The sequence below is a fragment of the Enterococcus sp. DIV1298c genome (assembly GCF_017316315.1).
GTDB classification, from domain to species: Bacteria; Bacillota; Bacilli; order Lactobacillales; family Enterococcaceae; genus Enterococcus_B; species Enterococcus_B mangumiae.
Map to the genome: position 1 here is coordinate 57,672 of NZ_JAFLWG010000011.1, position 57,671 is coordinate 115,342.

The following is a 57,671-nucleotide window of genomic DNA, read 5'->3' on the forward strand; positions in this document are numbered from 1 at the left end:
AACGATTCCTGTTGATACCATGTAAATCTCTCCTTTCCTTTTCCTAATTGCTCTCAATGATACATTCTACTAAAACTTACAAAAAAAAGAAAGGCGTTTTCTTAATAATATGTAAAAAAAGTCATTTTTATTTCATGATTATCCAAAAAGACCTGATTTAGAAAGTAAGCCACATTTAATTTTTAGGTTAACCGAATTTTTTTTCTTTTATTTTTTTGTTTCTGGGTGTAGAATGAATTCGAAAAGAAATAGAAAGGTGGTTTTCCTTTGAAGAATCACGAAAAGAATCATAAATGGATCGAACATACTAATGGGTTATCCCTTTCAGAAGTAAACGGCACAGTCAAAGTGCCAAAAGGAAAAAGTTTCTTTCGCACTTTGCTTGCTTATTCCGGCCCCGGCGCACTCGTCGCAGTCGGTTATATGGACCCCGGCAATTGGTCAACCTCGATCACCGGTGGACAAAATTTTCAATACTTATTGATGTCAGTCATCCTGATGTCCAGTTTGATTGCCATGTTGCTACAATATATGGCTGCCAAACTTGGGATCGTTAGCCAAATGGATTTGGCACAAGCGATACGCGCTCGGACAAGCAAAACATTAGGCGTCATTCTCTGGATTTTAACAGAGTTAGCGATCATGGCTACAGATATCGCCGAAGTCATCGGTGCCGCAATCGCTCTTTATTTATTGTTTGATATTCCTTTGGCAATCGCTGTCTTTATTACTGTTTTGGATGTCTTTGTCTTGCTCCTTTTGACAAAGATCGGTTTTCGGAAAATCGAAGCATTAGTCGTTTGTTTGATTTTCGTTATCCTGTTTGTCTTTGTCTATCAAGTCGCTCTTTCAAATCCTGATTGGGCTAGTTTGTTCAAAGGATTTATTCCTAACAGCCAAACATTTGCGGAAGAACCAAAAATCGGCGGAGAAACACCCTTGACAGGCGCTTTAGGGATCATCGGTGCGACAGTGATGCCCCACAATCTTTATTTACATTCTGCTGTTTCTCAAACACGAGAGATCGATCGAAAAGATCCAGAAGATATTGCAAGAGCCGTCCGTTTCTCCACTTGGGATTCAAATATTCAATTGACAATGGCTTTCGTCGTCAATGCTTTACTGTTGATCATGGGGGTTGCGGTCTTTAAAACTGGCGCCGTACAAGACCCTTCATTCTTCGGCTTGTATGAAGCACTCTCTGATCCTTCTGCCATGAGCAACGGTGTCTTGATCGCCGTAGCAAAATCCGGAATTTTATCGACCTTATTCGCAGTGGCACTGCTTGCTTCCGGTCAAAATTCAACGATTACCGGTACCTTGACTGGACAAGTCATCATGGAAGGCTTTATCCATATGCGTATGCCGATTTGGTTACGTCGCTTAGTGACTCGACTATTATCCGTCATCCCAGTACTTCTTTGTGTCTTGTTCACCAGCTCAAAAGGTACGATCGAAGAACATACAGCATTGAACAATCTAATGAATGAATCTCAAGTTTTCTTAGCCTTTGCTTTACCTTTTTCAATGATTCCTTTATTGATGATGACTAACAGCCAAGCAGAAATGGGCAACCGTTTTAAAAATTCACTCATTGTCAAAATACTCGGCTGGTTTTCCGTTATCAGTTTGACGTACCTAAACTTACGTGGTCTCCCTGGACAAATCGAAGCCTTTTTCGGCGATCAAGCTTCCAGTGCGTCTATCGCCCTTGCTGATCGGATTGCTTACATCATCATCGTGGCTGTTCTCGCTTTACTCGCTTGGACGATCGTGGATCTTTATAAGGGAAATAAACGCTATGCCGAACGATTACAAGAGTTGTCTTGATCAGCTGTTTTTAAACTAAATAAAAAAAGCTTAGATAGCCAAAAATATGTTTAGACATTTTTGGTTACCTAGGCTTTTTTCTTTGTCTGAACTTTTTCCAGTAAGATTACACTTTACTGACTGATCAGGCTTCTACATCTGCTAATAATTCTGGGAATACTTCCGGATCAAAGCTTTCAGCTTTGAACATTGCGATTTCTTTGCCATAAGGCGCATAGGCTAATTTTTTATCTTTACCCACATATGGTGTTTCAAGAATCTTTGAAACATCTTTGAACATCGGCTCATGGACGATTTTATTCAAGGCGTCAAAGCCGATCGTACCAAATCCAATATTGGCATGGCGATCTTTATGTGAACCTTGTGGATTTTTTGAATCATTGATGTGTAAGACTTTTAAACGATCTAAGCCGATTACTTTATCGAACGTTTCCATTACGCCATAAAAATCGTTTGCCACATCATAACCGGCATCGTTGGTATGGCATGTATCAAAGGTCACTGACAGTTTTTCATTCAATGTCACGCCATCAATGATCTGTGCCAATTCTTCAAATGTACGGCCGATCTCTGTACCTTTTCCCGCCATCGTCTCCAAAGCGATCTGAGCGGTCTGTTCTTTCGTCAAGACTTCGTTTAGGCCTTCAATGATCCTTGCGATTCCTGCCTCTGCACCAGCACCGACATGGGCACCTGGATGTAAAGTGATCTGAGTAGCACCTAATGCTTCCGCTCGAACGATCTCTTCTCTTAAAAACTGGACAGCAAAAGGAAACATCTCTGGTTTGGTTGTATTTCCTAAATTGATGATATACGGTGCATGGACTACTATATTTGTCAGACCATTTTCTTCCATATATTTTGTTCCAGCTTCAATATTCATTTCTTCAATTGATTTTCTTCGGGTATTTTGTGGTGCCCCCGTATAGATCATAAATGTAGAAGCCCCATAACTCGCTGCTTCTTCTGCTGCACCTAATAACATCTTTTTACCACTCATGCTGACATGTGAACCTAATAACATCGTGTTACCTCCTATAAAGCCCTCTCGGCTGGTCGCTCAGTGAATAGATTTTCTCACTCTACTTTTATCTTAACTGAAACTGATTTGAAAGAAAAGTTTGAAAACTGTCCATTGCTCGGAGCATAAGTAAAATAACCATGGTATTCATTAATATTTTCTCAAAATCAGTATTCGAAAATAGCAGAAAAAAAGCCATGTCTGTTTTTTTGTTCTATTATTTGCTATAATTAGCGAAATAAAACCATTAGTTGAGGTGAAACCTTTGCCACGTAATAATACACGAAGAAAACAAGCACGACGAACAAAAGAAAAGTGGTTTGTTCCTAAGGTCATTTTTCGCGTTTTTCAATCATTAACCGTTTTTATCATGGTTCTTATCATTCTATTCGCTGCATTAGGTGTGGGAGTTGGCGCCGGCTATTTTGCGTATCTAGTTGAAGATACAAAGCTTCCTTCCAAATCTGAGTTACAATCTGAGTTAGGCAATATAACCGAAACATCAAAACTTGTCTATGCTGACAATACAGAGATTTCGACGATCCAAACTGATTTGATGCGTACAACTGTGCCTTCAGATCAAATGTCTCCTTATTTAAAATCTGCGATCATCAGCACAGAAGATGAATATTTCGAAGAACATAAAGGCTATGTTCCTAAAGCAGTGATCCGAGCGCTCTTCTCTGAAGCAACTGGGATTGGTTCATCCGGTGGATCGACACTGACACAGCAGTTAGTGAAACAACAGATTTTGACTGATGAAACAACCTTCAAACGTAAAGCAAATGAGATTTTGTTAGCTGCTCAAGTCGAGAAGCACTTTACAAAAGATGAGATTATTTCAACTTATTTGAATGTCTCGCCTTTTGGAAGAAACAATAAAGGACAAAATATTGCCGGTGTCCAAGAAGCTGCACAAGGGATCTTCGGCGTCAATGCGAGTGATTTATCTTTACCGCAAGCCGCATTTATCGCAGGCTTACCACAAAGTCCGATCACTTACAGCCCGTACACAAATACAGGGGCATTGAAAGAAGACCTATCTGCTGGTTTAGAAAGAAAAGACATCGTGCTATTTAGCATGTATCGTGAACACCAAATCACGAAAGAAGAATATGAAGAAGCAAAAGCCTATGACTTAACCCAAGATTTCTTAGGTCAACAAGTGGCAGAACAAAGTGACCGCGACTTCTTATATTACACAGTGATGAATGCTGCGACAGATATCATTGCGAGACAATTAGGAGAAAAAGACGAAGCAGATCTTTCTGATGCAGATGTCTACAATGCATACTATCAACGCGCAGAACAAACGATCCAAAATCAAGGCTACACGATTCATTCAACGATCGACAAAGACATCTATGAAGCGATGCAAGCAGGCGTTGCCAATTTTGGTTACTTACTTGATGACGGAAGAGGTACTCCTGTTGAGACTGGAAACGTTCTGATGGACAATAAAACAGGCCGCGTGTATGGTTTTGTCGGTGGTCGTAATTATGCATTGAATCAAAATAATCATGCTTTTGATACTCAAAGACAAGCAGGTTCATCGATCAAACCGATGCTCGTTTATGGTCCAGCGATCGATATGGGCTTAGTTGGTTCAGAATCACGTGTTTCTGATTATGAAACCACTTGGCAAGAAGGCGCGAATGCCGGTGAAGACATCGTTAATGCGACAAACAAAGGTTCAAATACCTTCCAAACAGTGCGTGAATCATTGGAATGGTCGAACAATATTCCTGCCTACCACTTATATCAAGACGTTTTGAATAATGGTGGCTCAAAGCAATACGCATATGAAACATATTTATCAAAAATGAACTATCCAACAAATGCCAACTGGGGCGTTGAATCTGCACCACTTGGAACAGTTGATGTAACGACGCTTCAACAAACCAATGGCTTCCAAACATTAGCAAACAATGGTGAATTCCAGCAAGCATATATCATTGATTCGATCACTGATAACGATGGAAATGTCATTTATCAGCACGAACACAAACCAGTACGTGTCTTTTCTGAAGCGGCTGCTTCGATCGTCAATGACATGATGCGTAGCGTCATCGATGAAAAGATCACTACACCATTCAAAGATGATATCTCTAGCCTTAATGGAAGTTTAGGTCAAGCGGACTGGATCGGTAAGACTGGATCAACGAATGAATTCCGTGATTCTTGGTTAGTTGTTTCCACACCGTCTATCACGATCAGTAGCTGGGCTGGACACGACGATAACACCGGAATGGATTCTCAAGCGAGATTCCGTTCTTCAAAATATCTCGCAAACTTGATCAATCAAGTGTATCAAGTCAACCCGTCGATTTTCGGTACTGATCAGAAATTCTCACTCGCTTCTGATGTGAAGAAAGAAGATGTCGCTGCCTTTACAGGACAATTACCTGGAAAAGTAACAGTTGACCGCAGATCCATCAATACACCGAGCAAAACTGTCGAATCACTTTGGGCAAAAGACGGTCCTGAGAAAAGCACCTTCAAATTTGGTGTAGGTGGAACGGATGAGAACTATAAAGATTACTGGAACACTGTCGGCACATTTGAACGTGAAAATCCACAGAACAAAGATGACGACAAAGACGACGATTAAAAAAGTCTAAGGTAACTACTCTTTCTCAAAATACAATGAGTCTGATTTTGATCAAACACGTCAAAATCAGACTCATTTTTTTGTTTTTCTTTATGGAAACAGCAGAAACCCACTTCTATTTTCACACAAAAAAGTGGCTGAAATGAACTTTTTGTCATTTCAGCCACTTTGATCATCGTTTTTAAGAAATAAATCTTTGGAACGCTAACTCAACCGTCTTATTTTGTAGAACCTTTTTCTTCGATTCCATATGGTAAGATGATCGTTTTTTCTTCCACTTCTTCTTTATTCATCATTTTTGTCAATAGACGCATCGATACTGCACCTAAGTCATACAATGGTTGAGTAATACTTGTCAAACGTGGACGAGCAACTTCTGTTAATAATGAGTTGTTGCTTGTGATGATCTCAAATTCTTCTGGCACTTTCACACCGCGGTCGATCAAGCCATCTAAAATACCGATTGCTAATTCATCATCAGTAACATACACAGCAGTTGCCCCACTGTTGTAGATGCGATCGACTAATGATAAGCCATCTCTGAAATTATAGCTTGATTCAAAGATCAATCCTTCGCTGTAAGTCAGACCGTTTTCTTTTAATGCTTCTTTGTAGCCTTTCAAACGGTTTTGCCCGTTGATTGGATCAATCAATGCACCACTGACAAAAGCAATTTTTTTGTTGCCATTTTTAGCTAATTTAGTCACTGCATCTTTTGTTGCTGAAGTATAGTCGATATTGACACTACCTACTTGCTCGTCTGGATCGATCGAACCAGCTAAAACAACAGGAGTTTTTGAACGTGAGAACTCACCACGGATTTCATCTGTGATATGGTGACCCATGAAGATCACGCCGTCCACTTGTTTTGCTAACAAGTTGTTTAATACGTTCACTTCTTTTTGATCATTTCCGTCTGAATTTGCCAAGATGATATTATATTTGTACATTGTCGCAACATCATCGATCCCACGTGCTAATGAAGCAAAGAACATATTGCTGACATCTGGGATAATAACCCCAACAGTTGTTGTTTTTTTACTTGCAAGTCCACGAGCGACAGCATTTGGACGATAATCTAAGCGATCAATAACTTCCAATACTTTTTTTCGTGTCGCAGGTTTTACATTTGGGTTCCCATTGACAACACGTGAAACAGTAGCCATCGAAACATTTGCCTCTCTCGCTACGTCATAAATAGTGATAGTTTGTTTTTCCATCGTTGTTCTCCTATTCTGTTTTTATATCTTTTCTGAAAATACGATTTACATTTCTAAAACAGGATATCAAAGATTGACAGAAATTGCAACCGTTTTACTAGCGTTTTCATGAAAAAAAACACCTTTTTCACTTTTAGTCAATTGGTCTTTTTTTATAAGAGTGGTACAATGAATTATCGAAACATGTCATAAATGTGAAAGAAGGATGTCCAAATGAATCTTGAAAAAATCAACGAATTACGCCAATGGATGGCCCAAAAACAAATCGACCTTGCTTATATCAGTGATCCAGGTCATATCGCCTATTTTTCCGGCTATGAAAGTGAGCCACATGAGCGTGTCCTCGCGCTGTTCCTGCCACTTGAGCAAGATCCTTTCTTATTCACGCCAGCTTTAGAAGTAGAAGATGCGCAAAATAGCAGTTGGTCTTATGATGTACGTGGTTACCTTGATAGTGAAGATCCTTGGGTCTTGATCGGTCAGGAGATCCGCACACGTTATCCACAACTTAAAACAATCGGGATCGAAAAAAATGCGTTGACGGTTGACCGCTTTGATGCGTTATCACAACAAATGACAGGTACTGTTCAGTATGCTGATCTGACTCCTGCTATCCAACGACTACAATTGATCAAAACAACAAAAGAAAAAGAGCAATTGATTGCCGCAGGAAAATGGGCAGATGTTGCTTTTGAGATTGGTTTTCGTTCGATCAAAGAAGGTGTCACGGAACAAGCAATCATTGCTGAAATCGAATATCAATTAAAAAAACAAGGTGTTTCTCAAATGTCTTTTGATACATTGGTCTTAGCTGGGACAAATGCCGCAAGCCCTCATGGAACTCCTGGCAGCACGACGATCCAACCTAATGAACTGGTCCTATTTGATTTAGGCGTCGTATGGGATGGCTATTGCAGTGATGCCACCCGAACTGTTGCCTACCAAAAGCCAACGGAATTTCAAGAGAAAATCTATCAGATCACACTTGAAGCACAATTAGCAGCACAAGAAGCAGTTCGTCCCGGGATAACAGCCGCTGAACTCGATCAAATCGCTCGTAACGTGATTGAAAGCTACGGCTACGGCGAATATTTCAATCATCGTTTAGGACACGGCATCGGCACGACTGTCCATGAATATCCATCCCTTGTAGCTGGCAATGATCTAGTGATTGAAGAAGGCATGTGTTTTTCATTGGAACCTGGTATTTACATCCCAGATCAAGTCGGCGTAAGAATCGAAGATTGCGTCTATGTCACAAGCAACGGCTGCGTGCCATTTACAACAACAACAAAAGAATTATTAGTAGTGGAGTAAGGTTGTGAGAAAGCTGATCAGCTCCGAGTATTAAGGCAGAACTTTGGAAAATAGTTTCTCCTAAAAAAAGCGATAAATCCCCAAAAAATAGGAAACTATTTTCGGGGATCATCGCTTTTTTTCAATGAGAAATATCTGATTCATCATGTACCCGTTTTTTTCTATTGACTTGATAATTGTTTCTTCAAGTAAAATTTTGTTGTCCCCACAAAAGGCATATCTTCGACCGAAGCAAATACGTCAAAACCGTATTTTTCATAGAATCTTCGTGCCTGATAATCTTGGGTATTGACCGTCATATACAGGCATTGATTTTCCAAGGCTTCTTGTTGAACGGCTTCGATCAATTGTGAGCCGATGCTTTCATGACGGTGCGATTGTTCTACACCGAGCAATGAGAGGTGCAAGGTATTCCCAAATAAAGATACCACTGCTCCTCCGAGCCATTTTTCATCCTTGATGGCACTGATCGAAATTGTCTTCGCTGTTAAGGGTTCATTTCCAGTAAAAGATTGCGTATATTGCTCGTTCAATACTGCAATGATTTTCTTTTCGTTTTTTTCAGTATCGCTTTTCTTGATTTCAAACATCATCAAACTCCTTCCTTAACTTCATGATAGAAGAGTAAAAAAAAGCACGAAACAGATGGCTATCTGATCGCGCCTTTTTGCTTTTACTGGTTACTCTCGCTTATTTAAACGTATCTTTTAAGTCTTCTTTTGCACTCGCTGCATCTTCTTTTGCCATCTCAGACAAGATTTTTGCATCTTCGGCAACTGGTTTCGCTTCTTCGATACCTTCTTTGATCGTGCTACCCGCTTGGTCTGCTGTATCTTTGACATCGATCAAGATATCGTCTTTAGCAGATGCCGCAGTGTCGCCTAAGTCAGCAGCAGATTTTTTGAAGCGATCAGATAGATCAGCTGATTGTTCTTTCAATGTAACTAAAATATCTTCAGATTCATCTCCTGCATCTGCTGTAGCGTCTGAAACTGTTTGTTTTACATTGCCAGCTAAGTCGCCAGCTTGTTGTGAAAGATCGTGTGCTTTTTCTTTTGCAATGCTTGTAAATTCAGTTGATTTTTCTTTTGCCATATCTGTATAATCAGAAGCCATATCTAGAAAATCATCTGCTTGTGCTGCTAATTCATCACGTAATTCTTTACCTGATTTTGGTGCAAGTAATAAAGCTGCCACCGCTGCTGCTGTCCCACCAATCACTGCACCTAGTAAAAATCCACCTTTTTTTGCCATGATTATTTTCCTCCTGTCGTATCTGTTGTTGGTTTTTTATGTTTGAAGAATTTCATTGCAGTACCACCGACTTTTCCAGCAACAGTTGCTTTTGCTGTTGTTTTCCCGATGCCACCGACTTTCGTTACGATGTTTCTACTTGAAGAATTCAATTCTGACACGCTCTCGCTCAAATCAGCGACAGCTGTAAATAAAGGATCGATCGTTGCTACTTTTCCATTGATATCATTCAACAATTCGTTACTTTTTACTAACAAGCCCTCGACTTGCCTCGATAAAAGATCAACATCCTTTGTAACGACTTCGATCGTTGTGTTTGCTTCATTTACGGTTTGTTCCGCTTTTTCAATCGTTTTTGCTAATCGAATCAATACGCGTACTAGAAAGACCACGAGTATCGCAAAAGCAATTGCTGCAATCAAGCCAGCAATTTCTCCAACTGTCATAATCAAGCCCCCTTCTCCTCTTCTTGCTATAAGGATAGCATTTTCGTATTTTTTAAACAAATATAAAATAGCAAAACGCTTCAACTACCTACAGTTTGATCAGCAGCTGAAGCATCTCGCTTGTTTATTTTTTGTCTGTTGATTGAGAAGTTTCTGTTGGTTTATTTAAAGATGTAGGAGCCTCTGCTGCTAAAGACTTACCTAATGACATGATATATTCTTTTAATGGTCCACCCACTTCTGGATGCGTCAATCCATATTCGATGCTCGTTTTCATAAAGCCAAATTTATCGCCCACATCATAACGTTTTCCAGTAAACTTACGAGCGAAAACGCGTTGTGTTTTATTCAACGTATCGATTGCATCTGTCAATTGGATCTCGTTACCTGCACCTGGTTTTTGTTCTGCTAACACATCAAAAATCTCTGGTGTCAATAAATAGCGTCCAATAATTGCTAAATCACTTGGTGCTTTACTTGGTTCAGGTTTTTCAACAAAATCTTTTACATTGAATAAACCGTCTTCTAATTCTTCTCCTGGATTGATGATCCCATATTTAGACGTATCTTTATGTGGTACTTGCATAACGGCGATCGTTGATGCATGTGTACGCTCGTAGTCATCGATCAATTGTTGTGTCAATGGGATCTCATCTTCCATGATGTCATCGCCTAACATGACAACGAATGGTTCATTCCCGATGAATGCTCTTGCTTGTAAAACAGCATGTCCTAGCCCTTTAGGATGCGATTGACGAATGAAATGAAGATTGACGTCAGTTGTTTCTTCAACTAATTTCAATAATTCAGTTTTTCCTTTTTCGCCTAAGTTCGTTTCCAATTCAATATTTGAGTCAAAATGATCTTCGATTGGACGTTTTGCTTTTCCAGTGACGATCAAGATATCTTCAATTCCTGATTTCAACGCTTCTTCTACGATAAACTGAATCGTTGGTTTATCAACGATCGGTAACATTTCTTTTGCCATCGCTTTTGTTGCAGGTAAAAATCTTGTTCCTAAACCTGCTGCTGGAATAACTGCTTTTTTTACTTTCATTTTTTTCTCTCCCTTAAAAATGTTAGTGAAATTCATTCTCTTGTTTGCCATCGCGCAACATGATTTCTGTTGCTGCTTCATTTATGATTTTGTGCTCATACAGCACTTCATAAATCGTTTGAGTGATCGGCATCTCGATCCCCATGGTCTCAGCTAATTCTTTAGCTGCTCGTGTGGTCTGCACACCTTCCACGACCATGCCCATATTGTCCAAGACTTCGTTTAACTCATGGCCTTGTCCAAGGAGATTACCAGCACGCCAATTTCTTGAGTGGATACTTGTACAGGTGACGATCAAATCTCCGACACCGCTTAGTCCTATGAAAGTCAGAGGATCCGCGCCCATTGCGACACCTAAGCGGCTGATTTCAGCTAATCCCCTTGTCATGATAGCCGCTTTGGCATTATCACCAAAACCTAGTCCATGGATTGCACCCGCTCCAATAGCAATGATGTTTTTCAAAGCGGCACCCATTTCAACCCCAATAACATCAGGATTCGTATAGATGCGGAAATAATGATTCAAAAACAATGTTTGAACAAATTGAGCAGCTGTTGCTTCTGTACTTGCTGCCGTGATCGTCGTGATATCCCGACGAGCCACTTCTTCAGCGTGACTTGGACCAGATAAGACAGCAATCGCTTGTCTTTTTTCTGCTGGGATCTCTTCTGCTAATATTTCAGAGATCCGCTTGTGTGTGCCTTGTTCCAAGCCTTTACTTGCATGGATGATCACTGGTTTTGTCTGCAATACTTGGACAAGGTCCTGACTGACAGAACGAATCGCTTTGGTTGGTACTACGAACAACACAGCGTCTACATCAGAAACTGCCTCAGCCATGTCTGTATAAGCAATGATCGATTCGGGCAATTGGTGATTTGGCAAATAACGCTCATTGGTATGCTTTTGATTGATTTCAGTGATCTGTGAGGCACGATGCCCCCAGAGTCGAACGTCATGACCATTTTCAGCTAGCACTTGTGCTAATGCTGTTCCCCACGAGCCAGCACCTAAAACCGCTACCCTATATCTCATTTTACCACTCCTGCAAATTTTTTCATTTTTTTCGACTTGGACCTTAGATAATCAATTGATTTTTCCCTAAAGATCGGTCGTAATCCGGTAAATTTCCTTTTTTTCGACGTAAAATGAATAGCACGATCGCTCCGATGAAAAGTACAGCGGATAGAAGCTGCGATACTCGAATCACATCAAAGAGGTAAAGACTATCTGTTCTCAGACCTTCGATGAAGAAACGACCAAAACTATACCACATCAAATAAACAAGTGCGACTTCTCCTTTTTTCAAAAGATGGGTTTTCTTTCGTAACAGCAAGAGAATGATCACGCCAACAAGACTCCACAACGATTCATAAAGAAACGTTGGCTGGCGGTAAATGCCATCGATATACATATTGTCGATGATAAAATTTGGCAAGTATAAGCTTTCTAAAAAACTTCTCGTTGTATCTGGGCCGAATGCTTCATGATTCATGAAATTCCCCCAACGTCCGATTGCTTGTGCTAACAAAACACTTGGTGCCGCAACATCTAAGAATGTCCAAATATCAATAAAGTGATATTTGGTATAAAAATATAACGTGATTCCACCAGCGATCAAACCGCCATAAATCGCTAAACCACCTGAGCGAATATTGAATATCTGGATGGGATTTTCGATATATTGTGGCAAGTCGAATAATATATAATACAAACGCGCTCCGATGATCGAAAGGGGTAATCCCCATAACATAAAGTCAGTGACATCTTCGGCTTTCATTCCAACTCTTACTGCTTCACGGCTGCTTAACCACATGGCAATGATGATGCCTGAAACAATGATCAACGCGTACCAGTAAATAGGGATTCCTAAAAGGTCAAAGGCGACCCGATTGATTTGTGCAACCATGCTTTCACTCCTTGGTATTATTGTCCGCCTGAATTTTCTTCGATCAAACGGCTCAATCTTTCTTCAAATGTTTTCGTTGCATCGAATCCCATTGTTTTTGCACGGAAATTCATCGCAGCAACTTCAATAATGATTGCGACATTTCGTCCGGTTTTCACAGGGATCTTGATTTGTGGAATCCCAACTTCTGCAATTTCAACAGAGGTATCTTCAGAACCTAAACGATCATATTTTTTATCTTTCGCCCAAGCTTCCAAGTAGACAGCTAATTGGACTTGCATCGAACCTCTGACTGCACTAGCTCCAAAAAGATTCATTACATCAATGATCCCGATGCCACGGATCTCAATCAAATGTTCAAGGATCTTTGGTGGTTCACCAATAACGGTCAGTTCATCTTGTTGATAGACATCTACTCGATCATCTGCAATCAAACGATGGCCTCTTTTGATCAACTCTAATGCCGTTTCACTTTTCCCGATGCCACTATCTCCTTGGATCAAGACACCCAACCCATAGACATCGACTAATACACCGTGAACACTTGTCCTAGGTGCTAATCGTCCATCTAAATAACTTGATAGCTCACCTAGCAACCGTGAAGTTGAAATTGGCGAGCGCAAGACTGCCATCCCGTGTTCATTTGCTGCTTGGATCATTTCTTCTGGCGCAGCTAATCCTCTAGAGATGATAAATGCTGGCATATCTTCACTACATAAGCGACGCATGATCATTAAACGCTCTTCTGGCATCATACGTTCTGCGAAGCTGATTTCTTTACTCCCAAATAACTGTAGTCGATCATGAGAATAATAATTAAAATAACCGGTCAATTCCAAACCAGGTCTGGAGATATCACCAGTTACGATGACACGATTTAAACTTTGCTCGTCACCAGTGACGATTTCTAATGATAGTTTTTCTACTAATTGGCTAACTTTTACCATTTCTGCCATTCGTGTACCCTCATTTCTATTAAACTGTTCTCTTTTATTTTATCATTCTATCGAAAAAAGTACTACCAATAAAAAGAACAAAGGATATCCTTTTCATTACACTCGTTTTTTCTATCAGTCGTTAAAGAAGAAAGCGCTATTAAAACTCCACTAAATAATAAGAGGAAGCGACATTTGCCACTTCCTCATTTGTCTTATTCTATGATGATACAATGTTCTTTGCATTGTTTTCTAATGGTTCTTGTCGAAATTCCGTTTACTCACCACGATATTTACGAATGACATGATCACTGCAATCACCAACGCTGAGCCAAATGACGAAAAGCTGAAATTAGCTGCTCCGACAAAGAAGGAGGTCATTTGTAAAATCAGTGCGTTGATAACAAAAGTGAACAAGCCGAAAGTCAATAAAGTAATCGGGATGGAAAAAAACATGATAAACGGTCTGATCAATAGATTCAATACGGAAAGAACAAAACTAGCCACGACTGCCGTCCAAATACTATTTACAAAAATCATATTTGGAAAGATGACTGCCAGAGAGATAAACGTCAGCGTACTAACAACAATACGTTGAAGATAAGACATTAAAAGTCACTCCATTCGTCATCGTTGATTTTCTCTGCCTCTTTTCGTTTATTGGTTTGTTCTCTGTAGTTATTTTTTTGATAATAATCGTTGTCATGTCCATAACGTCGTGAATCTCTTTTTCCTGACGGCACAAGTAAAGCCAACAGAATATATAAAATAATCGGGCTTCCAAATGCAACTAAACTTAAAAATACGTAGATTACACGTACTACTGTTGGGTCAATACCGATATATTCAGCGATCCCTGCTAAAGTACCAGTCAATACGATATTTTTATTTGATTTTGTCAACTTTTTTCTCATTATCTTTCACCTCTGTTCTACTATTTTAATGGAAGAAAACTGGTCTGACAATCTTACTTCAAAAGATTTATTGAATCGTAAATCTTTTTGATTCATATAAGTACGATTTTCGCTTCGAGCTTCCCCTTTTCAGAAAGTCGAAGCGAAAGAAATTATTTATCTGTGTCTTTTAGATAGATGCTACCTGTTGTCGTAGACAATTGGATATTCGCCATTTCATTTTCAGAAAGACGACGGAATTCTAACATTTGATTCGTGCGCTCTTTCTTTTCACGAATCACTTCATAGTCAGAAAGACGACTATTGATACTACCTAGGCTAGTTTTTGCATGTCCGTCCATACCGATAGTCGTTGGCAATGCAACTTTTACGTTCCCGTTGACTGAGCTTGCTTCGATTTTTTTCAAACGATCTTCTCTTACAGTCAAGCGAACATCGCCATTGACTAATGAAATCGCTAAGTTTTCAGGTGTTGCCCCAAAAGTAACTGTGCCATTGACAGTTTCAATGATGGAATCTAAGATATCGCCATTACGTACGTCGATATTCCCATTCACTCCACCAATCTCAAGCATCGTTGCGGCCATTTGTTCAACCACGATATTCCCATTCGTTGACTTCATGTAAATATCTTTGACATCTAAATCTTCAACTTGGATATTACCATTTAGCAATTTGATTGCTGTGTGGTCGTATGTGCGTTTTGGTAAGTAGAAAACTAGATCAGCACGCACGCGTTTGTTCGGGATTTGGAACGAAATGTGTTCATCGTTGACTTCGATCTGGCTACGTTCAGCAAATGCTTCATAAGGCTCAGCGCCCATTTTTCCGTAAAGTTTGATTTTCGCTTCCACTTTTACGTCTTCGCTATCCCAAGTTTTCACAGTCACGTTTCCGTTTGCTGCTTTGATGTCGATGATACTTGCTTGTGGTGCGCTGTAGTAAAATTCATGCTCGAATTTAGTCGTAGCGATTCCAGGTACACGTAAGCTGACATCTTTCCATTCCATATTGTCATTGACTGTTACAGATACAGTTTGGAAGGTTTTCTTTAAGAATTTACCTAACTGCGTTCCAGCTTCAGTCATTTTCTCGCCAACTTGGTTCAACGTATCGTTGGCTTGTTCTTTCCAATCTTCTGGTAAGTCAAATTTTTCAGCAAACGTATCTTTTTTCTCGTTCCACTGATTTTTACGGATATCTTTCAACTCAGCTTCAAGCTTGATGCGTTCTTCTGATAAAAGATCGCCAGCTTCTTCTAGTTCTTTGATTTCTTGTTCAAGTTGTTGGCGTTGTGCTAACTCTTCTTCAGACAATTGATCTAACTCTTCTTTTGTATTCAATTGCATCAATGTTTCCTGTTTTTCATTGCGTGCAATTTTATTTTCAAAAAGTTTTGCGTTGACTTCATCCAAGTGAGCAGAAGCTTTGTTTGCTTCAGTTGCCAACTCATCTAAGATTTTTTCTAGATTTTCTTGATCTTCTTGTTCTTTTTGTTTTGGATCTGCTTCTACCGTTTCACGTTCAGCTCTGCCATTTTCAAGTTCATCGATCAAGCGACTCGCTTCATCTGTTTCTTTATGATTAGCATGTACACGATCTGCCTCTTTTGCGATTTGCTTTTCGTCTTTTTCAGTTGCCATACTCTCCAATAGGTCTAAGCCTTCTTCTGTTGAAAGGATGCCCTTTTTAACTAGTTCTAAAATACGTTCTCTTTCTTTCATGGAAATTGCCTCCTTATAGCAAAAATTGTTTGCAAGCTTTTCCTTACATACATATTATGCAATGGTTTGAAGAAAAAGTCATAGGACTTAAGTTGTAACTTTCTCTCATTCTTAGGATGATTTTTCTTGCCGAGTGAAAAAAAATGAAGAAATGACTGATGTTATCGGTAAAACAAGGATTGCTGCACTTGTCGTGATCATTACTGTTACATATTCTAAAACGAACGTTTTTTCGTTGATCAATTGTCCAAAAGATAATTCTAGATCGATAAACCATAAAATCAGCGCTAAACAATTTCCCATAAAAGCAAAGACCAATGTCGTCACTGTGGTCGCTAAGATTTTTCTGCCGATCCGCAGACTTGATCTTACTAACTCACGATAGGTTTGTAATGGATTTGCAAGGTATACCTCATAGGTCGCACTGGCGATCGATACACTTGCATCTAAGACTGCCCCGCTCACACTGATCAATAAAATCGCCCGGGTCAATGCGAGAAAATCCAATGAAACATGTAAATCAAAACCTGTCAGCTCATCTAATTCGATTCTTGTAAAACCTTGTATCGCCAATTCAGATAGAAGTGGCGTCACGAATAAAAAGACAACTAGAAAGAATACTACACTAACAAATGCTGCTTTCATCTTTAAGTTATAGCCGTTAACAAAAAACAACGTCACACAAGTGATCAATAAAAAGATACCCACAGCACTTGGCAATACTGGCAAACGAAAATGGTAAAGAAGCAATAAGAGAAAAAACAAAAGTACATTGGCAAACAATCCTAAAATCGTATACAGACCATTTTTGCCTCCCACCAAAAAAATCAAAAGCACTAAAAGAAGGGTCAATAATAATAGTACATTCATCGACTCGCCCTCCGATAATTCAAATGACCTAAGTAACACAAGAGGGAGATCGGAATCGAAAGGACGATTCCCAGACTCCCGCTGATCACCCGTAACAATTCCAACGAAAGATGTAATTCAATTGCATCTCTCAAAGGCCAACCGTTACTAAAGTAAACAAGTAACATGGGGATCGTGCCGCTAATATAAACGAATAGTAAAATATTGGTCATCGAGCCGATCACATCTTGCCCGACCATTTGACCGGACTGCCACAATCGTTTCATGGTTAGGTTTGGCTGTTTGCTCACCAATTCATCCAAAGTCGTCGTGACAGTTACGACCGTATCCAACACACCACCGGTCATTCCGACTAATAAACTAGCCAAAAAAACGGAACGATAAGGTCGAGTCAAGTAGCTCATTTCCTCATAACGCAAGCCATTATCATTTAAGTATTCCATTACCAATAAACAAATTAGAAATGCGATACCTACACTACTAATAGTCGCTACGATTTTTACCAGTCCGCTTTTTTGCCAACCATCTAACGCAAAAACACCGATGATCGTCCCTAAAAAGACAAAAAGCATACTCGTCATAACTAATGATATTCCTTGTGTCTGTGTGAAGCCTTGCAGAAGGAATATCAGTAAAAAGAGATTGAGACCCACGCTGACCAAAGTGAACACCCCTGCTTTGCCGCCGATGAATAGTAACGCACATATAAATAAACTTGTAAAAAGAAACATCCAACCATCATTCTTTTTGCTCATTATTTGCCATTCATCCCCGATTTTTCTTACGAGATAGAGTTGATCAGGTTGGACTTTCGCGTGTTCGATTTGATTTTCTTGATACGGAACAGACAGAGTAAGAATCGTTCCTTTCGCTTCTGTATTCATTAATTCCCCTTTGATCACTTGTTGTTCCTCTTCTATCGAAGCTTGCTGGACTTGCATGATTGGTTCTTCATACCAAAATGTCGTGTTTTGGATTGCCCATGCGGCGAGGAAACAACTACAAAGGATCAAACATTTGATCAATAATCGAATTTTATTCTGCATACGCCTTCCTTTCATAGGTTGTGAAAGAAGCGTTTAGCACTAAGGCATAAGGCAAGAAAATTGAAAATGGCTTTTTCATTTTTGATTTTTTTGCCTTATGTCCGAAGTGTTGCTTCTTGAACACCGTTTATTCACTTCTAGGGGACAAGATAATTAATGTCCCAAATTTTTAAAATTTATAAAATGGTCAACTCCAAGCATCAGTCATCACCAAATTACAAATAATCATTCCCTACTTAATGTAAAAGCCAACCTCCAAAAATAGGACTCTATTTTCGGAGGTTGGCTTTTATCTCTCAGAAATCCTGCTCAGCATTTGATAAAAATCAATTGATGCTTTTTATCGTTGATTAGACTCTTCGTTATGGTTTGTATTCAACTCAGTGATTTTACCTGTGGCTAGATACACGATCCATTCACAGATGTTTGTTACGTAGTCACCGATACGTTCTAAATAACTTGCCACGTTCACATAGTCTGTTCCACTGATCACTGTTTCCGGATTGGATTGCATGTTTTTGATCGTTGCATTATAGATGCGATTGAACGATTCATTGACACGATGGTCCATGTTTGCAATCGTACGTGCGTCTTTCTCATCTGTTTTAACATAAGCGACTAAGACGTTATCCACCATTTTTTTAACGTAATCTGACATATCAGAGATTTCTTTTTCGATTTCAGGAATTCGTGTTTCTCCTTTAAGACGAATCGTTGATTTGGCGATCGATACAGCATGGTCAGCCATACGCTCTAGATCTGAACTTGCTTTCATTACTGTGATGATCGTCCGTAGGTCGGTCGTCACTGGTTGTTGTAAAGCAATCATTTCAAAGCTTTTTTTCTCTAAGCGTGTTTCCATATCATTGATCAAAATGTCATTTTCAATCACTTCTTTTGCCAGAACCTTGTCGTGTTTTGTGTAAGAGCGCACTGATTTATGCACGGCATTACTGACCATCATTCCCATTTCGTAAAATTGATTATGAAGGTTCAATAATTCTTCTTCAAATTGTGTTCGTAACATCCTCTTTCCTCCTTATCCGAATCGTCCTGAGATGTAATCTTCGGTTTCTTTTTTCTCTGGATTCATAAATATTTTTTTCGTATTGTTGAATTCAATCAAATTGCCATCTAAAAAGAAAGCTGTTTTGTCTGAAATACGTGATGCTTGTGACATATTGTGTGTCACGATGATCATTGTGTAGCGTTCTCTTAACTCTAACAACATACTTTCTATTTTACCAGTAGAAACCGGATCTAGGGCACTTGTTGGCTCATCTAGCAAAATAATGTCGGGATTGACTGCCAACACGCGGGCGATACAAACACGTTGTTGTTGTCCGCCGGATAAAGACAATGCACTTTTATGCAGTTTATCTTTAACATCTTCCCACACAGATGCTGCTTTCAAACTTTCTTCGACTACTTGGTCTAAAACTTTTTTGTCTTTTTCCCCTTTGATCTTCAATCCATAGATGACATTTTCATAGATGGAAAAAGGGAAAGGATTTGGTTGTTGGAACACCATGCCGATTTCTTTACGTAGGCCAACGATATCCGTTTTAGGACTGTAGATATCTTTGCCTTTATAAACCACACTACCAGTGATCGTCACACCTGGGATCAAATCGTTCATACGGTTCAATGAACGTAAATAAGTTGATTTCCCACAACCAGATGGTCCGATCATAGCCGTGATCTCGCCTTTATTGAAACTTAGATCAATGCCTTTCAAGGCTTCTTTTTCACCATAATACAGATGAAGATCTTTTGATGAGATAATTTCTTTTGTCATAGCAAGTCCTCCGTCTTAACCAAAATGACCGGACACATAGTCTTCGGTTGCCTGAATCTTTGGTCTAGTAAATATCTTGTTCGTCTTGTCATACTCGATCACATTTCCAAGATAGAAGAAAGCAGTATAATCACTGATACGGGCAGCTTGTTGCATATTGTGCGTTACAATGATGATCGTATAATCTTCTTTTAAATTGACTAATGTTTCTTCTACCGTCCCTGTTGAGATCGGATCTAAGGCACTCGCTGGTTCATCAAGCAACAAGATGTCAGGTTTCATTGCGATCGCACGAGCGATACATAGACGTTGTTGTTGTCCACCTGAAAGTGCCAAGGCACTTTTGTGTAAACTGTCTTTTACTTGATCCCATAACGCTGCTTGCTTCAAACTCGTTTCAACGATTTCATCTAATTTTTGTTTATTTTTCTCACCGTGTTGTTTCAGTGCAAACGTGATATTGTCATAGATCGATTTACTAAATGGGTTCGGACGTTGGAACACCATACCGATTCTTTTACGCATTTCGTAAACGTCGATTTGCGGTGCATTGACATCAACTTCTTTGTACATGATTTTTCCGGTGATCTTCGTATTAGCGATTCCATCATTCATCCGGTTCAACGAACGAAGGTACGTAGATTTCCCACATCCTGATGGTCCGATCAAAGCCGTGATCTTGTTTTTTTCAAATTCAAGATCTACCCCTTTGATGGCTTCGTTATCGCCATACCATACATGCAAATCATCTGTATATAGAGCGACTTCTTTTTCAGTGCCCATTTTGATGATGTTGGTTTCATTCATATTATATTCTTTCATTCTGCTTCTTCTCCTTAAGCTGAAGTCATTTTACGGTGCAGACGTTTTCCGATTGCTCGAGCACCAAAGTTGAATAGTAACACTGCAATGATCAATACCGCAGAAGCTCCTGCTGAAACGGAAACGCCATCTGGCATCGTTCCTTCTGTATTGATTTTCCAAATGTGGACAGCTAGTGTTTCAGCTTGTCGGAAGATACCGATCGGGCTGGAAATGCTCAATGGATTCCAGTTTGTAAAATCTAAGGCTGGTGCACTTTGACCAGCTGTGTAGATCAAAGCTGCGGCTTCTCCGAAAATACGACCAGAACTTAGGATGACTCCTGTTAGAATCCCTGGTGTCGCCTCAGGAACGACCACACGAAGCACTGTTTCCCAACGAGACAAGCCTAAAGCTAAACCGGCTTCACGTTGTGTGTAATGGACAGCTTGTAATGATTCTTCGACTGTCCGAGTCAACAAAGGTAAGTTGAAGACTGTCAAGGCTAAGGCACCTGAAATAATCGAGAATCCATATTGGAATTGGATGACGAAAACCAAGAAACCGAATAAACCGACAACAACAGAAGGTAATGAGCTAAGGATCTCGATCGATGTGCGGATCACATCTGTCAACCAGTTCTTCCCTGCATATTCAGACAAGTAGATCCCTGCACCAAGCGAGATTGGAAAACTAATGATCATTGTGATGATCAGTAAGTAGATAGAGTTGAATAATTGGATCCCGATCCCGCCGCCTTCTTGATACGCTTTTGACGGTTCAGTCAAGAATGACCATGAGATATGTGGAATACCGCGAACTAAAATATAAAGAAGCAACGCAGCGAGGATCAGGACAATGATGCCTGAAATCACATATAAAACACCTGTTGCTATTTTATCAGAACGTTTTGCATTCATTATTTCAATTCTCCCTTCTTACCGATCAAGCGGATAACGATATTAAAGAATAATGACATCAAGAGTAAGATCAGAGCCAATGACCAAAGAACATTATTTTCAACAGTTCCCATGATCGTATTCCCGATACCCATCGTCAAGATCGATGTCAGCGTCGCAGCTGGTGTTGTAAAGCCTGTTGGCATCAATGCAGCATTACCGATAACCATTTGGATCGCCAAGGCTTCACCGAAAGCACGAGCCATCCCGAAAACGATTGATGTCAAGATTCCTGGAACTGCCGCACGTAAAACTACTTTATACGTTGTTTGCCATCTTGTCGCTCCCAATGCAAGCGAAGCTTCACGATAATGTCTTGGAACAGCTTTTAACGCATCGACAGTCATTGTTGTAACTGTCGGTAAGATCATGACGAACAAGACAAATGTTCCGGCTAAAATACCAAAACCAGTTCCACCGAAAATGCCACGGATAAATGGAACGATGACTGATAGACCGATAAAACCATAAACAACTGAAGGAATCCCTACAAGTAGCTCAATGACCGGTTGTAAAATCTTTGTTCCGTTTTTGGGTGAAATTTCCGTCATAAAAACGGCTGCACCGATCGCAAACGGTGTTGCAATGATAGCAGATAAAAAAGTGACGATAAACGAGCCCGCGATCATCGGTAGGGCTCCAACCATTGGTTTGCCATCCGGCCCTAACGCACTCGGATTCCAATTTGTTCCAAACAAGAAATCAAAGATATTGATTTTATCAACAAAAAAGGTCGCTAACCCTTTGCTGGCAACAAAATAAAATATTGCTAAAACAACCACTACGATCAACGCAATACATAAAAAGCTGATAAACTTTCCACGTTGTTCCATTTTCGAGCGCTTGGATTTAGTTACTAGTGCTTTTTTTACATCTTCCACAGATGATTCCTCCTTGGTCCTTTAACATACCTATACAGTCTACTAAGCGAATATCAATTTGATTTTAATAACATGTAAATTTTTTGCTAACTTTGTAAATTTTGTGTAAAGATGGTTAATTCACCACATTACCTTCCCAATCACGTTCAACTTCCATTCTGGAAACCGGAATATAGCCTAGATCACCGACAATATTGTTTTGTACTTCATCAGACAAGATGTAAGCTAAGAAGTCTTTCGTCAATTGACTTGTTTCTTTTCGTGTATACATATGTTCATATGCCCAGATCGTCCAATCATTTGTCGTTACATTCTCTTCAGTTGGTTCCACACCGTCGATTTTCAATGTATCTACATCTTTTGATACATAAGAAAAGGCCACGTAGCTGATTGCTCCTGGTGTATCAGCAACGATTTGACGAACCATTCCACTAGAATCTTGTTCTTGTGAACGAATCGCTGTCTCGCCGTCTAAGACCCATTTTTCAAAAGTAGCTCTAGTTCCACTGCCTGCTGCACGGTTCAAGATGACGATGGGCTGATCTTTCCCACCTAATTGTTTCCAGTTCGTTAGTTCACCAGTAAAAACTTTTCTCAAATCTTCCATTGAAATGTTTTCGATACCGACTTCTTTATTGACGATCGGTGTGATACCGACAACTGCCACTCGATGGTCGATCAATGCAGCTGCATCGATTCCTGATTTCTCTTCTGCAAACAAATCAGAATTCCCGATCTCCACAGCTCCTGATTGGACTTGAGATAAACCAGTCCCGCTTCCTCCACCTTGTACATTGATAAATTTACCAGGATTTTCTGACTGGTAAGTTTCAGCAACCGTCTCCACTAAAGGCTGTAAAGCGGATGATCCGACCGCTGTGATTGATTCTCCTTGATCGACTAGGTTTGAACACCCAGACATTGTTATGGCTAGTACAATCATTGGTAATAATAAACGTAATTTTTTCATTAGAAATCTCCTTCAATCCTAAAGTAAATCCATTTTAACATTTTCATTATTACTTGAAAATCAATTGATTTTATTAAATAACAAATAATTTAATATAATTGAAAAAAATACTATCTCAATAAATTTTTCTATGCTATACTGGCATTGAAATGTGTCTCTGTACCAAGCAAGCATTAACTTATTTCTTGCTTTCCCCAAAAAACAAGAAATACCCCAAAAGTTAATTCCCGCTCTTGCGAGACGCTTTCTCCATTTCTTGTAATGAACTACAGAAATGGCCCCGATAGAAAAGGACATGAAAATCTACTCTAACGAGTCTATTTCATGTCCTTTTTTGTTCACTTTTTTACAAGAGTGGGGAGACAAGACGAGCCAAGCCCTCTTTTAGCTTGATCACCAAACCTCGTGCCTCATAGCGTTCTTTTGTCAGGCGCTCAGAAACTTTCGCATCCTCAAAAAAAGCACCGCGAACTTGCGTGGCGAGTCGTTCATCATAGATCAATGTATTCACTTCAAAGTCTAGACGGAAAGAACGCACGTCGATATTTGCAGATCCTACGGAAACGATGCCGCTATCGATGATCATTGTTTTCGCATGGATAAAACCATTTTCATAGGTTTCGATGATTGCACCATATTCAATCAGTTCTGCAGCAAAAGAATATGTTGCCCAATAGACTAATGGATGATCTGGTTTGTTAGGAATCTGTAAATGGACTTTCACGCCCGACAATAAAGCCAATTTCAAGGCTTCATGAATCGATTCATCTGGAATATAATACGGTGTTTGGATCAAAATCTCTCGTTTAGCAAGTGAGATCATTTTAAGGTACGTCATTTTGATCTGTTCATGTTCTGAGTCTGGACCACTGGTTACGACTTGTAAAGCAATCTCCCCGCCTGAAGCAATGCTTGGGAAATAGCGTGCCGCATAGTTTACTTCTTTTGTATGTTGGGAATTCCAGTCCATCAAGAAACGGTTTTGTAACGCATAGACTCCTTCACCATAGATCCGTAGGTGATTATCTCGCCAATAACCAAATTTTTGTACGAGTCCCAAATACTCATTTCCGACGTTGAATCCACCAGTATAACCAATCTGTCCATCGATCACTACGATTTTTCGGTGATTGCGATAATTGATCCGCGGGTTCAAATAAGGAACAAAAAGCGGGAAAAAGAATGCCACTTCTCCGCCAGCTTCCTTCAACTCATGGAAGAACTTAGACGAAACTTCTGTTGATCCCCACGCATCTAACAAGACCCGCACTTGAACGCCTCTTTTTGCAGCCGCAGTCAATGCTTGGCATACTTCAACGCCTAAGCTATCACTACGATAGATATAATACTGTAAATGGATGTGATCGGTCGCTTGATCGATATCCTCGATCAGACGGTCAAATTTCTCACGACCATCGGTAAATAATGTGACATCATTACTTGTGGTGTACAAGGTGCTTTCACCAACAGTCAACATGTAGATCAACTGTTTTACATCAACTTGTCCAGTAGGCGGGTGCGGGTAAAGCCCGCGCATCAATGCCTGCCGATCCTCTTCAATCTCTAAGTTCTTCCCGATCTTTCCTTGGATCTTCAAATCAAAAATCTTATCTTTTGAAATGCCTCGCCCAAAGAATATGTAAAGGAAAAAACCAAGGATCGGGATAAATGTCAACACCAGCAACCATGCCCACGTCTGAGCAGTCTCTTTTCTTTCTGTAAATACGATTACTAGAGATAATAGTGTATTCGTAAGTAGCAAGATCGTTGAAAAATTATCAAAAATAATATCCATTGTTTCACCTCTTGTCTGGCTATCTTCTCTAGGATAGCGAAGTTGTTTTGTTAAGTAAAGAAAAAGTATCGATTTACCTGTTATATGCTTTGGTCAGAGCGTTTTTCAGCCTAGACAAACAACTTCCCTAATAAAATAAGAAGAATTTTGCGTACAAAAAAACCAGCAGGATCGCTCCCACTGGTCTGTTTCAAATCGTAAATTAAAATTTCAAAAATCTTCTCATTGAAATAATCGAACCTAATGAACCAATGATGACACCAATACCGGCCATCAATACGTCGATTTTCCAAACGATCTCCTGTGGCTGTATCAACGAGTAATTTGAGCGCAACAAGGTTGGATTGAGTAAACCATAGATTTGTTGATACCCAAATGTAATGATCAATACAGGAAGAATCGCACCGATCAAACCGATCCAACCACCTTCCAAGAAGAACGGCCAGCGGATATAGCCATTTTTGGCACCAACTAAGCGCATGATCTGGATTTCTCTTTGGCGGGAAATGATCGTAATACGAATCGTATTTGAGATCAAGAACATCGCAACGAACAATAGTAATGCAGCAGCTGCTAAGCCCCACGTACGAACAGCAGCGGCGATATCAAAGATACGGTCAGATGAAGTTCCGCCGTAATCCGAACGGAAAACATTTTTCAACTTCGCTGCTTCTTCAGAAACTTCTTTTGTATGTGAAGGTTCTGTCGTTGTTACTACGTACACATCATACAACGGATTGCCGTCTCCTTCAAACAAACTCCATGAATCACCCATTTGATCTTGGATTTTCTTTAATTCCTGATCTTTACTTGAAAAATCAACGTTCTTGACATGATCAAGCTCTTTCAACTCTTTTTCGAGTGTTTCCATGTCTTTTTCACTTGTTCCGATATCAACGAATACTGAGACATCTACGTTGCCTTCAATATCTTCAGCTAATTTAGTCGCATTCATGATGATCGCCATAAATACACCGACTAGTGTCAATGTGATCGTTACTGCACTGATCGAGGCGATCGTCATCCAACCGTTTCGTTTTAAACTTTTGATACTTTCTAATAAATGGCGGAAAAAGGTTCTAATCATCGTATCCATATTCCCCTTCCGCTTGGTCACGAATAATCCGGCCATTCTCAATAGCGATTACTCGGTGACGAATTGTATTAACGATCGTACTATTATGTGTCGCCATAACGACAGTCGTGCCTTGTGCATTGATCCGATCCAATAACTTCATGATCTCCCATGAGTTTTCCGGATCCAAGTTTCCTGTCGGTTCATCTGCAATCAGTACTTTCGGTGTATTCACGATCGCTCGCGCAATCGACACACGTTGTTGTTCCCCACCTGATAGTTCACTTGGGAAAACACGTACTTTATGCTTCAAGCCAACGAGATCTAACACTTCCATTACCCTTTTTTTAATGTCGCGAGGCTTTCTGCCGATTACTTGCATCGCATAAGCGACATTTTCGTATACCGTTTTTCGAGGTAATAATTTATAGTCTTGGAACACTACTCCAATTTCTCTACGTAAATAAGGTACTTCACGATCCTTGATTTCCATTAGATCATGGCCAGCAACGTTCAACGTGCCTTTCGTTGCTTTTTCTTCTCGGTACATCAACTTGATGAATGTAGATTTACCAGCACCAGATGGTCCTACTACATAGACAAACTCTCCTTGGTCAATGACGATCGAGAGATTTCGGATAGCCGTGGTACCATTTGAGTACTTCTTCATTACATCCTTCATTTCAATCATGGCGTTCTCTCCATATCTTTTCAGTCTTTAGTCATTATAGCATGGGAATGTTTCAGCTTGCTTGCGAAATCTTACAATTTTATTTCAATTTACTGCCAAGACGATCATCTCTTAAATGTGCATTTTTAAGTAACCATCGATGAACGGGTCTAATTCACCATCCATCACCGCTTGAACATTACCTGTTTCTACATTTGTTCGGTGATCTTTGACCATTGAATAAGGATGGAAAACGTAAGAACGGATCTGTGAACCCCATCCGATTTCCATTTGTTCGCCACGCAACGCAGCTGCTTCTTGCTCTTTCTTTTCCACTTCTAATTGATAAAGTTTGGCTTTCAGCATCCCCATCGCTTGTTCACGGTTTTTTAATTGTGAGCGTTGTGCCTGACTGGCAACGACAGTACCTGTTGGCAAATGAGTGATTCGAACCGCAGATTCAGTTTTATTGATGTGCTGTCCACCAGCTCCACTTGCGCGATAAGTGTCGATCTTCAAATCATCAGGGTTGATCTCGATATCGATCATGTCGTCTAGTTCCGGCATCACGTCCACCGAACAAAAGGATGTATGTCGGCGTTTCGCAGAATCAAACGGTGAGATCCGGACTAAGCGATGCACCCCTTTTTCCGATTTCAAATAACCATAAGCATTATGCCCTTTGATCAACAATGTCACACTTTTGATACCCGCTTCATCACCTGCTTGATAGTCTAACATCTCTACTTGGTAACTGTGTTGCTCTGCCCAACGTGTGTACATGCGCAACAACATACTTCCCCAGTCTTGAGACTCTGTTCCACCAGCACCTGGATGAAGCTCAACGATCGCATTATTGCGGTCATAAGGTCCATCTAATAACATCGCTAATTCATAAGTCGTCATCTTTTCTGCTAAAAAGCTGATTCGTTCTTGCGCCTCTTCTTGCATTTGCGCATCTGGCTCTTCTTGTAACATTTCCACCATCAACTCTAATTCTTCTAACTCTTGAGCAAGTTCATTGAACTGGTCATAGGTTTCTTTGTTTGCGTTGTTTTCATTGATTACTTTTTGTGCTGCTTCACTATCATCCCAAAAACCTGGTTCAGCCATTTTTGCTTCTGCTTCAGCAATATCTTCTTCCAGCTGATCTAAGTCAAAGAGACCCTCTAAAACTTGTGACTTTCTCTTGCATTTCGGTTAGGAGGTTTCGAATCTCAGAAATTTCCATTTCGATTTCCTTCTTTCTGTCTAATCTTCATTGTTTAGTCTACCAGAATCTTGTGCGAACAGAAAGAATAAGATGCGACTGCACGTCCTTCTTCCTCTCACCCAGTTCTTATAAATAGTAGAGATTTGTGTGTGCCAAAAGCAACCTCTTCGGAAATAAGGTGAAATCCACAAAAATTCAACGAACAATTTTTGCGGATTCCACCTTATTATTAGAGGCTGAATATTTCTTGACCTCAGGGTATCCATACCAATCGAAAATTGGATTTTAGGAATCCCCTAACTATTTTTGTTTGTAAAGAGAATCGCTCAGAAAGGTGTAAGCGAAGTTTTCTCTTCTATATTTTTCAAGTAGCGCTAATCAATCTCAATGATTTATTTTTCTGATCACTAAAGGTTAATTAGCATTTTTACCATGACAGTTTTTGAATTTCTTGCCACTGCCACATGGACATGGGTCGTTACGTCCCACTTTGTTGACGTTGACAGGTTGTGATTTCACATTCAAGCGACTGTTTTCTTTCGCGTCACCTTCCGTTGGTTGAACAGGTTGTCCTTGAGACACTTGTTCACGTTGAACGTTTTGACGGATCTCAGCTTTCATAAAGATACGTGTCACTTCATATTCGATCGCACCGATCATGTCTTCAAACATTTTATATCCTTCTGTTTGATATTCAACAAGCGGATTGTTTTGTCCGTAGGCACGTAATCCAATCGATTGACGCAATTGATCCATCGCATCGATATGGTCTGTCCACTTAGAATCGACGACACGTAAGATCACAACTTTTTCAAACTCAAGCAATTGCTCAGGGCCATTTAGTTGTGCTGCTTTCGTGTTAAAGATTTCTTGCGCTTTTTCATTTAAGAAATCTTTGATTTGTTGTGGTGTCTTGCCTTCTAGATCAGCCATTGAAATGCTGTCTTCATGGACAAGTGTACTACCGGCAAAGTCAACGATCCCTTCAAGATTCCAGTTTTCTTTTTCAAGTTGTGTATGTGCATCCACCACTCGACTGATCGTGCGTTTGACCATATTCATCAATGGTTCAGATAAACTTGTTTCTTCCATGATCACGTCTTGGCGTTGTTTATAGATGACTTCACGTTGTTCACGCATCACGTCATCGTATTGAAGAACGTTTTTACGTGTATCGTAGTTGTTTCCTTCGACACGTTTTTGCGCAGATTCAACTTGTTTCGTCAACATCTTGCTTTGGATCACCGCATCTTCTTCACCGATCTTCATGCGTTCTAAGAATGCTTTGATTCGTTCTGAACCAAATCGTTTCATCAAATCATCTTCAAGAGACAAGTAGAATTGTGACATCCCTGGATCTCCTTGACGACCTGCACGTCCACGTAACTGGTTATCGATACGTCTTGATTCATGACGCTCTGTACCAATAACAGCTAAACCGCCTAACTCACGGACTCCTAAACCTAACTTGATATCCGTTCCCCGTCCGGCCATGTTCGTCGCGATCGTCACTGCTCCTTTTTGACCAGCATTCATGATGATCTCGGCTTCTTTAAAGTGGTTTTTCGCATTTAAGACTTCATGAGGGACGCGTTCTCGGTTCAATAGATCAGAAAGCAATTCAGATGTTTCAACTGCAACCGTACCTACAAGAACGGGTTGACCTTTACGGTAACGATCTTTGATGTCTTGAACAACTGCATTGAACTTGCTAGTTAATGTCGGATAAAGTAAATCTGGACGATCATCACGAATGACCGGACGATTTGTAGGGATTTGGATTACTTGGATGTTATAGATTTCTCTAAACTCTTCTTCTTCTGTTTTCGCTGTCCCTGTCATACCAGACAATTTTTTGTACATACGGAAATAGTTTTGGAAGGTGATCGAAGCCATTGTTTTGGTTTCATCTTCGATCTCCACGCCTTCTTTTGCTTCGATTGCTTGGTGCAACCCGTCAGAATAACGACGTCCATCCATGATACGACCAGTAAATTGGTCAACGATCATTACTTTACCGTCTTGAACCACATAATCGATATCTAAGATCATAATATAGTTCGCACGTAATGATTGATCGATATGATGCGTCAAGGCAGAATTTTCGATATCGTATAAGTTATCCAAACCGAAAGTTTCTTCTGCTTTTTCGATCCCTGATTCAGTCAAACTGATCGTTTTTGATTGTACGTCGATCTTATAATCTTCTTCTTCTTTCAAGCGTTTGACAAAATTATCTGCACGAGTATATAAAGCAGTTGATTTTTCTGCTTGTCCAGAAATAATCAATGGTGTTCTAGCTTCATCGATCAAGATCGAATCGACCTCATCGACGATTGCATAGTTCAATGGACGTTGTACCATTTGATGACGGTATACGACCATGTTATCTCTCAAATAGTCAAATCCTAGTTCATTGTTCGTGCTATACGTAATGTCACAATTGTAAGCTTCACGTTTTTCGTCTGCTGATTTTGAATTGATATTCAAACCAACTGTCAAACCTAAGAAGTTATATAATTCACCCATTTCATTGGAGTCACGAGTGGATAGGTATTCATTGACTGTGACAACGTGAACGCCTTCTCCTGTCAAAGCATTTAAATAAACAGGCATCGTAGCAGTCAAGGTTTTCCCTTCACCGGTACGCATCTCTGGAATATTCCCATCATGAAGGACGATCCCCCCCATCAACTGGACAGGATAAGGGTACAAACCTAATACGCGCTTCGCTGCTTCACGAACCACTGCGAAAGCTTCTGGTAAAAGTTGATCTAATGTTTCCCCTTTTTTATATCTTTCTTTGAATTCTGTTGTTTTTGCTTGTAATTGTTCATCTGTTAATGCTGCCATTTCATCAGCATGAGCTTCGATTTTTTTTACAATACTTTCTAAACGTTTTAGTTCTTTCTTATCATTTTCGATAATCGAACGAATAAAATTGGCCATGCGTTGTGTAATCTCCTTTTATATAATATCCAAACTATGTAGACTCTTTTCCTATTTTATCATTAGTTGTGGATAAATGAAATAACTTACGTCAATTAAAGTAATATCTTCATAATTATTTCATATTCTTTTTCATATGCTCAAGCGAAAAAAAAGCTTGCAGTAGCCATCATAGGCCACTGCAAGTTTTTTTCATGTTATTATTTCGTTATTTATCAATCAGTTTCGATCAATCCATATTTGCCATCTTTACGACGGTAAACAATGCTTGTACCATTCGTTTCAGCATCTTCAAAGATGAAAAAGTTATGGCCTAACATATTCATTTGTAAGACTGCTTCTTCGCTGTCCATTGGTTTCAATGACAAACGTTTTGTGCGAACGATATCTAATTCAGATTCGTTTTCTTCTTCGTCTTCATTGTTGAACATAACCGCAGCGTTCGCTGTGTTCAAGCCAGTTTCACGAGATTTACGATTGATTTTTGTTTTGAATTTGCGGATTTGACGTTCCAATTTATCAACAACCAAATCAATACTTGCATATAGATCTGGTGAAGTTTCTTCGGCACGTAATACGAGATAAGGTAATGGAATCGTAACTTCCACTTTTGCTGTTTTTTCAGTATAAACTTTTAAATTCACATGCGCCGTAGCATCGGGAGCATCGCTGAAATAACGTTCTAATTTCCCTACTTTTTTCTCAACGTAGTCACGAATCGCTTCAGTTACTTCGATATTTTCGCCGCGTACATTATATCTAAACATAAAAACTACCCCTTTCATCTACCACAATCAAGAAGGAGAAGGACCACTCTTTCCCTCTTCTTATATCCATTATATCGAACTCCTAGGCTTTTGCAAACTAAATCGCTGTCATTTTACGATGGTTTCTATAAAAAGCTTATCTAGCAAGTGAGAACGTCTGTACTTTATTCGGTGACTGCGGAAAGAGGCATGAGGCTGCATGAAACATTGTTTGACCAGTCGTGTAAACATCGTCGATCAACAAGATATTTTTTCCTTCGATTTTATTTTTATCATCTTGATATACGAACGGCTGTGGCGTAGCAAGACGTTGTTCCCTTGTCTTCTTTGCTTGTGGTGTCTGGTGTTTTTCTCTCAGCAATAATTCTTGAAAAGGAAGTCCTGCAGCTTTCAACATTTCGCTGACTTGATTGAACCCTCTTTCTTTGATTCTTTCCTCAGACAATGGAATTGGACAAAAAATAAACGACTTGTAGCGTTTTTTTAATTCTTGCAATTCTACGATAAATGTCTGTGCTAACTGGATGTTTCCCATAAACTTATACTGTTTGAGCCAAGCTTGGAACGCTTTATCATAATGGAACAAAGCTCGATGGCAAAATGCATAGTTAGGATGACGCGCAAGCCAAGTCAAACAGTCTGGACAATACCTGCTCTGAGCAATATCAAGGTTACTCACTCCTTTTTGACATCCCTGGCAGTGACGGTTGTCTTCTTGTTGGATACGTTGGAATAAGGAATGACAGGCAGCGCAACATCTAGGGATTTTTGCCAGCCCAAGCAATTCACTTAATTGCAAATTTCTGATGGATGGTTTCTTACAATAGACGCATTTCATCACGTTGCGCTTTTCCTTTTCGGTTCATTTGCTTGATTTCTTTACATGCTTTTGCAATCGCCAGTGTTTTTTCTTCATACAAGAAATAGACTTTGCTATTCGTAAATCCTCCCTTTCGATCCGCCCGCCCTGCGATTTGGACTAGGGACGATTTGCTGAATACAGGGTGGTCAGCACCTAAAACGATGACTGAGATTCGCTCAAAGGTCACACCACGCTCTAAGATCATCGTAGTCAAAAAAAGATCGTATTGCTGTTCTCTCATACTCTGGACTTTTTGGCTACGCCTCTCATCTCTTGAGGAGGCAGATACAATGCGACATGAAAGTTGGTTTTTCAACTGATTTTCCAGTTGTTCCATTAATTGGATACTTGGGCAAAACAACAAGACGTGATTCTCTTTGATCAGTTCATGGATCAAACGGCGCAACGGTCGGTTTTTTCTTGGGTGCAGACAGCGACTCGCCCACTTGTTCCAAAAAAGCAAGCTAGGTTCCGGCAATAACCGTTGATGAAAGCGCAAAGCCAGCTGGTGGATAGCCATCGTGGTTCGACTTTTTTTCAATAATCGGTCGTCTGGTGTCGCGCTTAAATAGATCAGTTTTCCGCTTGGTTGCAAAGCTGTTCTCACTGCGTAATTCAAGCCTTGATCACCAACAAATGGAAAAGCATCGACTTCATCGACCACTAATAAGGCAAATGCCTGATAAAAACGGTACAACTGATGCGTTGTGCAGATCACTACGGAACTGTATCGATAAGGTTCTTTTGCTTTTCCATGAAGCAAACCAATCGTTTCTTCAGGAAACACATTCACTAGTCGGAGATATAGTTCCTGACAAACATCGATCCTTGGTGAGGCAATAGCGACTCTATTGCCTTTTTCTAATGTCTTGCGGATACTCTCGTAAAGCATTTCAGTCTTACCTGATCCTGTGACTGCCCATACCAAATGCTGACCAGACTGCTCACTGAGTTCACTCGAAATCCGTTGTTGCAACACTGTCAGTTGTCCTTCCCAGCAGTATTTTACACGGCGTTCCTGCCCCTTTGGTTGTTCGAATAAGTAGAGTTGTTGCAAGGTATCGCAACGCCCTAAAAGTAGACAATGGGGACAGTAATAACAAGATTCGTTGATCTTTGCTTCTTGCAATGGCGTTCTTTGGCTGCAACGATTGCAGTAAACTTGCTTTCTTTTTAGTGTGACTGCATCGACCACTTTATACTTTGATTCCGTAAAATGATGTTCATTCCCGTCGACGTCTCTCGACAATAAACGGCGCCCATGAAAATCCTCCACTTGCATGTTCAATTCTCTCCTTTCGTAAAATAAATACGATAAAAAAAAGATTCTCACGTGCAAAAGAGATACAAAAAAAGTATGAAACTGAAGTCTGAGAAAAAAGTAAAATTTACTTTTGCTGTATACCTAAAAAACGAATAAACGGCGGGAGCAGAAGTAACCTCTTCGGAAATAAGACGGGAACCACAAAAATTTGAAAAGCAATTTTCGTGGTTCCCGTCTTATTTCTCGAGGCTGAACACTTCTGTCCCGACCTCTCAGATCATACTGATATATGTAGCTAGTCCCTGGAACTGGACTAAAAGCAAGTGCTTGGATCTTCATCGAGTCGAAGAATAGTTATTCGTCAAACAACCAGCTGGATTTGACTAATTGGTTAAATACGATAAATTCTTTTTCTAGATTGATCACAACGACTTCATATCCTGCATTGATCCAACCATAGGCTCCTTTTTCAGGATGTTTGTAATCATTTGCCCACCAATCCGTACTTTCTCGCGCAGAACGGGGCAAGGCACTGCTTGGAAAAAGCAATTCATCGATTTGAGTGAAAGTCAACGTGATCTGAGAACCACCATTCGTTTTTAAATAATGAGTGATTGCATCATATTTTTTGACTCGTTCTTTCATTTTTACGCCCCCTCTCTTTTCTTCATTATCCCATATTCCTTTCGTTAAGCAACTATTAACATAATTGAAATGAAGAAAAAAATTCTCTATACTTGAAAAGAGAGAAGAACAAACAAATGAAAGTAGTGAGACAGATGTTAGAACGTTATTATACGATCAAAGAAAATGGTCAAAGTGAACTCGAAATAAAAAAATCACGTTTTATCTGTTCACTGAAACGTGTCGAAACGGAAGAAGAAGCCAAACAATTTATCCAAGAAACAAAAAAAGAACATTGGAAAGCCAACCATAATTGCAGTGCCTTCGTCATCGGCGAAAAAAATGAAATCCAACGAAGTAGTGACGACGGAGAGCCGAGCGGGACTGCCGGTGTACCGATGTTAGAGGTCATCAAAAAAAATGAATTGATCAATGTCGCGGCTGTCGTGACTCGTTATTTTGGCGGAATCAAACTAGGCGCTGGAGGTTTGATCCGAGCTTATGCGCACTCGGTTTCCCACGCATTGCAGGAAATCGGAATCGTTGAAGGGACATTACAGCAAGAGTTGTCGATTCATCTTGCCTATCCACAGTTAGGAAAAATAGAGAATTTTTTAGAGCTCCAGCAGGTCAATGTCAAAGAGATCCTCTATACGGATAAAGTGATCGTTGTTTGTATGGTCAACGAAAAAGAAATCACTGCATTTCAAGAGTCGATCATTGAGCTATTGAGTGGTCAAGTGAACTTTACTGAGGGAGCTGTCTCCTATTATGAACAGCTCGTTCAACCAAAAGATTGATTTAAGCACTGTATAACAAAAACCAGAGAGTAGGCAATGGCATCGCAGCCTCCTATCCTCTGGTTTTTTGTTCACGTACGATCATCTTTCTAAATAAAATTCAAAACGATCGCCCACGTATTGCGTACGTACGTATTCAAAAGGTGTACCATCTTCGAAATAAGAGATTTGTCTTAATCGTAAGACCGCATCTCCTCGTTTGACATCCAAATATTCAGCAATTTTTTCTGAAGCTAGAACTGCTGAAATCGTTTGTTTGGCCGCACCGATTTTATTCCCTCTTTTTTCTTCAAGGGTTCGATAAAGCGACTCTGTAATCTCCGCTTTGCTGTACCCATCGATGATTTTTTGAGGAATACTGGCAATCTCAAAACAAATCGGGATATCATCAGCAAAACGAATACGTTCCATTCGTAAGATTGTATCCTCTTTATTTAGTTGCAATTTTTCCATTTCGCTTGAACTTGGTGAAGTCAGAAAATAAGAAATCGTTCGACTGGATGGCACACGATTTTGTGACTCCATGATTTCGGTAAAACTTGTTGCGCCAGACATTTTTTCTTGAACCTTTTCTCGTGCAACGTAAGTTCCCGAACCGATTTTTCTTTCAAGAATCCCTTCGTCTGCTAAGTTTTGGATGGCTTGTCTTAAAGTCATTCGACTGACATTGAACTTAATGGCTAATTCTCTTTCTGAAGGAAGACGATCCCCGATCTTCCAAACGCCTTGCTCGATTTCACTTTTGATTTGATCATGGATTTGTATATATACCGGTAATTGATTCGACATAACATCTACCCGCCCTTTCATTTCTTTTATTATAACTGGTATATACCTAATTCACAACCAAAAAGAGTAAACGGATACTGTTCGCTAAAGTACCAACAAACTGACGTACCAGCCTTTATCTAAGTTTCCTTGATTATCAACTCTACTAAAGTATCGGTTTAAAGTAACACGCACGCTTGATTATTACTCAGTAAATAGGCGATTCATCCACGGAAGTCATCCTACAAGCTATTGATTCAAGGCTTTCGTTGCAGTCGCCATCATCAAACGAATACGATTCAGTTGATTGACTACCGAAGCTCCTGGATCATAATCGATTGCTGTGATATTAGCTTTAGGATAACGATAACGCAATTCTTTGAATACCCCTTTTCCTACCACATGATTCGGTAGGCAGCCAAATGGTTGCATACAAATGATATTCGCGACATCGTTTTCCAACAATTCAATCATTTCTCCTGTCAAGAACCACCCTTCACCCGTCTGATTACCGATGGATAGAATCTGACTTGCTTCCTCTGCTAATTGACTGATCGGCGTTATCCCATCGAAACGTTGCGATTGTCTTAACGCTTTATCCATTGGTTTGACCACTTGTTCAATCAATCGAATAAGAAATTGAGCGACCCATTTACTTTTTTTCGCATGACCTAAATGTTCATATTTCCAAACTTGGTTGTATAGGGAGTAATTCATAAACCCCATGATGTCAGGTACAATGACTTCAGCACCTTCTTCTTCTAATAGACGAACGATATTATTATTGGCTGTCGATGAGTATTTGACGAGTATTTCTCCAACGATCCCTACTTTCGGTTTCGTTTGATTGGTTAGCGGGATCGTATCAAAATCACGAATGATTTTTTCCATATTACGGTTGAATCGTATCAGAGAACCATTTTTCACATTGCTTTTTACTTGTTCCAGCCAGTCACGGTGTAACTTATCGACCACCCCTTTTTCGATCTCATAAGGTCTCGTGCGGTAAACGACCCGCTCAAAAAGATCGCCATATAAAAATGCGACAGCTAAACGTTTCAATAAAGGCAAAGTGAACGTAAAGCCTGGAGATGACTCGACTCCTTGATTGCCGAAAGAAACAGAAACGACTGGAATTTGCGGAAATCCCGCTTCATCAAGCGCTTTTCGCAGAAGTGGGATATAATTGGTCGCTCGACACCCACCGCCTGTCTGTGTCATCATCACACTCGTATGTGCTAAATCATATGCTCCGCTTTCTAATGCTTCTACTATTTGCCCAATTGAAATAATCGCTGGATAGCACGCATCATTGTTGACATATTTCAAACCCACATCAATGGCATTTCCACTTTCTTCTGGCAAACAAACGACTTGATACCCTGAAGCATTCAATGCGACATCGACTAAGCCAGATTGATGGATGGGGCTTAACATTGGTAACAATAGCGTATGCTTTTTCTTCATTTCTTTGGTAAACGTGATTTTCTTAGGTTCCGCAAATTGTTTCGTCGGATAGAACTGTTGTTTTGTTCGTTCATTGACCGCCGCTTTTAGTGAACGCAAGCGTATCCTGATTGCGCCTAAATTTGCGCCTTCATCAATTTTCAATACCGTGTACAACTTGCCATATTGCGCCATTATTTCTTCGACTTGATCCGTTGTCACCGCATCGATGCCACAACCGAAGGAGTTTAATTGTACGAGTTCTAGCTCGTTGGACTTGGCAACGACTCGTGCCGCGGCATACAGTCGTGATTGATAGACCCATTGATTGACTACACGTAACTGACCGACATCTCCTAGATGGGCAATACTGTCTTCTGTCAGGACATGAAAACCTTCTTGTGTGATCAACTCTGCGATCCCATGATTGATTTCTGGATCGAGATGGTACGGACGCCCTGCAAGGACGATACCCCGTTCATTGTTTTCGTGAAGCATTCTCAATGTTTCTTCGCCCTTCTTTTGAAGATCTTTTTTAAACCTTGCTAATGCTTCGTATCCTTGATGTAAGGCTTCTGCTATTTGTTCTTTTGAAAAACCGTAGTCAGCAAATGTTTGATGTAACGTTTTTGCGACAGATGCTTCATTTGCTAGATTCAAAAAAGGATGACGGTAATCGATTCGCCCTTCACGAATCACATCGATATTGTTTTTAATGACATCTGGATAGCTTTGGACGATGGGACAATTAAAATGATTGTCCGCTTGGCGATTCTCATTTTGCTCAAAAATCACACCAGGATAAAAGATACAAGAAACACCAGCATCGATCAATGATTGGATATGACCATGGGCGAGCTTCGCTGGATAGCAGACAGTATCACTAGGAATCGTGTCAATCCCTTGTTCATAGATTTCCTTACTCGAACAAGGCGACAAGACCACTCGAAAGCCTAATGCCCGAAAGAACGTCTGCCATAACGGAAAGTTTTCATACATATTCAACACTCTTGGAAGACCGATCTCGCCATTGACAGCTTCCGTTTTTCGCAATGGCCGGTAACGAAATAACTGTCGGGATTTTTCAGCCACTAAATTGATTTTCTTATCCGCTTTTTTGATCTTGATCTGTGCACCACGTTCACAACGATTCCCAGAAATCAACTTTCTGCCATCTGAAAATAAAGTGACAGTCAATAAGCAATTGTTCTCACATAACCCACAGTGCGTCAATTCTTTTTCTGTCGTCAATTGCGACAATTCTTCTAATGAGAGTAGTTCACTCTTTTCGCCTTTTTGGTAGGCTTCTAATGCAATCAAAGAAGCACCATATGCGCCCATCAATCCTGAGATCGACGGGCGAACGACCTCACGCCCACTGATTTTTTCAAAAGCTCGTAAGACTGCATCATTGTAAAACGTTCCGCCTTGGCAAACGATTTTACTGCCCAAATCTTCTGGTTTTCTGATTTTGATCACTTTGTACACCGCATTCTTGATCACAGAATAAGAGAGTCCAGCTGAAATATCTCCAACCGAAGCCCCTTCTTTTTGTACCTGCTTCACTTTCGAATTCATGAAGACCGTACATCTTGAACCTAAGTCTACTGGATGTTTGGCAGTGATCGCCGCTTTAGCAAAATCTTGGATCTCGTATCCCAATGATTTGGCAAATGTTTCAATAAATGAACCACAGCCCGAAGAGCACGCTTCATTCAACTGGATCGAGGATAACGCGCCGACCTTGATCGTCATTGCCTTCATATCTTGTCCGCCGATATCTAAAATAAAATCAACACCTGGTTGAAAAAAATTCGCTGCTTTGTAATGCGCCATCGTCTCGACTTCGCCGATATCGATCTTCAAGGCACTCTTGATCAACGCTTCGCCATAGCCAGTCACTACTGCTTTTCCGATAAAGCAACCTGTAGGCATTTGTTGGTACATGTTTTTCAATACACTGATCGTTGTTTCTAAGGGCTGACCTTCATTGTTTCCATAAAACGAGAACAATAGATCTCCTGATTCATTGATCAAGGTGACTTTCGTCGTGGTCGAACCCGCATCGATGCCTAAAAATGCCACCCCATGATGAGTAGCGAGGGGACGTTCTTTCACTGTTGCTTTTTCATGCCTAAGGTGAAACTCATTTAACTCTTGTTCTGTCTGAAAAAGAGGCGCTAAAGAACGAGAACTATCAAGCGACTCTTTGTTTTGACTTTTCAACTTCTGGATCAATTGACTCAATATCTCTTCCTCAGAAGCTTTTGCGTGATACGCTGCACCTAGCGCAACGAATAGTTGAGGATTTTCTGGAAAAATCACATCTTCTGATGAAAGATCAAGCGTTTCAATAAAGCGTTGACGCAATTCAGACATAAAATAAAGTGGTCCACCTAAAAAGGCGACCTTCCCTTTGATTTTTCTCCCTGCTGCTAAGCCGGCAATCGTTTGATTGACGACAGCTTGGAAAATACTTGCGGCGATATCCGCTTTAGCTGCTCCTTCATTGATCAAAGGCTGTACATCTGTTTTAGCAAATACACCACAACGAGAAGCAATCGGATATAGCTGTTGATAGTTTTTGGCTAAGTCATTCAGGCCATTCGCATCTGTTTTTAAGAGTGCAGCCATCTGATCGATAAATGCCCCTGTCCCACCTGCACAGCTACCATTCATCCGTTGTTCTAAAGAAGAACCAAAAAAGGTGATTTTTGCATCTTCTCCACCTAATTCGATGGCCACTTCTGTTTCAGGAATTCTTTCTTCGATCGTTTTTGTACAAGCAATCACTTCTTGGATAAATGGCAATTGCAACTGTTCCGCTAAGCCCATACCACCAGAACCTGTGATCGCAAAAGCAATCGCCTGATCTTGGAGCTTGGCTTGGGCCTCTTCTAATATATTGATGGTTGCTTTTCTAATATCTGCATAATGTCGTTCATATTTAGTAAAAAGAGCTTTTCCGTCTTTATCCAGAATCACTAATTTTACTGTCGTAGATCCAACATCGATACCTCCGTACATTTTCATCGACTCGCCACCTTCTTAAAAAAGACACTTTGTTGAATATTGAACAAACCCTCTGTTATACTACATATATCTATTTTAAAACCTTTTTTATCGATTACAATAAGCAATAACCGTCCGTTTGTGAGATAAACAACAATTGTGAACGATTTGTCGACCAAAAGTGAGGAGATTTTGATGATGAAGAAAAATGATCTTCGAGTGAAGCGTACCAACAAAATGATTATTGAAGCGTTCTTACGTTTACTAGAAACAAAAAGCATGGAACAGATCACGATCCAAGAGATTGCAGATGAAGCAATGATCAATCGGGCAACTTTTTATGCCCATTTCAAAGATAAACAAGATCTTTATGAACATTTATTCCACATCGCTATCCAGACCTTTACTTCGATCTTAGACTTAGAACCATTGATGGAAGGGAATAAACTGAAGTTGAAACGGGTCAATCGGGCATTGACTCAAATTTATCAATTGATTGCTGAAAACAAAGCGATATTTATAACGACGTTAGATGGCACGTCGATCGAGTTTTTCAGAAAGAAGTTAAAAATTTTTTTGTCGGATAAATACGCCACCATTTTTGACCATTTGAGAATCACCGAAAACGAATTAGAGGTACCCATTGACTTTATTACGGAGTACATGACTGCCATTTTCACTGGCACTTTACACTGGTGGGTCACAAGTGATACGGACATGACACCAAAACAATTGGCCGCTTTAGTCATCAAATTAGTTGGTAATGGTCACTTGACCGTCTTAGGTATTGAGATTGAAAAATAACAAAAACTCTGAAGAACACAAGATTATGTGAACTTCAGAGCTTTTGTTATTCTTAACGATTTTTAGACAACCATTTCTTCGTATGATTCGTCGGACGTTTTGATTTGATTTGGACAAACTTTTCTGATTTCTTCGGTACTTGGATCTCTACATTGTACTTTTCTGATTTGATCAGGTCGTAAATTTTTTCTGCTGTTTCATCTACTTTTTGTTTCCATTTCATTTGTGCCGCCTCCTTTTTTCTTCTTATATCTACTCTAGCCTATAATAGAAAAATCAGCAAGAAACAAGGTGTTTTACACAAAAAAAAGAGTGATCTTCGACGGATCACTCTAGAAACTGGGGTAGCTGGATTCGAACCAACGCATGAGGGAGTCAAAGTCCCTTGCCTTACCGCTTGGCTATACCCCAATGAAATGGAGGAGAGTGGATTCGAACCACTGAACCCTAAGGAACGGATTTACAGTCCGTCGCGTTTAGCCACTTCGCTACTCCTCCGAAAGGTTTGTATCAACCTGACTTAGTTATAATACCTAATTTTCCAAGTGATTGCAACCCTTTATTGAAAATTTTTTTGATATTTTTTTATTCGTGTAGATTCCAATGACGAATCACTGTTTCTATCGCATTTTCAAGACTTTTTTCTTTACCGAAATCTTCTTCGCCCAAGAAAATCTCAAATTCTTTGGGCCCATAAGCTAAAATTTCACCAATCATTTTTTTACCAATAAATAACTGTGTTACATCATATGTGTTCCCTTTGATCTTTTTTTTGATCTCTTCGGTACGCACTTCAATATCTTTATTCTTTTTTGACATCATTCTCCACCTCCTCAATAGTTTATCACATTTGACGGCAGAAAACATTCACTGTGTGTTTTCTAACTGATAATTTATTTCATAGATTCTTGTTGTGCTTGTTGTGCTAAATAATTAGCTGCTGCTCCTATTAAATTCGCATCATTGCGATATTCACATAAAGAAATCAACGGATCAAAATCATTTAACCCAAAATGAGATGTCAATTTTTTCATGCGTTGATTGATTTCTGACAATAACCCTTCTTTCGCTGAGATGCCGCCACCTAATACGATTATTTCAGGATCAAATGAAAATTGGATACTAAATAATCCTTTAGTTAAATAATCATAAAAAGATTCAACTTCTTCCTGTGCGATTGGATCACCTTTTTCAGCTAATTCAAACACTTCTTTTCCACTAAAGGTATGTTTATCTAAGCCTTTGCGCTCACAGTATCGCCACGCCATTTGGACGGCTGTCCCTAACGTACTGAAGGTATGCTCACCATTCAGAAACATCAAGCCAAATTCACCGCCATATAGATGGGCACCTTTATTCAACTCGCCATTGGTGAACATTGCACCCCCTACTCCTGTACCGATCACAACGAAAGCAACATTTTGATAGTCACGAGCAGCACCTTCATAAAATTCAGCCATACCCGCGCAATTCGCATCATTTTCCATAGCAACTGGTAGGCCAAATAATTCTTGCAATTCAGTATAAATATCGAAGCCATGGATATAAGGGATCGCGCTGATGCCTTCAATCACTTGTCGCTCACTATTAACTACACCAGGTGCGCTAAAAGCAACCCCGCTGATTGCTACTTCTTGTGACAATCGTTGGAATACCGATAATAATTGCGCTTTCATTTCTTCCCATGTAGCCGGTGTCGTGAATTGATCTTTGTGCGTAAGTGTTTCTTGTTCCCAATAACCATACTTGACAGCTGAACCGCCAAAGTCGAATGCTAAAATACCCATTTTTACTTCTTCCTCCTCAGTACTTGATTTCCCTTATTATGAAACGCTTTCTTTTTTGAGTTACAGTTTTTTGGCTAAGGTTACTTGATCTCTGAGAAGGATTCCTTCTTCATAGATTGGTTCTGGATAGTTATTGATAAAGTAATCCTTTTCCCTTGATACTTCTTCAAATCCTTTTTTCTGATAAAGATGTAACGCTGGATTGGTGATACTTCCTGTACGGATCAAGATTTTTGTTTGTTGCCCACTTTCTTTGCTCAAGCGTTCGATGGCATGATCAAGCAGCTTACCTCCGATGCCTTTCCCTTGATGCGCATCAGCAACAGAAACATTCATGATCTCAAATTCTGTGTCTCTAATTTCATAAACAAGTACACCAATCACTTCATCTTGCTCTTTCCAGATAAAACCATCGCCATTTGTGACATACGCCATCACTTTATCTTTGTCAGGATCTGCTTCTAATAGCAACGCCCATGGCAAATCATTTTTGTTCAATTGTTCAAACATCTTATTCTCCTATCTTGAAAAATCAGTGCCTTTTTTTCGTGTATTTTTTGTATTCTGGCATTTCTTTATCTTCTTTATTACGAGTCAAGCGAAAGTTCCGAGGAACATAATCGATTCCGCCTTTCACAAATGGATGGCAACGAAAGATCCGTGCTGTACCCATCAGTGTTCCTTTAAGCGCGCCATGCACTTGGATCGCTTGGATCATGTAATTAGAACAAGTTGGATAGTATCGGCAACTTGGCGGAAAAGCAGGTGAAATAAACCGCTGATACCCTCGGACTAAATAAATCAAAACTTTTTTCATATTTTCATCTCCATAAAAAAGAGGCAAGACAGTAGCTGCCAGCCTCTTTATTTTATCTTATCTACTTCTTAGTGTACATACTTAACTAAAGAAATCGAAGATATGCAACCATAAGCTCGGTTGAAAGACCTTAAATGGACTTCCACCGCCAATCAAACCATATCCGATCATTGTCCCAATGATGAACAGCAGGAGTACAAGTAATATGACAGCTAAAATTTTTACCATACTTATTAAAATATAGCGTGAATTCGTCATCTCTCGTCACATCCTTAAGCGATTGTTTGTGGTGTTTTTTCGATTGGTGTTTCTTCTACGTTTACTCGTTCCACATCTGCACCTAATTGTTGCAATTTAATATGGAAATTATAATAGCCACGATCTAAATATTTAAGATTACGAACGCGTGTGATGCCATTTGCTTTCAGACCGGCTAAGACAAGTGCTGCTGCTGCTCTTAGATCTGTTGCATAAACTTCAGCACCTTGTAATTCATGATTGCCATCCATGATCGCAATATTGCCATCGATTTTCACATGTGCATTCATTCGGCGCATTTCTTCTAGATGTTGGAAACGGTTCTCAAAGACTGTTTCAGTCACAACGCTCGTTCCTTCTGCAACCAATTGGATAGCAGTCATTTGTGCTTGCATATCCGTTGGAAACCCTGGATGAGGCATTGTCTTAACATCTGTCGGTAAAATGTGTTTTGGACCGATGACACGAACGCCACCAGCTTCTTCTGTGATCGTTGCGCCCATTTCGATCAATTTAGAGATCAATGGACGATTATGCTCAGAAATGGCATCAGCGATCAATAAGTCGCCTTCAGTCATTGCTGCTGCTACCATAAAGGTTCCAGCTTCAATACGGTCTTGGACGATCGAATGATTGACTGCATGCAAATGATCCACGCCTTCAATACGCATCGTTTCTGTACCAGCGCCATAAATGTTTGCACCCATTTTATTTAAGATATTCGCTAAATCGACGATCTCAGGTTCACGTGCAACGTTTTCGATGATCGTTGTGCCTTTTGCTTTGACAGCAGCCATCATGATATTTTGTGTCGCACCAACACTTGGGAAATCAAGGTAAATCGTATTTCCAATCAGTTGATCCGCGATTGCTTCGATATAACCATTTTTTTGAATGATTTTTGCTCCCAATGCTTGGAAGCCTTTCAAGTGTAGATCGATCGGACGTTTTCCAATCGCGCATCCACCAGGCATCGCAACTTTTGCATGACCATTTCTAGCTAGTAATGGTCCCATTACTACGATTGAGGCACGCATTTGGCTTACGTATTCATAAGGTGCTTCAATTTCTAATTCTCTCGATGCATCAAGTGTCACACGATTATTTTCTTCATCAAACGCTACATCTACGTTCAAATGACGGATCACTTGATTCATAGTGAACACGTCAGAAAGAATTGGCACATTATCTAAAACGGTTGTTCCTTCTTCAGCCAATAAACTTGCGGCTAAAATCGGTAAAACCGCGTTCTTTGCTCCTTCAATCTTTACTGTTCCTTTTAATTGATTGCCACCTTTTACGATGATCTCTTCCATGTTGTTCCCCCCAAAAAAAATCCGTTGAGTATACATTCGCTCAAAATCTTTTTTATTATATCACTTCTTGTTTTAAAATAGTACCTTTTTTTAAAATTATAGGCTGACGAAAAGATTTCGACATAGCGCAATGATCTCTAAGAAAAAACTGCTCGCTGTATACCCTAAAAAAATTGAAAAAAGGACAATTGCCATTCTAATTTGTGTCGTATGCATTGACCGAAAAAAAGCGTCAACGCGTAAAGAACGCAAAGACCAAAAGGCTAAGTAAATAAATGCCAAGTGACTAACGATCCGAATGATTGCATCAATACCATATACTTGCATCATTACGCCCTTTCTAACAAATGTTTTTTGATAACTAACACACTGATGATACCATAAATTTTATAAAAGTAGAAATTATTGGTTGCAAAAATGATAAATATCTGTAATTTTCTTGACAAACTCTGAAAAATGAATGAAAAAAACATTCATTTACATCATATATATAATAAATTTCAATTCATTTATTATTAAGGACTAGCGATGATGAGTTATAGCAACGAAATTAACTTAGAGTTTTTTAATATGGTGTACTGCAAGCAATCAGCACTGTGTAAAAAAAAGAAGAGAACGAGACACTCATGGAAGCTGATGCATCCAAAGGTATCTCGTTCTCTTCTTTTGGAGTTGTTCACTCCATTCAATTACTACTTAGTTGATCAGTAATTACTTATGCTTCGATACATTGATTCGGTTCACTGCTCGGTGTAAAGCAACAGTTGCCCGTTTCAATTCGTTCTTATCTTCTTTTTGTTTGGCTTCTTCGATTTGTCGTTCAGCACGTTGTTTTGCACGTTCTGCTCGAGATACATCGATATCTCGTTCACGTTCCGCACTATCTGCGACGATTGAAACTAAGTTATCACGCACTTCCATGATGCCGCCATTGACAGCGATCCAGTCAACGTGTGTATCTGAATCTGTCCGTTTCACACGCACTTCATCGATCGTTAATGGCACGATGATGGGCGCATGTTGCGGTAAAATACCTAGTTCGCCGGCAGTAGTTCGTGCAACAACGATTGCCGCATGGTGATCATAAACTAAACCATCGGGAGTAACCACATTAACAGTTAAATATTGATCCATGGGGCACCCCTTTCTAGTAGCCTAGTTTTTTCGCTTTTTCGACAACGTCTTCGATTCGGCCCACACTACGGAACGCTTCTTCAGGAAGATCGTCGTATTTACCTTCAAGGATCTCACGGAAACCTTTAACCGTTTCTTCGACCGGTACGTAAGAACCTGGAAGACCTGTGAATTGTTCAGCTACATTGAAGTTTTGTGATAAGAAGAATTGGATTCTACGCGCACGTGAAACCAACACTTTTTCTTGATCCGATAATTCATCCATCCCTAAGATAGCAATGATATCTTGCAATTCACGGTAACGTTGTAGTACGTGTTGGACTTCAGTTGCTACTTTGTAGTGTTCTTCTCCAACGATTTCAGGTGACAACGCACTGGATGAAGAAGCAAGTGGGTCAACCGCTGGGTAGATCCCTTGTTCTGTCAATTTACGTTCTAAGTTCGTCGTTGCATCTAAATGGGCAAATGTCGTTGCTGGCGCTGGGTCAGTATAGTCATCCGCTGGTACATAGATTGCTTGGATCGACGTGATCGAACCTTTTTTCGTTGAAGTGATCCGTTCTTGAAGTTGTCCCATTTCAGTAGCTAACGTTGGTTGGTAACCAACCGCTGATGGCATACGTCCTAACAAGGCAGATACTTCTGAACCTGCTTGTGTGAAACGGAAAATATTATCAATAAATAAGAGCACATCTTGTCCTTCAACATCTCGGAAATATTCCGCGATCGTCAAACCAGTTAGTGCGACACGCATACGTGCACCTGGTGGCTCGTTCATTTGTCCGAACACCATCGCTGTTTTTTCGATAACGCCAGAATCTTTCATCTCATAGTATAGGTCATTCCCTTCACGAGTACGTTCACCTACACCGGTAAATACTGAGATCCCACCATGCTCTTGGGCGATGTTGTGGATCAATTCTTGGATCAGAACGGTCTTACCAACACCGGCACCACCAAACAATCCAACTTTCCCACCTTTTAAATAAGGTGCTAATAAGTCAATAACTTTGATCCCTGTTTCAAGAATCTCTGTACTTGTACTTAATTCATCAAAATTTGGTGCTTTTTTGTGGATCTCACTTCTTTGCGCATCTTCTGGAAATGGTGTTTCTAAATCGATCGTTTCGCCCAATACGTTGAACACACGACCTAACGTTTCTGTTCCAACTGGTACAGAGATTGCTTTACTTGTGTCAATGACTTCCATCCCACGTTGCAATCCATCAGTAGATTCCATTGCAATCGTACGGATCACTCCGTCACCTAATTCTAACGCTGCTTCAAGAACAACTTTTGATTTTTTCTCATCATTTTTATAAACAACTAATGCGTTGTTGATATCTGGTAAGGATTGGTCTAAAGAAAATTCCACGTCGACAACGGGACCGATTACTTGAACAATCTTGCCTGAACTCATCTTTTTTCCTCCAATCTCCTTGCTATTCTAGTGCCGATGCTCCGGCAACAATTTCGGTAATTTCTTGGGTGATCGCCCCTTGTCTTGCACGGTTGTATGAAACCGTCAAATCATCGATGATATTCGCAGCATTATCTGTTGCGGTTTTCATAGCGGTCATACCAGCAGCATGTTCTGCGGTTTTCGCATCGACGATCGCGCCATAAATCAAACTTTCGGCATACTGCGGCAATAGTTGAGCCAAGATTTCTTCTTTCGAAGGTTCAAAAATATATTCTTGCTCAAAGCTTTTCGCTTCGCCCGGATCTAAGTCTGAAATTGGCAACATTTTTTCTACACGAAATTGACTAGTCAATGAATTGATGTGATGGTTATAACATACATACAATTCGTCGAATACTTCATTTTGATACATGGTTGTTGCCATGTTCACGATTTTACGAACCTCATCAAAGCTAGGTTGATCAGACAAATTGCGCAGTTCATACGCTAAGTTGATGTCACGAGCTTTAAAGAAATCCGCTCCGGTACCGCCAATAGCGATCATGACATATTCGTCTGGTGATTGATGGTCTTCTTCCAAAATAGACATGGTCTGTTTCAAAATAGAACTATTGTAGCCACCAACTAATCCACCATCAGCTGTGATCACGATATATCCGGTTTTTTTAACTGGTCGACTGATCAGCATACTATTATAATTGACATCTCCTCTTGGATTAGAAGAAGCAATGTCAGTTAATTGTGTCGCTGTTAGATGCGTAACGATTTCTCTGACCTTGTTGGCATAAATCTGGAACTTCTGTGAAGAAGCTTCAGATTTTGTCAATTTAGAGGCTGAGACCATTTGCATGGCACGAGTGATTTGGCTCGTCTTTTTCGTTGACGCGATTCGTGTCTTGATTTCATTTAATGAAGCGCCCATTCATCTCACCTCACTATGCATTTTGAATGGATTTCAATTTGTCTTCTGTTGAAGAATTGTTACCTTTTGTTGCCATAAAAATATCTTTGTATTCTTGGATCGCTTGATTCAACGCTTCTTCTTCTGGAAGATCTTTCGTTGTACGGATCGTTTCAAAGAGATCAGCATGGTTTGTTTCTAGATATTCAAATAATTCATGTTCAAAGTCTAAAATGCTATCAACAGGGATACTGTCTAAGTAACCGTGTGTCAACGCATATAAGATGACTACTTGTTTTTCTACTGCAAGAGGTGCATGTAATTTTTGCTTCAAGATTTCCACAGTACGACGGCCACGATTCAATTTTGCTTGTGTCGCTGCATCTAGATCAGAACCAAATTGAGTAAATGCTTCTAATTCACGGTAACTTGCTAAGTCTAGGCGCAATGTTCCGGCAACTTTTTTCATTGCTTTGATTTGCGCTGAACCACCAACACGGGAAACAGATAAACCTGCATCAACGGCTGGTCGTGTTCCTGCATAGAATAAGTCACTTTCTAAGAAGATTTGTCCATCGGTGATCGAGATCACATTTGTTGGGATATAAGCAGAGATATCGCCGGCTTGTGTTTCAACAAATGGCAAGGCAGTCATTGATCCTCCACCTAGTTCATCACTTAATTTTGCTGCACGTTCTAACAAACGAGAATGCAAGTAGAAAACATCCCCTGGATAGGCTTCGCGACCTGGTGGGCGGCGAAGTAATAAAGAAAGCTCACGATAGGCAACCGCTTGTTTTGATAGATCATCAAAAATGATCAATACATGTTTGCCGTTATACATGAATTCTTCACCCATAGCTGTACCAGCGTAAGGTGCGATGTATAGCAATGGTGCAGGTTGTGAAGCCCCCGCATTGACTACGATCGTATAATCCATTGCGCCATATTTTTTCAGTGTTTCTACTTGGGTACGTACCGTTGAATCTTTTTGTCCAATCGCTACATAGATACAGATCATATCTTGACCTTTTTGGTTGATGATCGTATCGATTGCAATCGATGTTTTCCCTGTCTTACGGTCACCGATAACTAATTCACGTTGTCCACGTCCGATCGGTACTAATGCATCGATAGCTTTCAAACCTGTTTGCATCGGTTCATTAACTGATTTACGTTGCATAACACCAGGAGCCATCGCTTCGACTGGACGAGTTTTGTCAGTCACGATTTCTCCTAGACCATCGATGGGCTGTCCTAAAGGATTGACGACACGGCCGATCATAGCGTCACCAACTGGTACTTCCATGATCTTTCCTGTACGTTTTACTTTGTCCCCTTCACGAATGGATTCAAAATCTCCTAAGATAATGATTCCGACATCATTTGATTCCAAGTTTTGTGCCATACCATATGAACCGTTTGAAAATTCAAGTAGTTCACCACTCATGGCATTTTCAAGTCCATGTGCACGTGCGATCCCGTCACCAACATAAGTGACTGTACCGATTTCTTCGACTGAAAGCACGTTTTCATAATGTTCGATTTGTTCTTTAATCAAGGCACTAATTTCTTCTGCTTTGATAGCCATTCGATTCACCTACCTCTTTGTACTATCTATTTAATTGATTACGCAATTTTTCCAACTGCGTCCGAATGCTTCCGTCGATCACTTGATGATCTGCTTCCACAATTGCCCCACCAATGATCGTAGAGTCGACTAGTTGCTTCAACTCAACCGTTTGGTAGTTCATTGTTTTCGCGACATTTGCTTCAAGTCTGCTCAATTGTTCCTCTGAAAGTGGGACTGCGGTAGTCACACTTCCTAGTAACAAGCCATTGTTTTCATTGTAACGATGTTCATACTCGTCGATCATCAAAGGTAGATCGTTCATACGATTGTACATGAACACGACTTCTAAAAAGTTTTTAACCATTCCTTGATAGCCACTGACTAATTTATCCATGACCAATCGCTTTTCATGAGGCTCTAAACGAACATCACTAAGGATACTCCCTAACTCAGGGACATCGGAATAGATTTTACGTAGACTAAGAAGTTCTTGATACACTTCTTCCGTATTATTTGAATCGATCGCCAGTTCAAATAATGCTTTTCCGTAACGTCTACCTACTGTATATTTATCTAGTTTCATTTGACGAACCTAGACCTTCGATATATTGATTGATTAAAGATTCATGCATTTCTGGAGATAATTCTTTATTCAAGATTTTTTCCGCAATTTGAAGAGAAAGATCGGCTACATCGTCTTTGACTGAGTTCAAGGCAGTATCACGTTCCATCGTGATATCCGCTTGCGCTTTATTTTTCAGACGTGCAACTTCTTCTTGTGTTTCCTTCAAAATATTTTGGCGGCTTAATTCTCCACTTTCTTTCGCATTTTTGATGATATCCGCAGCATCAGAGCGAGAAGCCAACAATTGTTGTTCACGTTCTTGTTCTAATTTTGCTGATTTGATGCGAGATTGTTCTGCAGAATCTAAATCATTGGCGATCTTATCTTCACGTTTTTTCAAAATATCGCTGATTGGTCCCCACGCAAAGTGTTTTAATAGGACCATTAATATCAAAAATGAGCCGCTGACAACGATGATATTACCTAACATCGGATTGCCAACTTCTGCAATTGCCAATTGATTCAGCATAGGTTAGCCTTCCTTTCTCTGAGAATCCAGTTTTTTTAGGTTGCGTAACTATCGATAAAGATTCGATCGTTTTTTGTCGATCACGCAACCTCAGCATTTTTATTACACACCAAAAACTAGGATCAAGGCGATAACAACACCTAGAATAGGAACGGCTTCGACTAAGGCTACCCCGATGAACATTGTTGTACGTAATTGACCTGACATTTCAGGTTGACGTGCCATTGATTCGATTGTTTTAGAAATTACTTGACCATTACCGTAACCAGCTCCGATAGCTGCTCCTAAGATTGCGATTGCTGCTGCGATATAATTCATAATTTACTTCCTCCTAAAATAGTTTAAATAGTCATTAAATATTTTTTACTCTTCTACTTCGATTTTGTGACTCATATATACCATTGATAAAGTGACAAAGACAAATGCTTGGATGCTTCCGATAAATAATGAGAACGCGATCCAGACCATCTCTAACGGAATTGCTAATGGCAATGAGAACCAGCCTAAGCTTGTCATCATTTTTGCGATCAAAGTTAGCAATACTTCTCCCGCATAAATATTCCCATAAAGACGTAAAGCAAGTGTTAACAAGTTTGTGAACTCTTCGATCACCTTCATTGGAAACATAAAACTATAGGGTTTTAGGAATGAGTTGACAAAATAACCTTTGAAACCGAGCTTCTTCACCCCGAATAGATGAGTAAGTGTGATCATAATAAATGCCAATGTTAAAGTTACAAACGGGTCTGCTGTCGGACTTTTCCAAAGTGTCGTTTCGCTACCAGGTAAGACGATTTTTGTAACTAAACCGATATTGTTTGCCACAAAAACAAAGAGGAATAATGTAAATGCCAATAAGTGAAAATTATTCAATTCTTTTCTAGGCACATTATCTGTAACGATTCCTCGTGTAAAATCAATGACCCATTCAAGTGCATTTTGCTTTCCAGTTGGCTTCATTTTTAGATTTCTAGTAAAGAAGTAAACTAAAAAGAAAACGATCAAACAAGTTAACAACACCATCAAACAAACAGTCCCATCAAACCAAACGGGTCCAATATGGAACGTTAGCGAGCGTTCATCCAATCCATTTCACCTCTTTTCCCCAAATTTCACATAAAATCAATTTCATGTGTGTATCTGGTTTTTCTTTATCGGTTTCTAACCAAACGGTATCATACCACCATGAAACAGAAATTTCAAAGCATTTTCATGAAAACTAGACATTTTTTTATTTCAGTCAAAAAATCATAAAAAACACGGATGATACAATGCCATGAAACCGAGGAAAAACCTTTGATAATCATGTTTCATCAGATTAAATGCTAACAAATTTTATCACTAAGTAAATCTAAAAGCACCGAATATGCGAAAAAGGATAATGAAATTATCTAGAGAAATTTTTTAATGTTCGATCAATTTGACGATCGACATCTTTTCGCTTCAAATCTTCTCGCTTATCATACGATTTTTTTCCTTTAGCTAAACCGATCAAGACTTTCGCATAGCCATCTCGAATATAAACTTTTAAAGGAACGATCGTTATACCAGTGTTCTTAGTTTCACTTGATAAACGTGCGATTTGCTTTTTATGCAGTAACAACTTTCTAGTTCTCAGTGGATCATGATTAAAGATATTCCCTTGTTCATAAGGGCTGACATGGACATTATGCAAAAAAGCTTCGCCGTTTCTAACACGAACAAATCCATCTTTTAGATTGATACGACTATTACGAATAGATTTGATCTCTGTACCTTGTAAAACCATTCCTGCTTCCATTGTGTCGATGATCGAATAATCATGGCGAGCTTTTTTATTTTGTGCAATCAATTTTCCCTCGCCTTTTGGCATTCTACATTCCCCCAATTCATTTTTTGATTATTTTTTCTTCTTTTTCTTGTTGATGCCTTTGTAAAAAGGTTTTTTCCCTTTTTTACCCTTTTCTTTTTTTGGACCATATTTACTATCGGCTTTTTTTGGACGTTTTTTCTTATCCATTTGCCGGTCACTTGTTTTTCTTGAAGGTCTGCCTTGTTCTTTTCTTCTTGCCTTCGGTGCTTCCAGCGGCGCCAATTCCTCCGCAGCGACTAATTCAAAATCAACTGCACGCTCGGTAGGATCTGCTTTGACTACTTTGACACGTACTTTTTGACCGATCTTGAATGTCAATCCTGTCCGCTCACCCACTAAGGCTAGATGGTTTTCAATATAGTGGAAATAATCTTGACGCAATTCATTGATGTGGATCAATCCTTCCACGGTATTAGGCAGCTCGATAAACAGCCCAAATTTCACCACAGAACTGATGATACCATCAAATTCTTCGCCAACCTTATCCATCATGAATTCAGCTTTCTTCATTGAATCAACTTCACGTTCTGTTTCAACTGCACGACGTTCCATTTTCGAACTATGATCCGCAATGTCAGGCAGTGTTTGTTCCCAATACTCTTGATTACTTTCACTTGGATCTTGACCATAGGAACGAATCAAACGGTGGACGATCAAATCTGGATAACGACGGATCGGTGACGTAAAATGCGTATAATATTCTGCTGCTAACCCGTAATGTCCAAAATTGTCCTCAGAATAGCGTGCTTGTTGCATACTTCTCAACAACATGGTATTGATCACAGCTGATTCAGGTTTTTCCTCGACGTCTTCGATCACTTTTTGTAAGTCCTTAGGTGTGATCGTTCCCTTTGTTCCTTTGACCAAAATCCCTAAAGCAGAGGCAAAATCAAAGAAACGTTGCATTTTCTCTTCTTTTGGTTGCTCATGGATACGGTAAATAAAAGGGAACTTCCCGCGAGAATAATGTTCTGCCACCGTTTCATTGGCCGCTAACATAAAGGATTCGATCAACCGTTCACCTACGCCACGACTCCGCAATTGGATATCTTGAGGGTGACCTTCTTGATCAACTAAGATCTTAGCTTCACGATCCTCAAATGAGATTGCGCCACGTCGGATACGCATCGTTTCTAAAATCTCATGCAACTCACCCATCGCTTGGAACATAGGGACCAAAGACTCATACCGGGTCATCGTTTCTTCATCTTGTTCCTCTAAGATTTGATTCACTGCGGTATACGTCATCCGCTCAGTCGTTTGGATCACACTTGGGAAAATTTCATGAGAAATAATGTTCCCTGTAGGATCGATCTCCATTTCGCAACTCATCGTTAACCGAGGTACCTTAGGATTCAACGAACAAATACCGTTTGATAACCGCTGTGGAATCATTGGGATCACGCGATCTGTTAAATAGACACTCGTTCCACGTTCATACGCTTCACGGTCTAATTGACTGCCTTCCGTTACATAATACGAAACATCCGCAATGTGAACGCCTAAAAAATAATTCCCATTCGCTAATTTTCTAACAGTGACCGCATCATCTAAATCTTTGGCATCTTCCCCATCGATCGTCACGATCAATTGGTCACGTAAATCTCTGCGGCCAATCAAATCTTCTTCACTGATACTATCTGGTACGGCATCGGCTTCACTCAATACGTCATCAGGAAATTTAGTCGGGATTCCGTTAGCCACGACGATCGATAAAATATCCATTCCAGGATCATTTTTATGTCCGATGACTTGTTTGATGATGCCTTCTAAACTTGTCGCGTAGCTTTTTTCCGGATAATGTGTCAATTCGATCAACACGATGCTTCCATCTACTGGGCGGACACCTTCTGCTGCGGCATAGACTTTGAATTGATTCATTTTTTTATCTTTAGGGATGACTACCCCATAAAGATCTGTTTCTGCCATTTCGTCATCCGTATAAGCAATGAACTCTCCCGCGATTTGCGTAGTTGCTCGTTGACGAATTTCAACAACTTTCCCTTCCGCTCCACGATCTGTAAAAGCATCCGCCGTTTTGACGATATCGATCGCAACAGTGTCTCCATCCATCGCATATCCTGTTGCTTCCTTAGGGATATATACATCATCTTCTTCAGGGTCGATCGTCACAAAACCGAATCCTCGCTCGTTTGCGCGAAAGATCCCTTCGATCAAAATCGGCTGAAGCGGCAGTTTGACTTTACCTTTTTTCGTAAAGACGATACTTTGTTCTCGTTCCATCTGTGCGATGGTTTGTACTAATAATTTAAAATCTTCACTTTTTTGAAAGCCTAGCCCTTCGGCAATCTCTTCCATCGAAAAACTTTTCTTTCGACTACTTTCAATAAAGAAGAGGATTTTTTCTTTTAATGTTTCTTTTGTCATTTTTACTCCTCATTCCAAGGTAAGTTCTCTAGAAAATCCAACACATCTTTTTCAAAGGCTTTTCTTGCTACTCCTACTGTGATCACATGTTTGCTTTCAGGATACCAATGTAGGGAAATACCCGTATGTGCAAGTTTTTTGGCTGTATCATAGACACCATAAGGATCAATCATTTCATCTTGACCCGCTTGAGCCATGAAGACAGGCGTTTGGATATCTGACAACTTACTTTCTGTAATTGCTGCTTGTTCTTGAATGTCTCTTAACTGTTGCTCTACACGTGGGCGGAAAGCGACGACTTTTTGTTCGATCGTTTCCTCAGATTCTCCAGCAATTTTCAAGACATGACGTACATAGTTCTCAAAGTTTTCTGGCACATGGTTTTCTACTGGAGAAATCGGCGAGCAGAAAAAGCCGCCGCCTACCAGAGAAATCTCTGATAATGCTCGAACTGCAAAAATGCCTCCCATCGATAATCCTAAAACGGCGATGTCAGAAAATCCTTCCTCATGCAGAAATTGAAGCGCTTGTTTTGTATCTTGCCACCAAGTTTCAGCATCTTGATCTAAAATCTCGTTTGGTGCAAGCGTCCCATGCCCAGTAAAAGTGGGCGCATAAATCGTATAGTTTGATTTTTCTAAAAAACGAGCTAACATTCGTACATCGTTCGGACTACCCGAATACGCATGTAATAAGAGAACTGCGCGCTTCCCATGTTTTTCATAAATAGGTTGTGGTAGACTTTTCATTTAATTCACCTCATTAGCCTTATTTTACCATAGTTAACAAATACCTTCTTATATAACGGTCCCTTTTCTATTCAACAAAAAAGGTCTGGGATAATTTCGTTTCCCAGACCCTCTATTTATTTGAAAAATCGATGAACCTTCAATCTATCCTCTAAATCTGCTCTAAGCAAAGAACCACTTCTGCTCTTTGGTTTTAAACGATTTACTTAGAAGATAAAAATGCAAGTACGAATAACAAAATCATCCATACAGCGCCCATAACAGCTGTCGAGCGTTGCATTACTGCTTCAAATCCACGTGCTTTTTGCTTTCCGAATAATTGATCTGCTCCACCTGTAAATGCACTTGCTGCACTATTTTGTTTGCTTGGTTGCATCATGATCGCGATGACCATCATAATTGATATAACGATAACGATCCCTAAAATAATATTATACATCAAACAGCCTCCTTTCTCAAAATATCGTCCTTCTAACTTTATCACATAACACGCCTTGTGACAACAGTGTTTCATCAGATGGTCGATGTTTTAAAGCACACGATTGGAGGGCTCGCTAGTTGATTCTCTAAGGAACTGCGATAGTCTTCAGTTTTTCCGCATTCTTTGGTATTTATTTACGCCAAACATCCTGATATTCAGCTTTTCTTTCAAACTCTGCTTTCGCATACGGACATAGTGGGATCACTTTTTTACCCGTACGTCTAGCTACGTCCACTCCGGTCGCAACCAGTTTTTCTGCTAATTTCTGTCCTCTAAAAGCTGGAT

General features: G+C 39.9%; 58 protein-coding genes and 2 tRNA genes (2 of these 60 cut by a window edge). 5 read left to right on the forward strand and 55 right to left on the reverse strand.

All coding sequences use genetic code 11. From position 1 onward, the window contains the following. A protein-coding gene (locus JZO83_RS02780) for a YneF family protein (RefSeq protein WP_206853717.1) crosses the window boundary here: on the reverse strand, positions 1 to 21 show its start. 204 nt of this gene lie to the left of the window's left edge; only the first 21 of its 225 coding nucleotides appear in the window; its start codon is at positions 19 to 21; its stop codon lies beyond the left edge, outside the window. 246 nt (positions 22 to 267) lie between these two features. On the opposite strand from JZO83_RS02780, the gene JZO83_RS02785 reads away from it, so the two are divergent. After that, on the forward strand, positions 268 to 1,830 hold the full coding sequence (locus JZO83_RS02785; protein ID WP_206853715.1) for an Nramp family divalent metal transporter: 1,563 nt from the start codon (positions 268 to 270) through the stop codon (positions 1,828 to 1,830). A gap of 124 nt (positions 1,831 to 1,954) precedes the next feature. Here the strand turns inward: JZO83_RS02785 and JZO83_RS02790 are convergent, their stop codons facing one another. Then, a complete protein-coding gene (locus JZO83_RS02790) occupies positions 1,955 to 2,854 on the reverse strand; it encodes a deoxyribonuclease IV (protein ID WP_206853714.1) in 900 nt (299 codons plus the stop codon). 253 nt (positions 2,855 to 3,107) lie between these two features. Between JZO83_RS02790 and JZO83_RS02795 the strand changes: the two genes are divergently transcribed. Beyond that, positions 3,108 to 5,462, forward strand: a complete 2,355-nt coding sequence (locus JZO83_RS02795) for a transglycosylase domain-containing protein (protein WP_339092562.1) — start codon at positions 3,108 to 3,110, stop codon at positions 5,460 to 5,462. A 218-nt stretch (positions 5,463 to 5,680) separates the two neighbouring features. Here JZO83_RS02795 and ccpA read toward each other — a convergent pair whose 3' ends face one another. Beyond that, a complete protein-coding gene (gene ccpA / locus JZO83_RS02800; RefSeq protein WP_207114933.1) occupies positions 5,681 to 6,682 on the reverse strand; it encodes a catabolite control protein A in 1,002 nt (333 codons plus the stop codon). A gap of 213 nt (positions 6,683 to 6,895) precedes the next feature. On the opposite strand from ccpA, the gene JZO83_RS02805 reads away from it, so the two are divergent. Further along, a complete protein-coding gene (locus JZO83_RS02805) occupies positions 6,896 to 7,999 on the forward strand; it encodes a Xaa-Pro peptidase family protein (RefSeq protein ID WP_207114934.1) in 1,104 nt (367 codons plus the stop codon). A 161-nt stretch (positions 8,000 to 8,160) separates the two neighbouring features. Here JZO83_RS02805 and JZO83_RS02810 read toward each other — a convergent pair whose 3' ends face one another. From JZO83_RS02810 to JZO83_RS02940, 27 genes are all read right to left on the reverse strand, one after another. Continuing rightward, positions 8,161 to 8,592 carry a GNAT family N-acetyltransferase gene (locus JZO83_RS02810; RefSeq protein WP_242542356.1) on the reverse strand — a complete coding sequence of 144 codons (432 nt, stop codon included), beginning with the start codon at positions 8,590 to 8,592 and terminating at the stop codon, positions 8,161 to 8,163. Between the two features lie 97 nt (positions 8,593 to 8,689). After that, positions 8,690 to 9,253: a YtxH domain-containing protein gene (locus JZO83_RS02815; RefSeq protein ID WP_206853702.1), complete on the reverse strand. Its 564-nt coding sequence runs from the start codon at positions 9,251 to 9,253 to the stop codon at positions 8,690 to 8,692. Between the two features lie 2 nt (positions 9,254 to 9,255). Continuing rightward, complete coding sequence (locus JZO83_RS02820; RefSeq protein ID WP_207114935.1) at positions 9,256 to 9,699, reverse strand: DUF948 domain-containing protein; 444 nt, start codon at positions 9,697 to 9,699, stop codon at positions 9,256 to 9,258. A 124-nt stretch (positions 9,700 to 9,823) separates the two neighbouring features. After that, entirely contained in the window at positions 9,824 to 10,756 is a 933-nt protein-coding gene (gene galU, locus JZO83_RS02825) for a UTP--glucose-1-phosphate uridylyltransferase GalU (RefSeq protein ID WP_207114936.1), read from the reverse strand. Between the two features lie 22 nt (positions 10,757 to 10,778). Further along, positions 10,779 to 11,792: an NAD(P)H-dependent glycerol-3-phosphate dehydrogenase gene (locus tag JZO83_RS02830; RefSeq protein WP_207114937.1), complete on the reverse strand. Its 1,014-nt coding sequence runs from the start codon at positions 11,790 to 11,792 to the stop codon at positions 10,779 to 10,781. A 43-nt stretch (positions 11,793 to 11,835) separates the two neighbouring features. Continuing rightward, positions 11,836 to 12,666, reverse strand: coding sequence for a prolipoprotein diacylglyceryl transferase (lgt, locus tag JZO83_RS02835; RefSeq protein WP_207114938.1), 831 nt, complete (start codon positions 12,664 to 12,666; stop codon positions 11,836 to 11,838). Positions 12,667 to 12,683: 17 nt separating this feature from the next. Continuing rightward, positions 12,684 to 13,622, reverse strand: coding sequence for an HPr(Ser) kinase/phosphatase (gene hprK, locus JZO83_RS02840; protein ID WP_206853690.1), 939 nt, complete (start codon positions 13,620 to 13,622; stop codon positions 12,684 to 12,686). A gap of 231 nt (positions 13,623 to 13,853) precedes the next feature. Then, positions 13,854 to 14,210 carry a phage holin family protein gene (locus JZO83_RS02845; RefSeq protein WP_206853688.1) on the reverse strand — a complete coding sequence of 119 codons (357 nt, stop codon included), beginning with the start codon at positions 14,208 to 14,210 and terminating at the stop codon, positions 13,854 to 13,856. Next, positions 14,210 to 14,515 (reverse strand): PspC domain-containing protein, encoded by a 306-nt coding sequence (locus JZO83_RS02850; protein ID WP_206853686.1) that lies wholly within the window; start codon positions 14,513 to 14,515, stop codon positions 14,210 to 14,212. The genes JZO83_RS02845 and JZO83_RS02850 overlap by 1 nt, the downstream gene beginning before the upstream one ends. 152 nt (positions 14,516 to 14,667) lie before the next feature. Then, entirely contained in the window at positions 14,668 to 16,239 is a 1,572-nt protein-coding gene (gene liaX, locus JZO83_RS02855) for a daptomycin-sensing surface protein LiaX (protein WP_207114939.1), read from the reverse strand. Between the two features lie 111 nt (positions 16,240 to 16,350). Beyond that, positions 16,351 to 17,109 carry a YibE/F family protein gene (locus JZO83_RS02860; protein ID WP_207114940.1) on the reverse strand — a complete coding sequence of 253 codons (759 nt, stop codon included), beginning with the start codon at positions 17,107 to 17,109 and terminating at the stop codon, positions 16,351 to 16,353. Next, positions 17,106 to 18,155 carry a YibE/F family protein gene (locus tag JZO83_RS02865; RefSeq protein WP_207114941.1) on the reverse strand — a complete coding sequence of 350 codons (1,050 nt, stop codon included), beginning with the start codon at positions 18,153 to 18,155 and terminating at the stop codon, positions 17,106 to 17,108. Before JZO83_RS02865 ends, JZO83_RS02860 begins: the two co-directional genes overlap by 4 nt. 340 nt (positions 18,156 to 18,495) lie before the next feature. Continuing rightward, on the reverse strand, positions 18,496 to 19,182 hold the full coding sequence (gene phoU / locus JZO83_RS02870) for a phosphate signaling complex protein PhoU (RefSeq protein ID WP_206853669.1): 687 nt from the start codon (positions 19,180 to 19,182) through the stop codon (positions 18,496 to 18,498). A 12-nt stretch (positions 19,183 to 19,194) separates the two neighbouring features. Next, the gene (gene pstB, locus JZO83_RS02875; RefSeq protein WP_206853667.1) at positions 19,195 to 19,953 is read right to left on the reverse strand and encodes a phosphate ABC transporter ATP-binding protein PstB; all 759 of its coding nucleotides are present in this window, start codon (positions 19,951 to 19,953) and stop codon (positions 19,195 to 19,197) included. A 15-nt stretch (positions 19,954 to 19,968) separates the two neighbouring features. Then, a complete protein-coding gene (pstB, locus tag JZO83_RS02880; RefSeq protein WP_206853665.1) occupies positions 19,969 to 20,775 on the reverse strand; it encodes a phosphate ABC transporter ATP-binding protein PstB in 807 nt (268 codons plus the stop codon). 14 nt (positions 20,776 to 20,789) lie between these two features. After that, positions 20,790 to 21,674: a phosphate ABC transporter permease PstA gene (gene pstA / locus JZO83_RS02885; protein ID WP_206853662.1), complete on the reverse strand. Its 885-nt coding sequence runs from the start codon at positions 21,672 to 21,674 to the stop codon at positions 20,790 to 20,792. Beyond that, positions 21,674 to 22,594, reverse strand: a complete 921-nt coding sequence (gene pstC / locus JZO83_RS02890) for a phosphate ABC transporter permease subunit PstC (protein WP_207114942.1) — start codon at positions 22,592 to 22,594, stop codon at positions 21,674 to 21,676. The genes pstA and pstC overlap by 1 nt, the downstream gene beginning before the upstream one ends. A 115-nt stretch (positions 22,595 to 22,709) precedes the next feature. Then, positions 22,710 to 23,564, reverse strand: a complete 855-nt coding sequence (locus JZO83_RS02895; protein WP_206853655.1) for a phosphate ABC transporter substrate-binding protein PstS — start codon at positions 23,562 to 23,564, stop codon at positions 22,710 to 22,712. A 346-nt stretch (positions 23,565 to 23,910) separates the two neighbouring features. Further along, positions 23,911 to 25,359: a cardiolipin synthase gene (gene cls / locus JZO83_RS02900; protein ID WP_207114943.1), complete on the reverse strand. Its 1,449-nt coding sequence runs from the start codon at positions 25,357 to 25,359 to the stop codon at positions 23,911 to 23,913. A 202-nt stretch (positions 25,360 to 25,561) separates the two neighbouring features. After that, on the reverse strand, positions 25,562 to 26,446 hold the full coding sequence (gene ftsX, locus JZO83_RS02905) for a permease-like cell division protein FtsX (RefSeq protein WP_277989366.1): 885 nt from the start codon (positions 26,444 to 26,446) through the stop codon (positions 25,562 to 25,564). After that, complete coding sequence (ftsE, locus tag JZO83_RS02910; RefSeq protein ID WP_206853647.1) at positions 26,439 to 27,125, reverse strand: cell division ATP-binding protein FtsE; 687 nt, start codon at positions 27,123 to 27,125, stop codon at positions 26,439 to 26,441. Before ftsE ends, ftsX begins: the two co-directional genes overlap by 8 nt. Before the next feature lie 111 nt (positions 27,126 to 27,236). Beyond that, positions 27,237 to 28,335 (reverse strand): peptide chain release factor 2 gene (prfB, locus tag JZO83_RS02915; protein ID WP_207114944.1). Its coding sequence is split into 2 segments (ribosomal slippage): positions 27,237 to 28,262 and positions 28,264 to 28,335, totalling 1,098 coding nucleotides; the frame shifts between segments, so codons are not numbered across the junction. 396 nt (positions 28,336 to 28,731) lie between these two features. After that, positions 28,732 to 31,266 (reverse strand): preprotein translocase subunit SecA, encoded by a 2,535-nt coding sequence (gene secA / locus JZO83_RS02920; RefSeq protein WP_206853642.1) that lies wholly within the window; start codon positions 31,264 to 31,266, stop codon positions 28,732 to 28,734. A gap of 215 nt (positions 31,267 to 31,481) precedes the next feature. Further along, a complete protein-coding gene (gene raiA, locus JZO83_RS02925; protein WP_010734910.1) occupies positions 31,482 to 32,033 on the reverse strand; it encodes a ribosome-associated translation inhibitor RaiA in 552 nt (183 codons plus the stop codon). 136 nt (positions 32,034 to 32,169) lie between these two features. After that, complete coding sequence (locus tag JZO83_RS02930; RefSeq protein WP_207114945.1) at positions 32,170 to 32,871, reverse strand: phosphoribosyltransferase family protein; 702 nt, start codon at positions 32,869 to 32,871, stop codon at positions 32,170 to 32,172. Then, on the reverse strand, positions 32,852 to 34,177 hold the full coding sequence (locus JZO83_RS02935) for a DEAD/DEAH box helicase (protein WP_207114946.1): 1,326 nt from the start codon (positions 34,175 to 34,177) through the stop codon (positions 32,852 to 32,854). The genes JZO83_RS02930 and JZO83_RS02935 overlap by 20 nt, the downstream gene beginning before the upstream one ends. Before the next feature lie 336 nt (positions 34,178 to 34,513). Beyond that, complete coding sequence (locus JZO83_RS02940; RefSeq protein WP_010734907.1) at positions 34,514 to 34,804, reverse strand: hypothetical protein; 291 nt, start codon at positions 34,802 to 34,804, stop codon at positions 34,514 to 34,516. A gap of 134 nt (positions 34,805 to 34,938) precedes the next feature. On the opposite strand from JZO83_RS02940, the gene JZO83_RS02945 reads away from it, so the two are divergent. Next, positions 34,939 to 35,583 (forward strand): YigZ family protein, encoded by a 645-nt coding sequence (locus tag JZO83_RS02945; RefSeq protein ID WP_206853755.1) that lies wholly within the window; start codon positions 34,939 to 34,941, stop codon positions 35,581 to 35,583. Positions 35,584 to 35,664: 81 nt separating this feature from the next. On the opposite strand, the gene JZO83_RS02950 is transcribed toward JZO83_RS02945, so the two are convergent. Together JZO83_RS02950 and JZO83_RS02955 are read right to left on the reverse strand one after the other, a co-directional pair. Next, positions 35,665 to 36,372: a GntR family transcriptional regulator gene (locus tag JZO83_RS02950; RefSeq protein WP_206853622.1), complete on the reverse strand. Its 708-nt coding sequence runs from the start codon at positions 36,370 to 36,372 to the stop codon at positions 35,665 to 35,667. A gap of 228 nt (positions 36,373 to 36,600) precedes the next feature. Further along, on the reverse strand, positions 36,601 to 40,830 hold the full coding sequence (locus JZO83_RS02955) for a 2-hydroxyacyl-CoA dehydratase (protein WP_207114947.1): 4,230 nt from the start codon (positions 40,828 to 40,830) through the stop codon (positions 36,601 to 36,603). A 174-nt stretch (positions 40,831 to 41,004) separates the two neighbouring features. On the opposite strand from JZO83_RS02955, the gene JZO83_RS02960 reads away from it, so the two are divergent. Then, the gene (locus JZO83_RS02960) at positions 41,005 to 41,613 is read left to right on the forward strand and encodes a TetR/AcrR family transcriptional regulator (RefSeq protein ID WP_206853617.1); all 609 of its coding nucleotides are present in this window, start codon (positions 41,005 to 41,007) and stop codon (positions 41,611 to 41,613) included. A gap of 52 nt (positions 41,614 to 41,665) precedes the next feature. Here JZO83_RS02960 and JZO83_RS02965 read toward each other — a convergent pair whose 3' ends face one another. The 23 genes from JZO83_RS02965 to JZO83_RS03075 form a co-directional block, all read right to left on the reverse strand. After that, a complete protein-coding gene (locus JZO83_RS02965) occupies positions 41,666 to 41,836 on the reverse strand; it encodes a hypothetical protein (protein WP_207114948.1) in 171 nt (56 codons plus the stop codon). A gap of 116 nt (positions 41,837 to 41,952) precedes the next feature. Further along, positions 41,953 to 42,024 (reverse strand) — tRNA-Gln (locus JZO83_RS02970). A gap of 6 nt (positions 42,025 to 42,030) precedes the next feature. After that, positions 42,031 to 42,111: transfer RNA gene (locus JZO83_RS02975), tRNA-Tyr, on the reverse strand. Between the two features lie 87 nt (positions 42,112 to 42,198). Further along, the gene (locus JZO83_RS02980) at positions 42,199 to 42,435 is read right to left on the reverse strand and encodes a DUF2969 domain-containing protein (RefSeq protein WP_207114949.1); all 237 of its coding nucleotides are present in this window, start codon (positions 42,433 to 42,435) and stop codon (positions 42,199 to 42,201) included. A 71-nt stretch (positions 42,436 to 42,506) separates the two neighbouring features. Beyond that, entirely contained in the window at positions 42,507 to 43,400 is an 894-nt protein-coding gene (locus JZO83_RS02985; protein WP_207114950.1) for an ROK family protein, read from the reverse strand. A 60-nt stretch (positions 43,401 to 43,460) separates the two neighbouring features. After that, positions 43,461 to 43,910: an N-acetyltransferase gene (locus tag JZO83_RS02990; RefSeq protein ID WP_206853609.1), complete on the reverse strand. Its 450-nt coding sequence runs from the start codon at positions 43,908 to 43,910 to the stop codon at positions 43,461 to 43,463. Positions 43,911 to 43,932: 22 nt separating this feature from the next. Continuing rightward, on the reverse strand, positions 43,933 to 44,217 hold the full coding sequence (gene yidD / locus JZO83_RS02995; RefSeq protein WP_206853606.1) for a membrane protein insertion efficiency factor YidD: 285 nt from the start codon (positions 44,215 to 44,217) through the stop codon (positions 43,933 to 43,935). Between the two features lie 81 nt (positions 44,218 to 44,298). Beyond that, a complete protein-coding gene (locus JZO83_RS03000; RefSeq protein ID WP_207114951.1) occupies positions 44,299 to 44,475 on the reverse strand; it encodes a DNA-directed RNA polymerase subunit beta in 177 nt (58 codons plus the stop codon). Between the two features lie 14 nt (positions 44,476 to 44,489). Further along, the gene (gene murA, locus JZO83_RS03005) at positions 44,490 to 45,791 is read right to left on the reverse strand and encodes a UDP-N-acetylglucosamine 1-carboxyvinyltransferase (protein ID WP_207114952.1); all 1,302 of its coding nucleotides are present in this window, start codon (positions 45,789 to 45,791) and stop codon (positions 44,490 to 44,492) included. Positions 45,792 to 45,887: 96 nt separating this feature from the next. Beyond that, entirely contained in the window at positions 45,888 to 46,118 is a 231-nt protein-coding gene (locus JZO83_RS03010; protein WP_029594144.1) for a DUF1146 family protein, read from the reverse strand. 384 nt (positions 46,119 to 46,502) lie between these two features. Then, positions 46,503 to 46,925 carry a F0F1 ATP synthase subunit epsilon gene (locus JZO83_RS03015; RefSeq protein WP_206853600.1) on the reverse strand — a complete coding sequence of 141 codons (423 nt, stop codon included), beginning with the start codon at positions 46,923 to 46,925 and terminating at the stop codon, positions 46,503 to 46,505. A gap of 13 nt (positions 46,926 to 46,938) precedes the next feature. After that, a complete protein-coding gene (gene atpD / locus JZO83_RS03020; protein ID WP_206853598.1) occupies positions 46,939 to 48,345 on the reverse strand; it encodes a F0F1 ATP synthase subunit beta in 1,407 nt (468 codons plus the stop codon). A 22-nt stretch (positions 48,346 to 48,367) separates the two neighbouring features. Continuing rightward, positions 48,368 to 49,270, reverse strand: coding sequence for a F0F1 ATP synthase subunit gamma (locus tag JZO83_RS03025; protein ID WP_206853596.1), 903 nt, complete (start codon positions 49,268 to 49,270; stop codon positions 48,368 to 48,370). Positions 49,271 to 49,283: 13 nt separating this feature from the next. Then, positions 49,284 to 50,840 (reverse strand): F0F1 ATP synthase subunit alpha, encoded by a 1,557-nt coding sequence (gene atpA, locus JZO83_RS03030; protein WP_206853594.1) that lies wholly within the window; start codon positions 50,838 to 50,840, stop codon positions 49,284 to 49,286. Positions 50,841 to 50,862: 22 nt separating this feature from the next. Then, on the reverse strand, positions 50,863 to 51,405 hold the full coding sequence (atpH, locus tag JZO83_RS03035) for an ATP synthase F1 subunit delta (protein ID WP_206853592.1): 543 nt from the start codon (positions 51,403 to 51,405) through the stop codon (positions 50,863 to 50,865). Beyond that, positions 51,392 to 51,916, reverse strand: coding sequence for a F0F1 ATP synthase subunit B (gene atpF, locus JZO83_RS03040; RefSeq protein ID WP_206853590.1), 525 nt, complete (start codon positions 51,914 to 51,916; stop codon positions 51,392 to 51,394). The genes atpH and atpF overlap by 14 nt, the downstream gene beginning before the upstream one ends. Positions 51,917 to 52,018: 102 nt before the next feature. Continuing rightward, positions 52,019 to 52,234, reverse strand: coding sequence for an ATP synthase F0 subunit C (gene atpE / locus JZO83_RS03045; RefSeq protein WP_010734886.1), 216 nt, complete (start codon positions 52,232 to 52,234; stop codon positions 52,019 to 52,021). A 45-nt stretch (positions 52,235 to 52,279) separates the two neighbouring features. Then, entirely contained in the window at positions 52,280 to 53,002 is a 723-nt protein-coding gene (gene atpB / locus JZO83_RS03050) for a F0F1 ATP synthase subunit A (protein WP_206853587.1), read from the reverse strand. Between the two features lie 301 nt (positions 53,003 to 53,303). Further along, positions 53,304 to 53,768: an SsrA-binding protein SmpB gene (gene smpB, locus JZO83_RS03055; RefSeq protein ID WP_019723750.1), complete on the reverse strand. Its 465-nt coding sequence runs from the start codon at positions 53,766 to 53,768 to the stop codon at positions 53,304 to 53,306. Positions 53,769 to 53,795: 27 nt separating this feature from the next. Continuing rightward, complete coding sequence (gene rnr / locus JZO83_RS03060) at positions 53,796 to 56,156, reverse strand: ribonuclease R (protein WP_207114953.1); 2,361 nt, start codon at positions 56,154 to 56,156, stop codon at positions 53,796 to 53,798. 2 nt (positions 56,157 to 56,158) lie between these two features. Beyond that, entirely contained in the window at positions 56,159 to 56,905 is a 747-nt protein-coding gene (locus JZO83_RS03065; RefSeq protein WP_207114954.1) for an alpha/beta fold hydrolase, read from the reverse strand. Positions 56,906 to 57,107: 202 nt separating this feature from the next. Further along, on the reverse strand, positions 57,108 to 57,344 hold the full coding sequence (secG, locus tag JZO83_RS03070; RefSeq protein ID WP_010734881.1) for a preprotein translocase subunit SecG: 237 nt from the start codon (positions 57,342 to 57,344) through the stop codon (positions 57,108 to 57,110). A 172-nt stretch (positions 57,345 to 57,516) separates the two neighbouring features. Further along, positions 57,517 to 57,671, reverse strand: partial view of a GNAT family N-acetyltransferase gene (locus JZO83_RS03075; protein ID WP_206853578.1) — the 3' portion only. The gene runs 121 nt beyond the window's last position; 155 of the gene's 276 nt are visible here — the last part of the coding sequence; the start codon falls outside the window, past its right edge; the stop codon is at positions 57,517 to 57,519.

Coding starts and splice junctions, on each gene's coding strand:
- JZO83_RS02830 (WP_207114937.1), bottom strand. CDS start 11,792: ATGAGATATAGGGTAGCGGTTTTAGGTGCTGGCTCGTGGGGAACAGCA.
- JZO83_RS02790 (WP_206853714.1), bottom strand. CDS start 2,854: ATGTTATTAGGTTCACATGTCAGCATGAGTGGTAAAAAGATGTTATTA.
- ftsE (WP_206853647.1), bottom strand. CDS start 27,125: ATGATTGAAATGAAGGATGTAATGAAGAAGTACTCAAATGGTACCACG.
- JZO83_RS02820 (WP_207114935.1), bottom strand. CDS start 9,699: ATGACAGTTGGAGAAATTGCTGGCTTGATTGCAGCAATTGCTTTTGCG.
- JZO83_RS02980 (WP_207114949.1), bottom strand. CDS start 42,435: ATGATGTCAAAAAAGAATAAAGATATTGAAGTGCGTACCGAAGAGATC.
- JZO83_RS02930 (WP_207114945.1), bottom strand. CDS start 32,871: ATGAAATGCGTCTATTGTAAGAAACCATCCATCAGAAATTTGCAATTA.
- JZO83_RS02865 (WP_207114941.1), bottom strand. CDS start 18,155: ATGCAGAATAAAATTCGATTATTGATCAAATGTTTGATCCTTTGTAGT.
- JZO83_RS02955 (WP_207114947.1), bottom strand. CDS start 40,830: ATGAAAATGTACGGAGGTATCGATGTTGGATCTACGACAGTAAAATTA.
- JZO83_RS02950 (WP_206853622.1), bottom strand. CDS start 36,372: ATGTCGAATCAATTACCGGTATATATACAAATCCATGATCAAATCAAA.
- JZO83_RS03015 (WP_206853600.1), bottom strand. CDS start 46,925: ATGGATCAATATTTAACTGTTAATGTGGTTACTCCCGATGGTTTAGTT.
- atpH (WP_206853592.1), bottom strand. CDS start 51,405: ATGAAACTAGATAAATATACAGTAGGTAGACGTTACGGAAAAGCATTA.
- JZO83_RS02945 (WP_206853755.1), top strand. CDS start 34,939: ATGTTAGAACGTTATTATACGATCAAAGAAAATGGTCAAAGTGAACTC.
- liaX (WP_207114939.1), bottom strand. CDS start 16,239: ATGAAAGAAAGAGAACGTATTTTAGAACTAGTTAAAAAGGGCATCCTT.
- yidD (WP_206853606.1), bottom strand. CDS start 44,217: ATGAAAAAAGTTTTGATTTATTTAGTCCGAGGGTATCAGCGGTTTATT.
- rnr (WP_207114953.1), bottom strand. CDS start 56,156: ATGACAAAAGAAACATTAAAAGAAAAAATCCTCTTCTTTATTGAAAGT.
- pstA (WP_206853662.1), bottom strand. CDS start 21,674: ATGAATGCAAAACGTTCTGATAAAATAGCAACAGGTGTTTTATATGTG.
- JZO83_RS02805 (WP_207114934.1), top strand. CDS start 6,896: ATGAATCTTGAAAAAATCAACGAATTACGCCAATGGATGGCCCAAAAA.
- secG (WP_010734881.1), bottom strand. CDS start 57,344: ATGTATAATATTATTTTAGGGATCGTTATCGTTATATCAATTATGATG.
- hprK (WP_206853690.1), bottom strand. CDS start 13,622: ATGGCAGAAATGGTAAAAGTTAGCCAATTAGTAGAAAAACTATCATTA.
- JZO83_RS03065 (WP_207114954.1), bottom strand. CDS start 56,905: ATGAAAAGTCTACCACAACCTATTTATGAAAAACATGGGAAGCGCGCA.
- JZO83_RS02940 (WP_010734907.1), bottom strand. CDS start 34,804: ATGAAAGAACGAGTCAAAAAATATGATGCAATCACTCATTATTTAAAA.
- atpF (WP_206853590.1), bottom strand. CDS start 51,916: ATGCTGAATCAATTGGCAATTGCAGAAGTTGGCAATCCGATGTTAGGT.
- ftsX (WP_277989366.1), bottom strand. CDS start 26,446: ATGATTAGAACCTTTTTCCGCCATTTATTAGAAAGTATCAAAAGTTTA.
- murA (WP_207114952.1), bottom strand. CDS start 45,791: ATGGAAGAGATCATCGTAAAAGGTGGCAATCAATTAAAAGGAACAGTA.
- galU (WP_207114936.1), bottom strand. CDS start 10,756: ATGAAAGTAAAAAAAGCAGTTATTCCAGCAGCAGGTTTAGGAACAAGA.
- JZO83_RS02960 (WP_206853617.1), top strand. CDS start 41,005: ATGATGAAGAAAAATGATCTTCGAGTGAAGCGTACCAACAAAATGATT.
- JZO83_RS02965 (WP_207114948.1), bottom strand. CDS start 41,836: ATGAAATGGAAACAAAAAGTAGATGAAACAGCAGAAAAAATTTACGAC.
- JZO83_RS03010 (WP_029594144.1), bottom strand. CDS start 46,118: ATGCAAGTATATGGTATTGATGCAATCATTCGGATCGTTAGTCACTTG.
- raiA (WP_010734910.1), bottom strand. CDS start 32,033: ATGTTTAGATATAATGTACGCGGCGAAAATATCGAAGTAACTGAAGCG.
- lgt (WP_207114938.1), bottom strand. CDS start 12,666: ATGGTTGCACAAATCAATCGGGTCGCCTTTGACCTTTTAGGAATCCCT.
- cls (WP_207114943.1), bottom strand. CDS start 25,359: ATGGATATTATTTTTGATAATTTTTCAACGATCTTGCTACTTACGAAT.
- JZO83_RS02860 (WP_207114940.1), bottom strand. CDS start 17,109: ATGAATGTACTATTATTATTGACCCTTCTTTTAGTGCTTTTGATTTTT.
- JZO83_RS02850 (WP_206853686.1), bottom strand. CDS start 14,515: ATGAGAAAAAAGTTGACAAAATCAAATAAAAATATCGTATTGACTGGT.
- smpB (WP_019723750.1), bottom strand. CDS start 53,768: ATGCCAAAAGGCGAGGGAAAATTGATTGCACAAAATAAAAAAGCTCGC.
- JZO83_RS02935 (WP_207114946.1), bottom strand. CDS start 34,177: ATGCAAGTGGAGGATTTTCATGGGCGCCGTTTATTGTCGAGAGACGTC.
- JZO83_RS02810 (WP_242542356.1), bottom strand. CDS start 8,592: ATGATGTTTGAAATCAAGAAAAGCGATACTGAAAAAAACGAAAAGAAA.
- ccpA (WP_207114933.1), bottom strand. CDS start 6,682: ATGGAAAAACAAACTATCACTATTTATGACGTAGCGAGAGAGGCAAAT.
- pstB (WP_206853667.1), bottom strand. CDS start 19,953: ATGACAAAAGAAATTATCTCATCAAAAGATCTTCATCTGTATTATGGT.
- atpD (WP_206853598.1), bottom strand. CDS start 48,345: ATGAGTTCAGGCAAGATTGTTCAAGTAATCGGTCCCGTTGTCGACGTG.
- JZO83_RS02845 (WP_206853688.1), bottom strand. CDS start 14,210: ATGTCTTATCTTCAACGTATTGTTGTTAGTACGCTGACGTTTATCTCT.
- JZO83_RS02895 (WP_206853655.1), bottom strand. CDS start 23,564: ATGAAAAAATTACGTTTATTATTACCAATGATTGTACTAGCCATAACA.
- atpE (WP_010734886.1), bottom strand. CDS start 52,234: ATGAATTATATCGCAGCAGCAATCGCAATCTTAGGAGCAGCTATCGGA.
- atpA (WP_206853594.1), bottom strand. CDS start 50,840: ATGGCTATCAAAGCAGAAGAAATTAGTGCCTTGATTAAAGAACAAATC.
- secA (WP_206853642.1), bottom strand. CDS start 31,266: ATGGCCAATTTTATTCGTTCGATTATCGAAAATGATAAGAAAGAACTA.
- pstB (WP_206853665.1), bottom strand. CDS start 20,775: ATGAAAGAATATAATATGAATGAAACCAACATCATCAAAATGGGCACT.
- phoU (WP_206853669.1), bottom strand. CDS start 19,182: ATGTTACGAACACAATTTGAAGAAGAATTATTGAACCTTCATAATCAA.
- JZO83_RS02990 (WP_206853609.1), bottom strand. CDS start 43,910: ATGTTTGAACAATTGAACAAAAATGATTTGCCATGGGCGTTGCTATTA.
- JZO83_RS03025 (WP_206853596.1), bottom strand. CDS start 49,270: ATGGGCGCTTCATTAAATGAAATCAAGACACGAATCGCGTCAACGAAA.
- JZO83_RS02985 (WP_207114950.1), bottom strand. CDS start 43,400: ATGGGTATTTTAGCATTCGACTTTGGCGGTTCAGCTGTCAAGTATGGT.
- JZO83_RS02815 (WP_206853702.1), bottom strand. CDS start 9,253: ATGGCAAAAAAAGGTGGATTTTTACTAGGTGCAGTGATTGGTGGGACA.
- JZO83_RS03000 (WP_207114951.1), bottom strand. CDS start 44,475: ATGACGAATTCACGCTATATTTTAATAAGTATGGTAAAAATTTTAGCT.